Raw genomic sequence first — 42477 nt, forward strand, 5'->3', positions numbered from 1 at the left:
CCCCCATGACCCCGCCGATCATCAGGACGGCGCCGTCGGCAATCCGGGAGACGGCGTCGACCAGCTTGACCACTTTCTTCATGACCGATCCTTGTTCACGCACTTGTCCACCCAGGCTGTGCCCATGCGGGTTCCTATGCGTTCGATGCTGTTCGCGGCGTCCTGCCGCCTCGCGCCGCTGCCCGCTGCGGAGAGCCACGGCGAGAAGGCCGTGGTGACGATCCCTCCGACCATCAGGATGGGCGGCCTGAGACCCGCGACGTCGAACCGACTGTTGTTGTTGCTCATGAGATGGCCTTACGGGCGGCCGGGCGAAGCGTCCGTGCTTCGCCCGCACCGCGTCCGGTAGTTCAGGCGATCCTGTCCGGGATCTCCAGATCCAGCAGCGCCGACGCCAGGCACTTGCCGTGGGCATCGAGGGCCAGCGAGCGGGTCACGCCGCCACCCAACGCGTTGCGCATCACGAAGTTCAGGGCGCCGATGCTGGGGATCGTGTGGCGGATGACCTCGCCGTGCACGACCTCGGAGAAGTGCTCCCTCACCCGTGCCGGCGTGACGTACGCTTCGATCAGCGGGTAGTCCTTCTCGTCGAAAGCGATCACCGAGATGTTGGAGATGTCGCCCTTGTCGCCGGTGCGCGAGTGGGCAATGTCACGGAGCTTCATCTCAAGCCTCCACGTAGTCGACGGCGGGCTTCGCCAGGTTGCGGGGGAGGAGCGCCGACAGCATGGCGACGACTTCCTTGGCCGACTTGGTGGCGCCGCCACCGCTCGCCGGGCCATTGGTGTAGAGGGTCTCCACCTCGTTGCCGACGCGCACCGCCTCCTTGAGGGAATCGGTCCGGCCGGTGACCCGCACGCGCACCTCGTACGGCTCGCAGCCGCTGACGGTGGAGAGGCGGTCGCCATGGATGGAGTCGATGCCGATCAGGTCAAAGCGCAGTTCAGTTGTCTTCACGCCCATCAGTTTCAGCCGCTCGCGGACGATCTCCAGCGCCAGCCGGCCGCGCGCCACCGCACCCGGCCCGGCGTAGGAGATCTGCCCCTCGCCGATGTAGCTGTCGATGTAGCCGACCGAAACCTTGAGCGTCTCGGGCTTGGCGCGCCCGGTGCCACCGGCGACCCGCACCCGGTCCGGACCGATCTGCTCGAAGCGGACGCGTGAGAAGTCCGCCACCACGTCGGGCGTGAAGTAGGTGGTCGGGTCGTGGATCTCGTAGAGGAGCTGCTCCTTGCAGGTGGCGGTGGTCACCGCCCCGCCGGAGCCCTCGACCTTGGTGATGACGGCACTGCCGTCCTCGGACACCTCGGCGATGGGGAAGCCGAGGCGGGCGAGATCGGCCACGTCCTTCACGCCGGGGTCGGCGAAGTAGCCGCCGGTGATCTGCCCGGCGCACTCCAGCAGGTGGCCGACGACGGTCCCCTTGCCGAGCCGGTCCCAGTCGTCCATGGCCCAGCCGAACTCGTGGATCTGCGGCGCCAGGAACAGTGCCGGATCGGCGACGCGGCCGGTGATGATGACGTCGGCGCCGTCCTTCAGCGCCTCGACGATGGGCGCGGCGCCGAGGTAGGCGTTGGCGGAGACCAGCTTGTTGGCCATCGTCGAGACCGGGGCGCCCGTCTCCTCGATGCGCTGGTCGCCGGCCTTCAGGACCTCCAGCACGTCGTCACCGGACACGGCGGCGATCTTCAGGTTCCGCAGACCGAACGACTGGGCGATCTCCTTGATCTTGGCCGCACCGGCGACCGGATTCGCGGCGCCCATGTTGGTGATGATCTTGATGCCCTTGTCGTGGCAGAGGCGCAGCACGGCGTGCATGCGGTCGGCCAACAGCGGGTCGTAGCCCTTGGTCGGATCCTTGAGCTTGGTCTGCTGGGCGATGGCGATGGTGCGCTCGGCCAGGCACTCGAAGACGAGGTACTGGATGTCACCCTTCTCGGCCAACTCGACCGCCGGCTCGATGCGGTCGCCCGAGTAGCCGGCGCCCGATCCGATGCGAATGGTTTTCATGGTGTGCTCCTGTTTCGGGACGTCGCGGCAGTCAGAAGGGGATGACGCCAAGGATGGCGGCAGTGATGGTCATGACCACGGACGCGGCGAAGAGGTAGGGGATGGAGAACTTCTGGTGCTCGCCCAGACCAATGCCGCACAGGCCGACGACGAGGAAGGTGGCGGGGGTGAGCGGGCTGACCGGGAAGCCGACCGTCATCTGGCCGAGCACGGACGCCTGGGCGATCTGGATCGGGTTGCCGCCCAACGTCTTATAGACCTCGGCCACCACCGGCATCATGCCGAAGAAGGAGTCCGGGTCGAACAGCAGGCTCAGCGGCATGGAGATGATGCCCAGCGCGAAGGGGATGTGCTGCGCCATCTCCGGCGGGACGAAGGCGACGGCGGACTGCGCCATGGCGGAGAGCATCTTGGTGCCGCTCATGATGCCGGTGAACACGCCGGCCGCCAGCAGAATGCTCGCCATCATCAGCGCCGCCTTGGCGTGCGCATCGACGCGTTCCTTCTGCATCTTGACGTCGGGGTAGTTGATCATCAGCGCCAGCACGGTGCCGATCATGAACATCACCACCGGATCGACCACGCCTTCGATCATGATGCCCATGATGACGAGGGTGAGGATCAGGTTGACCCAGAACAGCTTCGGACGGCGGATCTTGAGCTGCTCCGGCGTCAGCACCCGCGGGGCCGGGCCGGCTGGAGCCGTCTCGGCGGCCCCCATGGCGCCGACCGAGCGGGCTTCGCCGGAGGCCAGCGTGGCGCCGGACAGACCGAGGCGGCGCTCCTCGCGCTTGCCGAGCACGTAGGCGACGATGAAGATGAACACCAGACCGACGCCCTGCACGGCGATCAGCGGGTTGAAGATGTCGGTCACCGGCACCTTGAGCGCGGCCGCCGAGCGGATCATCGGGCCGGTCCAGGGCAGGAAGTTCACGCCAGCCGCCATGGACACGCACAGCGCCAGGATGCGCTTGTCCATGCCAAGGCGCTCGAAGAGCGGCAGCATGGCCGGAATGGTGATCAGGAAGCAGACCGCGCCCGAGCCATCGAGGTGGATCAGCAGCGCCAGCAGCGTGGCACCGACGGTGATCCGCGCCGGCTTGGTGCCGACGACGCGCAGGATGCGGTCGATGATTGGGTCCATCATGCCGGCGTCGGTGACGATGCCGAAGAAGATGATGGCGAAGACGAACATGCCGGCGGTCGGCGAGATCGCCCGGATGCCGTCGATGATGAACTTGCTCGTGCCGAGGCCGAAGCCGCCGACCAGGGCGGCGATGATCGGGATGGCGATCAGCGCCACCAGCGGCGACATCTTGTTGGACATGATGACCACCAGCAGCACGATGATGGTGGCCAGTCCGAGTAAGGCTAGCATGATACCTCCGCAATCTCTTGGGCGATTTTATTTCTTTTCTTTGACGCAGGGGCTTCGATTGATCGGATGGCCGTCAATCGGGCACTCGGCAAATCCCTCCCGCATCCGGAATTACTCCGGAACGCCTCTGGAACCTTTTGTCTCTTGCCGATGCTGTGGCCGATGGTGGAGCGATTGACTGCGAGGTGTCTCGTTTGCTCCGGATCGAACCAGCGTCCTTGGTTGACATTGTACGGGCTGATAACGAGATAGGGGAAATGAATTTGTTGTATCACGGTAATCTGATTCTGTTATGAAAGGCGCGCCATGCTTCAAGGCGTTCGGCACATCAAGGCTTTCCTCGCCGTCGCGCGGCTCGGCAGCTTCACGCGGGCGGCGGCGGAAGTGAACGTTTCCCAGCCGGCGCTGACCGTGCAGATCCGCCAGTTGGAGGAATCGCTCGGTGTCCGCCTCTTCGACCGCAACAAGCGGGAGGTCGTGCTGACACAGGCTGGTCGCGACCTGCTGGCGCCGCTCCAGCGCGTGCTCCTCGACCTTGAGGCAGTCATGAACGCCAGCCAGGATCTGGCTGGGCTGCGCCGTGGCACGGTGGCGGTCGCGACGCTGCCGTCGGTCGCCGCCGGCTTGCTGCCGATCGCCATCCGCCGCTTCATGGCCGACCATCCGAACATCGACGTGAACGTCAGCGACGTGGTCGCCGAGCGGATCGTTCAACTCGTCAAAGCGGAGGAGGTGGATTTCGGGATCGGCACCCGGGTGGGACCGGACCGCGACGTCGAGGTGGTCGACTTCCTGTCCGATCGGATGTGCGCGTTCTTTCCCGAGGACCATCCCCTGTCTGGACGGTGCCCGCTGCTGTTGAAAGACGTCGCCGCCTTCCCGCTGATCCTCACCGCGCGGGGCACCAGCGTGCGCACGCTGGTCGAGCGAACTCTGGAGAAGGAGGGACTGGAGATCAGCTTGGCGTGCGAGGCGAACTACATGTCGACGGCAGTCGGCATGGTGCGCGCTGGGCTAGGGGTATCCGTGCTGCCAGAGTCGGCGGTCGAAGCGGCGTCCTGCGAGGGCGTCAGAGTCGAGCCGATCCAGACCCCCGGCTTGACCCGCAAGATCGGCTTCATCCGCAAGACCAACCGCGCCCTCTCACCGGCAGCAGAGCGGTTTGTGCAACTGCTGAAGGAGGTGGCCTGGGAACCTCTCGCTCACTTCTCCAGCTCTGGAATGAAGGCGCGGAAAGGTGATCCTATACATGGAGCCTCAGCCTTTTCTGAGGAGGTGCCTGATAGACACCAGGACGAATGAGGGTCTGGTTTTGGCGCAAAGCAGACCATCAAGGGGCTTCGGAGGCGGCGCGCCGGGATATTGCCCAAGCACATCCGGCGGCGAAAAGAAATGGGCGAAGCCTCCCGGCCCCGCCCGTTCTCATTTTATGCGACCCAAGTCTCACTTTATGGGTCACACCACAACACACCACACACAATCAGATCACTACACGTCCAGGTTCGCCACCTTCAGCGCGTTTTCCTGGATGAACTCGCGGCGTGGCTCCACCACGTCGCCCATCAGGGTGGAGAAGACCTCCTCCGCCTGGTCGGCGTGGTTGACGCGCACCTGCAGCAGCGAGCGCTTCGTCGGGTCCAGCGTCGTCTCCCAGAGCTGGTCCGGGTTCATCTCGCCCAGGCCCTTGTAGCGCTGGATGGTGACGCCGCGGCGGCCCAGTTCCATCACCGCGTCGAACAGCGCCATCGGGCCGGTCACCGGGCGCAGCTCCTTCTGCTTCTCGAAGGCGCGGCTCGGCTGCTCGAACGAACGCTTGAGGTCGGCGGCCATGGCGTCGAGCTTGCGGGCCTCGGCGCTCTTCAGCAGGTCGCCGTCCAGGCGGTGGCGGTGGGTGACGCCGCGACGGGTGCGGATCAGGATGTAGCCGCCATCGTGCAGCGCCTCGCCGCGCCAGCCCCCCTCGCCGTCCTGGGCGTTGAGGCGGGCGGCGATCACGCCCGCCACCTCGGCCGCCTTGACGGCGTCGTTGGCCAGCGCCGTGGACAGGCCGCCGACGATGGCCGCCTGCTCGATCACCGCGAGGTTGCCGGCCTTGCGGGCCAGCGTGTCGATGTGGTGGCGGCCGGAGCGCGCCTTCTCCACCAGGTCGCGCAGCGGATCGCCGTGCAGGATGGTGCCGTCGGGCAGCGTCACCGACAGGTCGCCCAGCGCCGCCTCGATCAGGAACTCCTCCAGCGCGCGGTCGTCCTTCAGGTACCGCTCCTTGGCGTTGCCGCGCTTGATGCGGTAGAGCGGCGGCTGCGCGATGTACAGGTAGCCGCGGTCGATCAGCTCCGGCATCTGGCGGAAGAAGAAGGTCAGCAGCAGCGTGCGGATGTGGCTGCCGTCCACGTCCGCGTCGGTCATGATGATGATCTTGTGGTAGCGCGCCTTGTCCGGGTTGAACTCGTCGCGGCCGATGCCGGTGCCCAGCGCGGCGATCAGCGTGCCGATCTCCGCAGACCCCAGCATCTTGTCGAAGCGCGCCCGCTCGACGTTCAGGATCTTGCCGCGCAGCGGCAGGATCGCCTGGAACTGGCGTGAGCGCCCCTGCTTGGCCGAGCCGCCCGCCGAGTCGCCCTCGACGATGAACAGCTCCGACCCCGCCGGGTCGCGCTCCTGACAATCCGCCAGCTTGCCTGGCAGCGAGGCCATGTCGAGCGCACCCTTGCGCCGCGTCAGCTCGCGCGCCTTGCGCGCCGCCTCGCGGGCCGCGGCGGCCTCGACCACCTTCTGCACGACGCGCTTGGCGTCGGCCGGGTGCTCCTCGAAATACTGCGCCAGCTGCTCGTAGACGATCGCCTCGACCACCGGGCGGACCTCGGACGAGACGAGCTTATCCTTGGTCTGGCTGGAGAATTTCGGATCCGGAACCTTCACCGAGAGGACGCAGGTCAACCCCTCGCGGGCGTCGTCGCCCGACAGGTTGACCTTCTCCTTCTTGGCGATGCCGGATTCGTTGGCGTAGTTGTTGATCGCCCGCGTCAGCGCCGCGCGGAAGCCCGCGAGGTGCGTGCCGCCGTCCTTCTGCGGGATGTTGTTGGTGAAGCAGAGCGTCGTCTCGTGGTAGCTGTCGTTCCACTGGAGCGAGCATTCCACGGTGACCACGCCGCCGTGCTCCGTCGGGCGCTCGGCCTTCACGCTGATGGCCGGCTTGTGCAGCGCCACCTTCGAGCGGTCCAGCCAGCCGACGAACGCTTCCAATCCGCCTTCGTAATGAAGGTCGTGGACCTTGGGTTCGACGCCGCGGGCGTCGGTCAGCACGAGGCGCACGCCGGAGTTCAGGAAGGCCAGCTCGCGCAGCCGGTGCTCCAGCGTCGCAAAGTCGAACTCGGTGTTCGAGAAGGTCTCCTTGGAGGGCAGGAAGGTGACTTCCGTGCCGCTCAGCACCTTGTCCCCATCCAGCACCGGCGCCGCGCCCGTGTCGGCCAGCGGGGCGTCGGGCACGCCGTGGCGGAAGCGCATCTCCCAGGCCCGGCCGCCGCGCCAGATGCGCAGGTCCAGCGTCTCCGACAGCGCGTTCACCACCGAGACGCCAACGCCGTGCAGGCCGCCCGACACCTTGTAGGAGTTCTGGTTGAACTTGCCGCCGGCGTGCAGCTGGGTCATCACGACCTCGGCCGCCGACACGCCCTCTTCCGGATGGATGTCGGTGGGGATGCCGCGCCCGTTGTCGCGCACCGTGACCGATCCGTCGGCGTTCAGCGTCACCTGCACCGCGTCGCAGTAGCCGGCCAGCGCCTCGTCGATGGCGTTGTCCACGACCTCGTAGACCATGTGGTGCAGGCCCGAGCCGTCGTCGGTGTCGCCGATGTACATGCCGGGACGCTTGCGCACGGCATCGAGACCACGCAGGACGGTGATCGACTCGGCGCCGTATTCCTCCTGCGGGAGGACGGGTTTCAGTGCTTCTTGTGCCATGGCTCGGTTATAACAGAGGTCGTGCGGAATATGGTGCGTCGCGGTGCGATTCGCCGCATTTTTTTGGGCTTCTACCCCGGTCTGACGTGCGCGTCTTCGACGCGGAAGCGGCAGGCGTCGTCGCCCAGGGGATCGAACACGGACGCGTCGGTGCCGGTCATCCAGGCCTGGCTGCCCAGCGCCAGGATTTCCCCGAACAGCGCCTCCCGGCGGCCGGCGTCGAGGTGCGCGGCGACCTCGTCCAGCAGCAGCAGAGGCGCCGCCCCGCGCTCGGCGGCCAGCAGGCGGGCGTTGGCCAGAACGATGGCGATCAGCAGCGCCTTCTGCTCCCCGGTCGAGCAGAGGGCGGCCGGCATGTCCTTGGCGTGATGGCGGACCGCCAGGTCGCTCTTGTGCGGACCAACCGACGCACCACCCGTTTCGGAATCGATACGGCGACCGGCGCGCAGCGCGTCGCGCAGCGCGTCCTCGGCGGCCAGCGCCGGGCCGTCGTTCAGCCAGGCCTCCACCGCGCCCTCCACCGCGAGGTCGGCGCCGGGGAACGGCCCCACGGCGCGCGCGCAGGCGGAGCGCAGGCGCTGCACCACGTCACGGCGCGCCGCGGCGACGGCGATGCCGGCGGTCACCATCTGGTCCTCCAGCCCCGACAGCCAGCCGTCGTCGAAGCGGCCGTCGCGCAGCAGCCGGGCGCGCTCGCGCAGCGCATGCTCGTAGCGCGACAGCCGGCCGGCGTGCGCCGGGTCGAAGCCGAAAACGAGACGGTCGAGGAAGCGGCGGCGGCCGCTGGAGCCCTCCAGGAACAGGCGGTCCATCTGCGGCGTCAGCCAGACCACGGCGACGTGCTCGGCCAGCGCGGTCTGGCCCTTCACCGGATGGTCGTCGATGCGCACGACGCGGCGGTCGCCCTCATGGTGGGCGTCCTTGCCGGTGCCGATCTCGACCGGCCCCAGCGGCGTGCGCACGGTGGCCGCCACCGCCCAGCCCTCGCCGGGGGCGGAGCCGATGCGCTGCACCTCCGCCAGCTTGGCGCCGCGCAGGCCTCGGCCGGGGGCGAGGAAGCTGACGGCCTCCAGCAGGTTGGTCTTGCCGGCACCGTTCGGGCCGATCAGGGCGACGGGGCGGTAGTCGGGCTCCAGGCGCGCGTGCTCATAGCCGCGGAAACGCGTCAGCGTCAGACGCGTGACCGCCAGGGCCTCGGCCGCCGTCACTTCCTGAATCCGTCTCGCTTCGAGCAATGGTCCGTTCCGTTGGGCCCGCTCCACCGCCTGAATCGGTGCGGGAATGCACGCTGTGGACGATGGAAACACAGAGACACGGAGACACAGAGGACCACGGAGAAGAAAGATCTCTGTGCCTCTGTGCCTCTGTGGTTCATCCCCTCCACACCGAGGATTTCCCGATCGGCAGTGCCGCGAGCCGTCAGACGCGCATCGGCATCAACACGTACAGCGCCGTGCCGTCGGCGACGTCGCGGACGATGGTGGGCGACGCCGCGTCCGCCATGGTGAAGCGGGCGCCCTCGCCCTCGATTTGTTGAGTGATGTCCAACAGATAGCGAGAGTTGAAGCCGATTTCCAGGGGGGTGTCCTGGTAATTGACCTCCAGCTCCTCGGTGGCGCTGCCGGCCTCGGGGCTGGTCGCCGACAGGGTCAGCGTGCCGCGGCTGACGGCCAGCTTCACCGCCCGGCTCTTCTCGGTCGAAATGGTCGCCACGCGGTCCACCGCGGCGGCGAACAGGCGGGCGTCGACCTCCAGCACCTTGTCGTTGCCGACGGGGATGACGCGCTCGTAGTCGGGGAAGGTGCCGTCGATCAGCTTCGACGTCACGATGATCTGATCGAAGGCGAAACGGATCTTGTTCTCCGACAGCGAGATCTCGATGCGGTCGGCCGCCTCGTCGATCAGCTTGCGGATCTCCATGACCGTCTTGCGCGGCACGATGACGCCGGGGATGCCGTCGGCGCCGGCCGGCAGCGGCATCTCGACCCGCGCCAGCCGGTGGCCGTCGGTGGCGACGGCGCGCAGCACCGGGATGTCGCCAGTGTCCGCCGCGGTGCGCGCGGCGTGCACGTAGATGCCGTTGAGGTAGTAGCGCGTCTCCTCGGTGGAGATGGCGAAGCGGGTGCGGTCGATCAGCGCGCGCAGGTCGGCGGCGGCCAAGCCGAAGCTGTGCTTCAGCTCGCCGCCGGAGAGCTGCGGGAAGTCCTCCACCGGCAGGCAGGACAGCTTGAACTGCGACCGGCCGGAGCGCAGCGTCAGGATCGAGCCGTCGCCCGACACGTCCAACTCCACCTGGCTGCCGTCGGGCAGCTTGCGCACGATGTCGTACAGCGTGTGCGCCGGGGCGGTGGTGCCGCCGGGGCGGCCGATCGAGGCGGGGACGGTCTCCACCATCTCCAGGTCCATGTCGGTGGCGGCCAGCGACAGCTCGCCCTCCTTGGCGCGCAGCAGGACGTTGGAAAGGATCGGAATGGTGTTGCGGCGTTCCACCACGCTCTGCACGTGACCAAGGGACCGAAGCAGGGCTGCACGTTCGATGATGATGTTCATGCGGGTCGTCTGTCTCAGGCGGGTCCGGAGGTGGCGATTCGCCGGTTGCGTGGCCCCGTTCCGGCCCGGAAAGCCGGGTCGGAGCGGGCGCGCATGATACCACAACGCGCGGTTTGCCGAACCAAATTCGTCGCGAAAGGGGTGCCCGCGGCGCGCGGCATCACCCCAGCCGCGCCTCGTACAGCCGCAGCAGCGCGACGAGGTCGGCGCTCTGCCAGTGCCGCGAACGGCCAAGCTCGGTGCGGATGGCGGCGATCAGGCGGTCGATGACGAAGCGCTCCTCCGGCGTGATCTCCGCCGCCCCGTCCAGGTAATGCCGCACCACCCGCTGCAACCCCTGGCTGACCGCGCTCACCCACGGCGTCACGTCGGCGCCCAGGGCACCCAGCAGGCGGTTGATGCGCACGATGTGCTGCATGCGGGCCGGCAGCGCCTCGTCGTCGTCCTCGGCCTTGGTGGCCTGGATGAAGGCGATGCCGGCCTCCTCTACGATGCGGCCGCGGGCGGCGGTGATCTCCGGGCTGGCGTAGCCGACGCCGCCCAGCGTGGCGCCCCAGGCCCAGACGAACTCCAGCAGCCACACCACGTCGTCGTGGTCGGGCGACGGGGCGTTGCGGGCCGCCGCCGCGGTGCGCGTGCGATCGACCACCACCGGCAGCACGGTGGAGGTGAGCAGACGCGTCACCTCGCCCAGCAGGCCGCGCACCCGCGGGCCGATCAGCCGCGTCGCCATCAGGCCGCCGGCGTTGAGCGCGTTCAGCGACTGGTCGAAGCGCCGCCGCGCCTCGTCCAGCGTCTCGCGCACCGGGCGGGAGAGGGACAGCGCGTGCCCGTCCACACCACTCCCCGGACCGCCCATATCGCCGAACACCGCGCGGATCAGGTCGGTCATCGCCGAGCAGCTGGCCGAGAAGTGGCCGAACAGCGCCTGGTGCAGCGGGTGGCTGTCGCTGACCGCCGGGCCGCCGTACTCCCGCACGTAGCGCAGCACCACGTCGTAGCGGCGCTTGACGTTGAGCGCCAGCAGGGGCGGCAGCCAGACGACGGGGTCGTCGATGTCGCGGTTCGGGCAGGCCATGCGCATGCCGCGCATGAAGCCGACGACGATCGCCGCCTGCCCGTCCACCTCCGCCGCGGCGCCGTCGCCGCCGGCCGGCGTGTCGGACAGGTCCTGCCGCATGCGCTCCATCATTGGCAGGATCGCCTCGTTCTCCTCCAGCACGGAGCGGACGAAGGCGAGCTGCGTCACGTCGATCGGCGCCTTCCAGGTCAGGTGCGGGCTGCGCTGGCGGGCGTCGCGCAGCGCCTCGCGGTTGGCGACGATCAGGAACTCCTCGGCGGTGCGGCGGGTCCTCAGCGCGTGCACGAGGAAATGCACCGCCTCGTCGCGCATGATGGCGCGCATCGCCAGCGCGTCCGGCGACACCAGCACGCGGTCGAGCAAGTCCTCCTGCGACATCGCGTCGAGGCGCTCCTGCACCCGCATGGCGGTGTCCGGGAAGGCGAAACGGCTCAGCGCGTGCCACAGGCCGCCCATGTCGACGCGCTGGATCAGGCCGGGGATCGGGTCGCGGGCGCGGTAGAGGATCGGGTCGTCGACCAGCAGCGGCTCGAACAGGCTGGTGAACAGGCGGCGCGCCTTGAAGGGGCGGAGCTTGTTGAACTGCTCCACCAGCGCGTCGCGCAGGGTCTGGGCGCGCGCGCTGTTCTGCGCGTTGGTGCCCTCGATCTCGTCGATGACGGCGCGGAGCGCATGCTTCGGCACGCGGCTGACCAGCTCGTCCACCTGCCTGCGCAGATGGTCGTGGTGGCCCCCCTGCCCGTCTTCCGGCCGTTTGGTCATCCGCTCCCGAAGATCGTCGCGCGGCATGGCGTCCGCCGTGTCCCAACAATTATCCAGTCTGATTATTATTCACCCGCCCGGCGCGCAAGAGGTGCGAGACGTTTCGTCGCAACCTGATGGTAATACCGAGTAATAGACATATTGGGTTGTGCCGACCTCCACACCGGCGCATAGTTTTCGTAGCGCTTTTCCGAAGAACACCTTAGTCTTCGAACCATTGCGTGCCGCACGTGGAGAAGACCCATGACCATGACGAACCTGGTTTGGGACGACTCGGCCAGCCTCGCCATTCCCGAGATCGACGAGGAACACCGCACGCTCTACCGCGTCTACAACGCGATCCGCCGGTCGCTGGAGCGCGAGGACGGCGCGATCGACCTGAAGGGCGTGTGCGCGGAGCTCTTGTCCTTCACCCGCGACCACTTCGCGCGGGAGGAGGCGCTGATGGCGGCGCACGGCTATCCCGACCTGGAGGCGCACCGCAAGCTGCACGCCACCTTCCTGCAGCAGATCGAGGATATCTGGACCTTCGTGCGCACCGGCGCCGAGCCGGACGATTACCTGGCCCGCTTCCTGGTGCTGGGCTTCATCGGCAAGTGGATCAAGATGCACACGCTGGTCGTCGACCGGAAGTTCGGCGAGTGGGTGCGGCTGCACGTCCGGAAGGACATGGCGGGCTGACGGTCAGCCCGCCTCCGCCTGCGCCTTCAGCCCGTCCCGGTAGCTCGGGTGCTTCAGCGCGTAGCCGAGCTTCGTCTTGATGCGCTCGTTCTTCACGCGGCGGTTGTCGGCCCAGAAGCTCCTGGCCATCTCCGACAGCTCGGCCTTGTCGTAGGGCACCAGCGGCGGCGGCTCCACACCCAGCAGCTCGGCGGCGTAGCGGATGACCTCCTGCGGCTCGGCCGGCTCGTCGTCGCAGACGTTGTAGACGGCGCCGGGGTTCATGGTCGCCATGGAGGCGCGCAGCACTCCGGCGATGTCCTCCACATGGATGCGGCCGAACAGGTGGCCGGGCTTGTCGATTCGCTTGGCCTCGCCGGCGCGCAGCTGGTCGATGGCGCTGCGGCCGGGGCCGTATATGCCGGGCAGGCGGAACACGTGCAGCGGCACCCCGTACTGGCGGTAGAGGTTGAGCCAGCCCTTCTCCGCCTCGACCCGGCGCCTGGAGCGGTCGCTGGTCGGCCGCAGCCAGGAGGCCTCGCTCACCCACTCCCCCCCGGAGTCGCCGTAGACGCCGGTGGTGGAGAGATAGCCGGCCCACTCCAGGCTGATCAGGTCGGCGATGTCCTGGCCGTGCGCCGCCAGCACCGGGTCGCCCTTGCGGTCGGGCGGAATGCTGAGCAGCAGGTGGGTGGCGTCCTTCAGCACCGCCCTGGCGTCGGGCAGCGGGTGCTCGCGGTCGAAGACGTGGGCCTCGTAGCCCAGGGCCTCCAACTCGGCGCGCTTCTCCGCGGTCTGGCAGGTGCCGGCGATCCGCCAGCCTTCGGCCGCCAGCTGACGGGCGAGCACCCCGGCGGTGTAGCCGAGGCCGAAGACGAACAGGCGGGGAGCGGTCATGGACGGGCCTTCACGGTCTTGCGCGCAAACGCGCGATGCCCGAGTGTAGGGCGACCATGATCCGACGCAACCTCTTCTCTTCGCTCGTCATCCTGCCCTTCCTGCTGACCGGCCCGGCGCTCGCCGCCGACGCCGAGTTGCAGGAGTGCCTGACGCTCGCCGAGGCGCAGCCCGACGCGGCGCTGGAGCGCGCCGCCGGCTGGCAGGCCAGGGGCGGCGGCACGCCGGCCCGGCTGTGCCACGCGCTGGCGCTGTTCCACCGCGGCGACTTCGCCGAGGCCGGCCGGCATCTGGAGGACATCGCCACGGAGCTGGGGCAGAAGGACCCGCGGGCCGGCGCCGCCGTGCTCGGCCGGGCCGGCTGGGCGTGGCTGCGCGCCGGCGACAGCGCGCGGGCGGAGCGGCTCTACACCGCGGCGCTGGAGCGCCAGCCCGGCGACGCCGACCTGCTGGTCGACCGCGCCATCGCGCGCGCCGAGGGCGAGCGCTACTGGGACGCCATCGATGACCTGAACGCAGTGCTCGCCAAGGACCCGGCGCGGGCCGACGCGTGGCTCTACCGCGCCGCCGCACACAAGGCGCTGAGCAACACCCGGCAGGCGCTGGCCGACGTGGCGCAGGCGCTGGAGCTGAAGCCCGGCGACCCGGAGGCGCTGCTGCTGCGCGGCAACGTCAAGGCGCTGGCCGGCGACGCCAAAGGCGCGCGCGACGACTGGAAGCTGGTCGAACGCGTCGCCCCGGACTCCGGCCCGGCCCGCGTCGCGCGCGGGAACCTCGCCGGGCTGGAACGGTCCGGGGGGGCCAAGTAGGCTCAGCGGCGCCCGGAGACGAGGTGCCAGAGCACCAGCGCCGGAAAGCCGATGGCGATCAGCGCCAGCAGCCCCATGGCGAAGGACGCGCTCCAGGCGAAGACGTAGGCGAGGGGGCCGGTGACGCCGCTCGCCTTGCCGACCAGCGAAACGAAGATGTCGCTGGACAGCGGCAGTAGGCACACCAGCGCGAAGGCGATGAAGCCGAGGGTGCCCTTCGAGGGGCCGGCGGGCATGTCGGTGCCGCTCATGTCGACGGTCTGCACGGTCATGGAAACTCCCGAGGATGCGATTGTTCGTTTTGTACGTTGTCGCAAGACACTTGACCGAAATCAAGAAATGCCGTTGACCGAAGTCAAGGCAAAACGCCGCGCCCCATGGGTGAGGATCGGCGCCTCAATCGTGGAAATGGGAGTGAACCTGGGGCAAGGCAAGCGGGGGAATGTTTGTGGATGAGAGGCGCTTCATTGCGTTTTGATTGATGAACGTCAATTGCCAAGCGGCCGGTGACGTTCTCGCTCTGCCCCCCACCCCATCCCTCCCCCGCCCAGCGGGGGAGGGATGGGGTGGGGGCCCGACGCCGGCACGTCCCTGGTCAGAAATCCAGATCCGCGTAGTGCCGCGGCGGCGGGCAGCCCGGGATGGTGTCGGCCAGCAGCGGCCGGAAGCTCGGGCGCGACTTGATGCGGGCGTACCAGTCCTTGGCCTCCGGCACCTCGTCCCACGGCACGTCGCCGATGTAGTCCACGCAGCTCAGCGCCGCCGCCGCGGCGAGGTCGGCCAGCGTGAAGCTCGGCCCCGCCAGCCACGCCCGGCGCTCGGCCAGGAAGGCGATGTAGTCGAGGTGGTAGTGGATGTTGGCCAGGCCGGCGCGGATCGCCGGGGCGTAGGGGTGGCCCTGGCTGGAGATGCGCTTGATCAGCTTCTCGCCCACGAGGTTCTCGATCACCTCGCGGTCGAACTTGCGCAGATACCACGCCGCGATCCGCCGCACCTCGGCGCGACCGACCACCTCAGGCGGCAGCAGCGGGATGCTGGGGTAGGCCTCCTCCAGGTACTCGATCACCGTCCAGCCGTCGGCGATCACCGTGCCGTCATCCTCGACGAGCACCGGCACCTCCCCGGCGGGGTTGAGCGCCAGGAAGTCGGTGCGCCGCTCCCACGGCTTTTCGACGACGGCGTCGAACTCCAGGCCCTTTTCGGCCAGCGACAGACGCGTCAGACGCGCGATCGGGGAGAGGGGATGATGGTAAAGGGTCCGCATGCCGGGCCGGACTGTAGCGCAAGCAACCGCCGGAAAACACCCCGCTTTCGCGGTGGCTCAATCGGCCTTGCGATAGAGGACGTGGGCCTCGCGGCCGTCGTTGGCGCCCGGCACCGGAACCCAGCCGTTGTGCTCGTAGAAGGCCCGCGCCGCGGCGTTGCGGGCGGCGCAGGTCAGCTGCGCGGTGCCGCGCAGTTCCGCCAGCGCCTCGCGCAGCAGCAGCGTGCCGATGCCGCGCTGCTGCCAGAGCGGGTCGATGAACAGGGTATGGATGAAGCGCTCGGGCAGGTCGATGGAGACGAAGCCGACGACCTGCCCGTCCACCTCGGCGACGATGACCAGTTCGTCCTCGACGCAGTCGTAGTAGTCGTCCAGACCGAAACGATCGGCAGGCTGCCAGGGGAAGGCCTTGCGCCGGGCCTCCAGGAAGATTCGCGCGCAGCGTGCGCCGTCGGCCGGCGTGGCGCGCCGCATCTCGATCCGTAAGCCGTTGGCGAACGGCATCCTGCCCGCTCCTTCCGTCGCCCGTGATCCAACCGCCCCATCAACCGTTCCGGGTCGATATTATTCCGTCACGAAGCCGTTGGATAGGGCGGTGAGGACACAGCCGGACGCGAAAACGGCGGCCCGAAGAGGTCTTCGGGCCGCCGTCTTTTCACATGTGCGTGATCCGGCGCTTACTCTGCCGCCGCCGGCGCCGCGGCGGTGACGGGCACCTCCAGGCGGCTCAGCATCTCCTTCGGCACGATCTGCCAGAACTTCGGCAGGGCGCGCTCCCAGTCGTTGAGGATCTGGGCGGCGAAGCGGCTGTCCGTCTCCTCGACATGCTCCTCGATCAGGCGCTTGAGCTGGTCCTCGTAGTGCGCCACCTCGACGCGCTGGAAGATGATGCTCTCGTCGTTGACCGACAGCGGGAAGCTGCCGTTCTCGTCGTAGACGTAGGCCATGCCCCCGGTCATGCCGGCGCCGAAGTTGTCGCCGACCGCGCCGAGGATGACCGCCGTGCCGCCGGTCATGTACTCGCAGCCGTTGGAGCCGCAGCCCTCGACCACCACGGCCGCGCCCGAGTTGCGCACCGCGAACCGCTCTCCGGCCTGGCCCGCGGCGAACAGCTTGCCGGCCGTCGCACCGTAGAGGACCGTGTTGCCGATGATCGTGTTCTTGTTGGTCTCCAGCGGCGAGGAGGTGGTCGGCCGCACCACGATGGTGCCGCCGGACAGGCCCTTGCCGACGTAGTCGTTGGCGTCGCCCATCACCTCCAGCTTGATGCCCTGCACCGCGAAGGCGCCCAAGGACTGGCCGGCGGTGCCGCGCAGGCGCACCGTGATGTGGCCCGGCTGCAGGCCGAACATGCCGAACTTGCGGGTCACCATCGAGGACAGCCGCGTGCCGATGGCGCGCTGCGTGTTCCGCGCGTTGTAGGCGAGCTGCATCTTCTCGCCCTCCTCGAACAGGGGCCGTGCGTCCGCGACGATGCGGGCGTCCAGCGTGTCCGGCACCTCGTTGCGGCCCTGCATGGTGCAGTAGCGCGCGTTCTCGCCCGGATCGACCTGCGCCAGCAGCGGGTTGAGGTCGAGGTCGTCGAGGTGCGCGGCGCCGCGGCTGACCTGATGCAGCAGGTCGGTGCGGCCGATCACCTCGTTGAGCGAGCGGAAGCCGAGCGAGGCCAGGATCTCGCGCACCTCCTCGGCCAGGAAGGTGAACAGGTTGACCACCTTCTCCGGCGTGCCGGTGAACTTCTCGCGCAGCTTCGGGTCCTGCACGCACACGCCCACCGGACAGGTGTTCGAGTGGCACTGGCGGACCATGATGCAGCCCATGGCGATCAGCGAGGCCGTTCCGATACCGAATTCTTCCGCGCCCAGCATGGCGGCGACGACGATGTCGCGGCCGGTCTTCAGGCCGCCGTCGGTGCGCAGCCGCACGCGGTGGCGCAGCTTGTTCAGCGTCAGGACCTGATGCACCTCCGACAGGCCCATCTCCCACGGAGCACCCGCGAACTTGATGGACGTCTGCGGCGAGGCGCCGGTGCCGCCGGAGTGGCCGGAGATCAGGATCACGTCGGCGTTGGCCTTGGCCACGCCCGCCGCGATCGTTCCGATTCCGGAACGGCTGACCAGCTTCACCGTGACCTTGGCCTCGGGGTTGATCTGCTTCAGGTCGTAGATGAGCTGCGCCAGATCCTCGATCGAGTAGATGTCGTGGTGCGGCGGCGGGCTGATCAGCATCACGCCGGGCGTCGCGTGCCGCAGCTTGGCGATCATCTCCGTCACCTTGAAGCCGGGCAGCTGGCCGCCCTCGCCGGGCTTGGCGCCCTGGGCGACCTTGATCTCCAGCTCACGGCACTGGTTGAGGTACTCGGCCGTCACGCCGAAGCGGCCCGAGGCCACCTGCTTGATCGCCGAGTTCCAGTTGTCGCCGTTCTTGTCCGGGCGGAAGCGCGCCGGATCCTCGCCGCCCTCGCCGCTGTCCGACTTGGCGCCGATGCGGTTCATGGCGACGTTCAGCGTGCCGTGCGCCTCGGGGCTCAGCGCGCCCAGCGACATGCCCGGGGTGATGAAGCGCTTGCGGATGGCGGTGATCGACTCGACCTCGTCCACCGGGACCGGCGCCTTCAGCTTGCGGAACTCCAGCAGGTCGCGCAGCTGCATCGGCGGCCGCTTGTGGACCATCTCCGAGTACTTCTTGAAGGTCGAGTAGCTGTCGTCCTGCACCGCCTGCTGCAGCGTGTGGATGACGCCGCCCTCCCAGCCGTGCCGGTCGCCCGACTTGCGGAAGCGGTAGAAGCCGCCGACGGGCAGCGCGATGGCCTCCTGGTCGTAGGCGATGGCGTGCTGCTCCAGCACCTTCTTCTGGATGCCGGTCAGGCCGATGCCGGAGATGCGGCTGACCATGGCCGGGAAGTGCTCGGCGATCAGCGCGCGCGACAGGCCGATGGACTCGAAGTTGCAGCCGCCGCGGTAGCTGCTGATGATCGAGATGCCCATCTTGGACATGATCTTCAGCAGGCCCTCGTCAATCGCCTTCTTGAAGCGGACCAGGCAGGTCTCCAGGGCGATGTCGCCGAACAGACCGCGGCGCTGGCGGTCGGCGATGCTCTCCTGGGCGAGGTAGGCGTTCACCGTGGTGGCGCCGACGCCGATCAGCACCGCGAAATAGTGCGTGTCGATGCACTCGGCCGAGCGGACGTTCAGCGAGGTGAAGGTGCGCAGGTTGTTGCGCACGAGGTGCGTGTGCACCGCGCCGGTGGCCAGGATCATCGGGATGGCGGCGCGCCTGGCGTCCATCGCCTCGTCGGTGAGGATGACGTGGTTGGCGCCGCCGCGCACGGCGTCCTCGCTCTCCTGGCGGATGCGCTTCAGCGCGTCCTTCAGCGCGTCGGGGCCGCCGTCCACCGCGAAGGTGCAGTCGATCTCGGCGACGTTGCCGGCCATATAGGCGTGCATGGCGCGGAACTCGGCGGTGGTCAGCACCGGCGATTCCAGCTGCAGCAGGCGCGTCTGGCTCTCGTCCTCGTCGAGGATGTTGCCAAGGTTGCCCAGGCGCGTCTTCAGGCTCATCACCCGGCGCTCGCGCAAGGAGTCGATGGGCGGGTTGGTGACCTGGGAGAAGTTCTGGCGGAAGAAGTGGTGCAGGCCGCGGTACTTCTCCGACAGCACGGCGATCGGGCTGTCGTCGCCCATCGAGCCCACGGCCTCCTTGGCGTCCTCGACCATCGGGTGGAGGATCAGTTCCAGGTCTTCCATGGTGATGCCGAACGCCATCTGGCGCTGGCGCAGCTCGGCCTTCTCCAGGTCGGCCGGCTCGCCCTGCTGCGAGGCCTTCTTGACCAGCTCGTCCAGGTGCGTGGTGTTCTTGACCCAGTTGCCCCACGGCTTCTGGGCGGACAGCAGGTCCTTGATGCCGGTGTCGGAGTAGAGCTTGCCGGCCACCAGATCGACGGCGATCATCTGCCCCGGGCCGAGGCGGCCCTTCTCCTTCACCTGCGTCTCGTCGATCTTCACCATGCCCGTCTCCGAGCCGGCGATGATCAGGCCGTCGCTGGTGATGGTGTAGCGCATCGGGCGCAGGCCGTTGCGGTCCATGCCGCCGACCACCCAGCGGCCGTCGGTCATCGCCAGCGCGGCCGGGCCGTCCCACGGCTCCATGACCGAGTTGCAGTAGCCGATCAGCGCCTTGTGCGTCTCCGGCGTGGTGGAGGAGCTGGTCAGCGCCTGCGGCACCAGCATCATCTTGACCATCGGGGCCGAGCGGCCGGCGCGCACCAGCACCTCGAACACGGTGTCCAGCGCGCCGGAGTCGGACAGGCCGACGCCGATCACCGGCTTGATGTCGGCCATGTGGGCGCCGAACACCGGATGCTCCATCCGGGTCTCGTGCGCCTTCATCCAGTTGACGTTGCCCTTCAGCGTGTTGATCTCGCCGTTGTGGGCGAGCATGCGGAACGGCTGCGCCAGCGGCCACGTCGGGAACGTGTTGGTCGAATAGCGCTGGTGGTAGATGGCGAAGTTCGACTCGAAGCGCTCGTCCGTCAGGTCGGGGTAGAAGGTCGACAGCTGCTCGGCCAGGAACATGCCCTTGTAGATGAGCGAGCGCGCGGACAGCGTGCAGATGTAGAAGTCGTTGATCTGCTCGGCCCGCACCGCCTTCTCGATGCGGCGACGGATGACGTAGAGGTCGAGTTCGAACTGCTCGTCCGACACGCCCTTGCTGTTTCCGACGATGATCTGCTCGATCTCCGGCCGGGTGGCGTTGGCCTTCTCGCCGATGATGTCGACGTTGATCGGCACCTGACGCCAGCCATAGATGTAGTAGCCGAAGTTCAGGATCTCGGTCTCGACGATGCAGCGGCAGGCCTCCTGCGCGTCGAGCGAGACGCGCGGCAGGAAGACCTGGCCGACGGCGAGGTTGTTCTCCGGCGGCGTGTGGCCGATGACGCGGACGTGGTCCTTGAAGAACTTCTGCGGCACCTGGACGTGGATGCCGGCGCCGTCGCCGGTCTTGCCGTCGGCGTCCACGGCGCCGCGGTGCCAGACCGCCTTCAGGGCCTCGATGCCTTTCTCGACCACCGAACGGCGGGGCTTGCCGTCGATCGCGGCGATGAAGCCGACGCCGCAGGCGTCGTGCTCCTCGACGATGTCGGCCAGGTTGGCCGCGGTCAGCCGCTCCACGTTGGCGCGGTACTCGGCGACGAACTGCTCACCCTGGTTCAGCATCTCGGTCATCGGTGGACCCTTTCAGTCGTAAGATCGCGAGGGGCAGCGCCCCTCGGCCAAACCGGGGGCGCGGACGCCCCCGGAACCCTTGGATTGGTGCGCGGGAGCGGTCCCGCGCTTATTCCGCCGCTTCGGCGTAGGCCTCGGTCTTCGCCTTGACGTAGGCGTGGATCGAGTCCGCCGCGTCGCGGCCGTCGCGGATCGCCCACACCACCAGCGAGGCGCCGCGCACGATGTCGCCGGCGCCGAACACGCCGTCGACGCTCGTCATCTTGGTGCGGGCGTCGGCGGTCACCGTGCCCCAACGCGTCACCTTCAGGCCCGGCTCGTCGAACAGGTCCGGCAGGTTCTCCGGGTCGAAGCCCAGCGCCTTGATGACGATGTCGGCCTCGATGGTGAACTCCGACCCCTCGATCACCTGCGGCGTCTGGCGGCCGGTGGCGTCGGCGACGCCCAGGTGGATGCGCACGGCGCGCACGCCGCTCACATTGCCCTCGCCCACGAAGGCTTCGGGCGCGGCCTGCCAGATGAACTCGACGCCCTCCTCCTCGGCGTGCGCGACCTCGCGCTGCGAGCCGGGCATGTTCTTGCGGTCGCGGCGATAGAGACACTTCACCGAGGTGGCGCCCTGGCGGATGGCGGTGCGCACGCAGTCCATGGCGGTGTCACCGCCGCCGACCACCACGACGTTCTTGCCGGCGGCGTTCAGCGAGCCGTCGTCGTAGGCCGGCACCGCGTCGCCCAGGTCCTTGCGGTTGGAGGTGGTCAGGTACTCCAGCGCCGGCACGATGTTGCCCAGCGCGGCGCCCGGCGCGTCGAGGTCGCGCGCCTTGTAGACGCCGGTGGCGATCAGCACGGCGGCGTGCTTGCGGCGCAGGTCGGCGAGCGTGGCGTCGCGGCCGACCTCGAAGTTGGCGTGGAAGGTGACGCCGGCGTCGGCCAGCAGCTGGACGCGGCGCTGCACCACGTCCTTCTCCAGCTTGAAGCCGGGGATGCCGTAGACCAGCAGGCCGCCCATGCGGTCGTAGCGGTCGTAGACGTGCACCTCGTAGCCCTTGGCGCGCAGCTCCTCGGCGGCGGCGAGGCCGGCCGGCCCGGCGCCGATGATGCCGACCGACGCACCCAGCTCGCGGGACGGCGTGCGCGGCTTGACCCAGCCCTGCTCCCAGGCGGTGTCGTTGATGTAGCGCTCGACCGAGCCGATGGTGACGGCGCCGTGGGTGGACTGCTCGATGACGCAGTTGCCCTCGCACAGGCGGTCCTGCGGGCAGATGCGGCCGCAGATCTCCGGCAGGTTGTTGGTGGCCTGGGATGCTTCGTAGGCCTCTTCCAGCCGGCCCTCGGCGGTCAGCTTCAGCCAGTCCGGGATGTTGTTCTGCACCGGGCAGTGCACCTGGCAGAACGGCACGCCGCATTGCGAGCAGCGGTTGGCCTGCTCGGTGGCGCGCTGGTCGGTGAAGCGGGCGTAGATCTCGCGGAAGTCCTTGCGGCGCTCCTCGGCGGTGCGCTTGTCGGGCATGCGCTGTGCCGTGTGCACAAAGCCCAACATCTTCTGCTTCGCCATGACGCCTGCTCCTCGCGCTCGGCGCGGCAGCCCTACCCCTTGTGGGGATTCGCTGCCGCGGTGGAAATCATCGACCGCGGACAGCGCGGTCGCATCGTCATATACCTTACGGGCGCGGGACTCGCGAGCAAAAAATGGACGATAGGTAACTAATACTGACCTATTTGCAACATAGCTGAATCGCGACCATTGCACCACCCGGAATCGGGTCGGGAATTAGTACCGATCCGGACCTATCGCTCTCTTTGGGGTACCGAGCCATCCCCCATCGCCATCCGGGGGACCGGCTGCTATACAGCCACGGTCCCGGCGGCCCCAGCCTGCGGGACGCCCCATCCGCGACCCTGCCGAGCACCCACACCCATGTTCCGCGACTATCTGGATGCCGCCATCCTCGGCCTCGTCGAGGGGCTGACCGAGTTCCTGCCGGTCTCCTCGACCGGGCACATCATCCTGTTCGACGACCTGCTGGGCTTCAACGGCCCGCCCGGGCACGTGTTCGACGTGGTGGTGCAGCTGGGCGCCATCCTGGCGGTCTGCGTCGTCTATTTCAGCCGGCTGTGGAAGGTTGCGGTCGGCTTGAAGGACGACCCGCGGGCATGGCGCTTCACCATCGCGGTGCTGCTCGCCTTCCTGCCGTCGGCGGTGCTGGGCTTCCTGCTGCACGGCTTCATCAAGTCGGTGCTGTTCAACACCACGGTGGTCTGCGTCTCGCTGATCGTCGGCGGCATCGCCATCCTGATCGTCGAGCGCTTCGTGCCGACGCCGCGCTACCACGAGGTGGAGCGCTTCACCGCGCCCCTGGCGCTGAAGATCGGCCTGTTCCAGTGCCTGGCGCTGGTGCCCGGCGTGTCGCGCTCGGGCGCCACCATCCTCGGCGCGTTGCTGCTGGGGGTGGACCGCCGTACCGCCGCCGAGTTCTCCTTCTTCCTGGCGATCCCGACGATGTTCGGCGCCACCGTCTACGACCTCTACAAGAACTGGAGCCACATGAGCAGCGACGGCGCCGCGCTGATCGCGGTGGGCTTCGCGGTGGCCTTCGTCTCGGCCATCGTGGTGATCAAGGCGTTCGTCAATTTCATCGGCCGCTACGGCTTCGCCCCGTTCGGCTGGTACCGCATCGCCATAGGCGCGCTGATCCTGGGGATGATCTATCTCTGACCACCCTCCGGCGCGAACAGAGCCGCCAGATCGGCGGCGCTGTGGACCGGCGCCCGGTACTCCATGAGGTCGCCGCGCGCGACCCGTTCCTCGATGGCGTCCAGCGCCGCCGGCACGTCCTCGAACGGCACGCCGGCCATGTCGTACAATGAATAGCGCCACCACCGCGCGGCCAGCAGCCGCTCGACCACGGCGTCAGGAAAGCGCCGGCGCAGCGGCCTGGCCGGCGTGCCGGCCACGACGGTGTAGGGCTCCACATCCTTGACCACCACGGAGCGGGCGCCGATCACCGCCCCGTCGCCGATGCGCACGCCGGAGCGGATGAACACCCCCTGCCCGATCCACACGTCGTTGCCGATCTCGGTGATCGGGCAGGCGCCGTCGAAGGGACGCCGCAGCCCGCCGGTCACCGCAGGGCCGCCGTCGCCGCAGAACGTGTGCCACTCATGGATCTGCGGGTAGTAGGTGAGGCGCGACGTGCTCAGCCAGTCGGTGGGGTGGTTGTGCGTCCCGATCGTCACCCCGGCAGCGATGGAGACGTAGCGGCCGACCCGCACGTTCCCCATGGTGCCGCCGCCGGCCAGCGACGCGAAGGCGCCGACCTGCACCAGCGAGCCCGGGGCCAGCGAGGGCTGCGTCGAGCCCGGCGCCTCGAACCAGCTGTCCGCGTCCAGCGACAGGTCGCCGCGCGCCGAGAAGATCTTGAGGCCGAACGGCTGAAGCCTGGCGGCGGCCGACTGGCCGAAGGCGATCGTGACGAGACTCATGAAGGAAGCTCCCGGCCATGCTGACGGTCGGGAGGAGTAGCGCGCGGCCGCATGGCCGGGTTCTGCCATTGCCGTGACAAGAAAAAGCCCCGGCCGTGTGGCCGGGGCTTTCCGTCAGCTTTCCGTGAGGGGCGAGGTGCCCGCCCGCTCAGCCCGGGTACTTCTCGTGCGCGTCGACGTCGCGGGTCAGCGTGTGGGTGCGTCCGCCGACGATGAAGCGGAACAGGTAGGTCGGCAGGATCACCTCCGGCGCCGCCGGGGTGATGCCGAGCTGCTCGAAGCCGGGCTCGCGGCCGGAGCAGACGTTGTCCGCCTTCAGCAACTCGACCTGGTCGCGGGTCAGCAGCGGGGCGACGAGGGGCACCTTCTCCAGGATGCCGCCCAGCGTCTCCGACAGGCGCCAGGGGATCGGCAGGAGGAAGCGGCCGGGGCGTTCGATCACCTTCAGCATGAGCTGCATCAGCTCCTTGAAGGTGTAGGTGTTCGGGCCGCCCAGCTCGAAGACGCGGCCCTTGGCGTCGTCGCGCTCGACCGCCGCGACGATGGCGTCGGCGAGGTCGTTGACGCCCACCGGCTGGAAGCGGGTCTTGCCGCCGCCGACCAGCGGCAGCACCGGCGACAGCTGCGCCATCGCGGCGAACTTGTTGAAGAAGCGGTCCTCGGGGCCGAAGACGATGCTGGGGCGCAGGATGGTGGCGCCGGGGAAGGCCGCCAGCACCGCCTTCTCGCCCGCCGCCTTGGTGCGCGCGTAGGCCGACTCCGAATTCGCGGCGGCGCCCAGCGCCGAGACGTGCACCAGACGCCCGGCCCCGGCCTCCTTGGCGAGGCGGGCGATGCGGGCCGGCGCATCGACGTGCACCGTGTCGAACGACCAGGGCGCGGCCTCGTACAGCGCGCCGATCAGGTTGACGACGACGTCCGCGTCCTTGACGGCGCGCGCCACCGAGGCGTCGTCGCGCACGTCCACCGCCCACGGCACGATCTGGCCGACCGCGCCGGCGGTCTTCAGGAAGTTGGCCTGGTGCGGCCGGCGCGCGGCGATCCGCACGATGTAGCCGGCCTTGGCGAGGCGGCGGATCAGGTGGCGGCCGATGAAGCCGGACCCGCCGAACACCGTGGCAATCCGATAGCGATAGGACATCGACCTTCTCCCGTGCCGTTCCGATGGGTGCCCCAGAAATCAAAGACAAAACCTTGGGCGCGTGTGGGCCATTGCGCCGAACGGCGATGCTTATATAGAAACCGCACGCGCAGAGCTAGGCCCGAGGCGCGTTTGCGCGCCGGTGCGGCCATGTGGCAAAAATTTGCGATCAGGGTCGAAAAATCGTGTTGACGGGGGTCCGCAGCGGCGCTACATAAGCGGCCCACACCGAGCCCAGGTGGCGGAATTGGTAGACGCGCAGGTTTCAGGTACCTGTGGCAGAAATGTCGTGGAAGTTCGAGTCTTCTCCTGGGCACCAATTCTGACGGCTACGCCGCGTGCTTCTTGCACCGCGGCGTTTGTCGTTTTTGGGCCCCGCTACGGGGTCTTGAGCTGCGGAGACGGACGTGCCCATCGACCTGCATGACGGCGACCTGCCGGACGGACTCGACCTCAAGGCGGCGGCGCGCGGCGGCTGCGTCGCCATCGACACCGAGACCATGGGCCTGAACCCGGCCCGCGACCGGCTGTGCCTCGTCCAGCTGTCGGCCGGCGACGGGGCGGTGCACCTCGTGCAGTTCCGCCGCGGCCGCTACGACGCGCCGAACCTGAAGCGCCTGATGACCGACGCCGAAGTCACCAAGCTGTTCCACTTCGCCCGCTTCGACGTGGCGGTGATGCAGGCCTACCTGGGCATCGTCGTGCAGCCGATCTACTGCACCAAGGTGGCGTCCAAGCTGGTGCGCACCTTCACCGACAAGCACGGCCTGAAGGACCTGTGCAAGGATCTGCTGGGCGTCGAGCTGTCGAAGCAGCAGCAGTCCTCGGACTGGGGGGCCGACGAACTGTCGCCCGAGCAAATGAAATACGCGGCCTCCGACGTGCTGCACCTGCACGACCTGAAGGAAAAGCTGGACGCGATGCTGGCGCGCGAGCAGCGCACGCAGCTCGCCGAAGCGTGCTTCCGCTTCCTGCCGGCGCGCGGCGCCTTGGACCTGGGCGGCTGGGACGAGCCCGACATTCTGGCGCATTGAGGCATGGGGGCACGGGCGGGGTAACCTGCCCGTCATAAGTTTGACCGGCGCCCACTCCATGGGCATACTGCCGGCGCGAGCCGTTGGCCCGCCGGACGTGGACGCCGGGTAGCGAGACCGGACAGCAAGGGCGGCTGCAGCCTTGAACAAAGCGATCGATCGTACGGCCATCAAAGACCAGACGCTGGGGGAAGACCAGACGCAGAGGCTGGACCGCGACTGCACCAGCGCCGCGCGCGTGCTGCGCATGGAGGCGGAGGCGCTGGAGACCCTGGCCGACAGCCTGGACGGCGCCTTCACCCAGGCCATCGAGCTGCTGGCCGGCGTCACCGGCCGAGTCGTCGTCAGCGGCATGGGCAAGAGCGGCCACGTCGCGCGCAAGATCGCCGCCACCATGGCCTCCACCGGCACCCCGGCGCTGTTCGTCCACCCCGGCGAGGCCAGCCACGGCGACCTCGGCATGATCACCCGGCAGGACGCCGTCATCGCGTTGTCCAACTCCGGCGAGACGGCGGAGCTCAGCGACATCATCGCCTACACCCGCCGCTTCGGCATCACGCTGATCGGCATCACGCGCCGCGCCGCCTCGCCGCTGGCCGAGCAGTCGGATGTCGCGCTGGTGCTGCCGGCCGCGCCCGAGGCCTGCCCGCTGGGTCTGGCGCCGACCACGTCCACCACCATGATGCTGGCGCTGGGCGACGCCATCGCCATCGCGCTGATGGAGCGGCGCGGCTTCTCGGCCTCCGACTTCCGCGAGATGCACCCGGGCGGCCAGCTCGGCCGCGCGCTGCTCAAGGTCACCGACGTCATGCATGCCGGCGAGGCCATGCCGCTGTGCCGCGAGGACACGCCGTTCAGCGAGGTCATCCTGGAGATGACGGCCAAGCGTCTGGGCTGCGTCGGCGTGGTGGGCGAGGACGGGCGGCTGACCGGCATCATCACCGACGGCGATCTGCGCCGCCATCTCGACCCCGACCTCTTGGCGCAGCAGGCCCGCGTCATCATGTCTGCGGGACCGAAGACGATTCGCCCCAAGGCGCTGGTCGCCGAGGCGCTGCGCATCATGAACGAGAAATCGATCACCACGCTGTTCGTGGTCGATGCCGACACCAACTCCGGCCGGCCGCTGGGAATCGTGCACATCCACGATTGCCTGCGCGTCGGCGCGGCCTGAGGAACGGAAGGATCCGGGCATGCAGGCTGACGACCTCATCCGCGAAGACCGCAAGACCACCGCCACCGCGCCGCGCGAGCGCGTGGCCGTGGTGTCCGACGTGCATCGCCGCCGCGTCACCCGCCCGGTCAGCCGCTCCTACAGCCGCATCGTCACGGCCATGAAGCTGACGCTGCCGGCGGTGGCGCTGGCCGCGGTGGCGCTGATCGCCGCGTGGCCGACGCTGAACGAGATCCCCAAGCCGCGCCTGACCGCCGACAAGGGCCAGCTGGAGATGATCAACCCGCGCTACTTCAGCGCGGACGAGAAGAACCAGCCTTTCTCGCTGACCGCGGTGCGGGCCGAACAGTCCACCGACCAGCCGGGCATCGTCGTCCTCGACAAGCCCGTGGCGGAGATGACCGAGACCGCCGGCACCTGGGTGACCATGCGCTCGGAGCGCGGCTGGTACGACCAGAACACCGGCATCCTGAAGATGCGGGGATCCGTCCGCGTGATGCGCGACGACGGCAGCGAGTTCACCACCGAGGAAGCCTACTCCGAGATCCGCAAGGGCACCGCCTGGGGCGACGTCCACGTCGAGAGCCAGGGCCCGCAGGGCGTCGTGCTGGCCGAGGGCTTCCGCATGAGCGAGCGCGGCCGGACGATGGTGTTCCTCAACTCGTCCAACGCCAGCGTCCAGTCCGCCGAGACGGCGGGGAGGAAGAAGTGATCCGCTCCCACCTTCTCGCTGCCGGGCTCGCCGCCAGGCTCGTGGCGGGCCTCGCCGCCGGCCTGACCCTGGCGGCGCTGCCGGCCGCGGCGCAGACCCTGCCCGGCGGCCCCGGCGGCCAGCCGACCGACATCAACGCCGACCAGGCGATCGAGTGGCACCAGGACGTCAAGGCCTACGTGGCGCGCGGCAACGCCTCCGCCAAGCGCGGCGAGACCACGCTGTACGGCGACGTGCTGACCGCCTACTACCGCGAGGGCGGCCCCGGCAAGGGCAACGAGGTGTTCCAGATCACCTCGGAGGGCAACGTGCGCCTGATCGGCCCGACCCAGCAGGTCTACGGCGACAAGCTGGTCTACGACATGGACCGCAAGGTGGCGGTGGTCACCGGCAAGGACCTCAAGCTGATCACGCCGACCGACGTCGTCACCGCCCGCGACACGCTGGAATACTACGAGGGCCAGGGCTTCGCGGTGGCGCGCGGCGAGGCGGTGGCGGTGCGCACCGACCGGCGCCTGCGCGCCGACGTGCTGATCGGCCAGTTCGCCAAGGGGCCGGACGGCAAGACCGCGATGAACCGCATCGACGGCTCCGGCAGCGTGGTGGTGACCACGCCGACCGATGTGGCGCGCTCGGACAAGCTGGTGTACTCGGTGCCGGACAACACGGCCGTGCTTCTGGGCACGGTGCGCATCACCCGCGGCGACAACCAGCTGAACGGCGACGCCGCGGAGATGAACATGGCCACCAAGGTCAACCGCGTCATCGCCGGCCCGGCCTCCGGCGGCCGGGTCAAGGGCCTGCTGATCCCCGGCGACGTGCAGGCCAGCAACTCCCCGGGTACGGCTCCCGCCAAGACCCGTTAAAGGCAACGGATCACGCATCCCATGGCGGTCGACGTGGACGCCCGAAGCGATATGCACCCCCCCGCCCCCCGCGCCGGCCACGGCACCGCCGAATCGGCGGTGCCCCAGGACGGGCTGGTCGCGCGCAACCTCGGCAAGACCTTCAAGAAGCGCCCGGTGGTGCGCGACGTCTCGGTCAGCGTGCAGCGCGGCGAGGCGGTCGGCCTGCTCGGCCCCAACGGGGCGGGCAAGACCACCTGCTTCTACATGATCACCGGACTGATCACCGCCGACGTCGGCACCATCCTGCTGGATGGGCAGGACATCACGGCGCTGCCGATGTACCGGCGCGCCCGGCTGGGCATCGGCTACCTGCCGCAGGAGGCCTCGATCTTCCGCGGCCTGTCGGTGGAGAACAACATCCGCGCCGTGCTGGAGGTGGTCGAGCCGAACCGCGACGCTCGCGAGGCGATGCTGGACGAGCTGCTGGCCGAGTTCTCCATCACCCACCTGCGCCGCGCCCCGGCGCTGGCGCTGTCGGGCGGCGAGCGGCGGCGCGTCGAGATCGCCCGCGCGCTGGCCTCGCAGCCGCATTTCATCCTGCTCGACGAGCCGCTGGCCGGCATCGACCCGATCGCCGTGGGCGACATCCGCGAGCTGGTCAGCCACCTGCGCGACCGCGGCATCGGCGTGCTGATCACCGACCACAACGTCAGAGAAACGTTGGACCTCGTCGATCGGGCATACATTTTGCACGATGGTGTGGTACTAATGGAGGGCGAGCCGGCGGAGATCGTGGCGCACGAGGACGTGCGCCGGGTCTACCTCGGCGATCGGTTCAGCCTCTAGGTCCCCTCGATCCTCCATGGCGCTCTCACAACGTCTCGACCTCCGCCAGGCCCAGACCCTGGTGATGACGCCCCAGTTGCAGCAGGCCATCAAGCTGCTGCAGCTGTCGAACGTGGAACTGTCCGAGTTCGTCGACCGCGAGATCGAGCAGAACCCCCTGCTCGAGCGCGACGACGGCGAGCGCCCGGCCGCCGAAGCCGCCGAATCCCGCCCCGAGCCGGACGTCGACCCGCGCGAGGCCGAGGCCGCGGCGCTGCCGCCGGACGGCCGGACCCGCGACACGGTGGAGATGACCAGCTCGGAGACCATGGGCTCGGCCTCCGACGCGCCGCTCGACACCGATTTCGAGAACGACTACGCCGACGACCGCTTCTCCGACGGCGCCGACGGCTCGGCCGACGTCTACGGCCAGTGGAACGAGCGCGGCGGGCGCGGCTTCGAGGACGACGACGGCAACTTCGAGGCGCGGCTGTCCGGCGACAAGAGCCTGCGCGACCATCTGATCGAGCAGCTCAACGTCGACCTGCCCGACCCGGCCGACCGGCTGATCGGGCTGGCGCTGATCGACACGCTGGACGAGGCCGGCTGGCTGAGCGCCGACCTGGAGGCGCTGGCCGAGCAGCTGGGCACGACGCCGGAGCACGTGGAACGCGTTCTGGCCGCCGTGCAGCGCTTCGACCCGCCGGGCATCTTCGCGCGCTCGCTGAAGGAATGCCTGGCGATCCAGCTGCGCGAGAAGAACCGCCTGGACCCGGCCATGCAGGCGATGCTCGACAACCTGGAGCTTCTGGCGGCGCGCAACCTGAACGCGCTGATCAAGGTCTGCGGCGTCGATGCCGAGGACATCTCGGACATGCTGGCCGAGATCCGCAAGCTGAACCCCAAGCCGGCGCTGGCCTTCGATCACACGCCGGCGCAGCTGGTCACCCCCGACATCCTGATGCGCGCCAACCCCGGCGGCGGCTGGATCATCGACCTGAACCCCGACACGCTGCCGCGGGTGCTGGTCAACCAGCGCTACTTCTCGCGCGTCTCCGGCACCGCCAAGACCAAGGCCGACAAGGAATACATCACCGAGCGCTTCCATTCGGCCAACTGGCTGGTGAAGTCGCTGCACCAGCGCGCCACCACCATCCTCAAGGTGGCGACGGAGATCGTGCGGCAGCAGGACGCCTTCTTCATCCACGGCGTCTCGCACCTGCGCCCGCTGATCCTGCGCGACATCGCCGAGGCCATCGGCATGCACGAGAGCACGGTGAGCCGCGTCACCACCAACAAGTTCATGGCGACGCCGCGCGGCGTGTTCGAGCTGAAGTACTTCTTCACCTCGGCCATCCAGGGCGCCGACGGCGCCGCCGCGCATTCCGCCGAGGCGGTGCGCCACCGCATCAAGGTGATGATCGACGCCGAGCCAGCGGACGACGTGCTGTCCGACGACAAGATCGTCGAGATCCTGCAGAAGGAGGGGATCGACATTGCACGCCGCACGGTTGCGAAGTATCGTGAGGCCATGCGGATCCCGTCGTCGGTGCAGCGTCGCCGTGCCAAGATGTCACGCATGTAGCGCGAATGCGCGGTTTCGCGTTTCGTTGACAGCCCGGACGACCCCGACTATGGTCCCCGTCCGCACGCGGCGGCGCGCCGCCAACATAGTCCCTTGCGGGCAAAAACTCGGAAACTCCCCAAGATGCAACTGACCGTCAAAGGCAAGCAGCTTGACGTGGGCGATGCCCTGCGCACGCACGTCGCTGAGAACCTGAATACCATCGTCGGCAGGTACTTCACCAAGCCGATGGAGGCGACCGTCGTCTTCTCGCGCGACGCCCACCTCTTCAAGGCCGACATCCAGGTCCGCGTCGGCCGCGGCATCGTGCTGCAGAGCGTTGCGGAGGCCACCGAGCCGTACCCGTCCTTCGACACCGCGTGCGAGAAGCTGCACAAGCGCCTGCGCCGCTACAAGGACCGCCTGCGCGGCCACCACACCGCCGAGAACGGCGGCGAGGAGCTGATCCCCGCCCGCTACCAGGTGATCGAGGCCGAGCCCGAGCACCACGACGAGCCGGTGCCCGAGAAGGCCGCCCCGATCGTCATCGCCGACATGACCACGCACATCGACACGCTGACCGTCAGCGAGGCGGTGATGCGCATGGAGCTGGCCGAGGCGCCGGCCCTGATGTTCCGCAACCGCGCCAACGGCGGCCTGAACATGGTCTACCGCCGCGTCGACGGCAACGTCGGCTGGGTCGATCCGGCCCTGGAGAAGGCCGGCGCCTGAGTCAGGGCCGCTGGTCTCCGGTTCCCCAGGCACGGGTCAAAGGTCATGCACGACCTCATCATCCCGCAGGCCATCCTCGCCAACCTGAAGGCCGGCTCGAAGAAGCAGGCCCTGCAGGACATGGCGCGACGGGCCGCGGAGCTGACCGGCCAGCACGAGCGGGCGGTCTTCGACGTCCTTCTGGAGCGCGAACGGCTGGGCACCACCGGCGTCGGGCATGGCATCGCCATCCCGCACGGCAAGCTGCCCGGCCTGGAGCGCGTCCACGGCGTCTTCGCCCGCCTCGAGCGGCCGATCGACTTCGACGCGATCGACGAACAGCCGGTGGATCTGATCTTCCTGCTGCTCGCCCCCGAGCACGCCGGCGCCGACCATCTGAAGGCGCTGGCCCGCGTGTCGCGCCTGCTGCGCGACCAGGGCATGTGCGAGAAGCTGCGCGGTTCCGACAGCGCGGACGCCATCTACGCCCTGCTCACCCAGCAGGAAACCAGTCACGCGGCGTGAACGTAAGGGATGGGGAGGCTCCGGCCTCCCCGCACCCGCGCTGGCGAACTCCGCATGGCGACACAATCTGTATTGCGGTACACTTACCGCATGCAGACCGCCGTGCTGAAGCCCTGGATCTCTTCCGAAGAGTACCTGACGTTCGAGCGTACGGCCGACGTACGGCACGAGTACGTCAACGGCGAAGTGTACGCCATGGTGGGCACGAGCCGTCGGCACAACGTCATCACGCAGAACCTGTCCGCCGCCCTTCGGCCCTCGATCCGCCGCCACGGGTGCGAGAGCTACACGGAGAACGTCAAGGTTCGGGTCGATCTGGCAAATGCCTTCTATTACCCGGACCTCGTGGTCACCTGCGATCCCAAGGACGACGATCCATACATCGTCCACGCGCCCTCGCTCATTGTCGAGGTGCTGTCGGAATCGACCGAAGCCATCGACCGGCGCGAGAAGCGCGCGCACTACCAGATGATTCCCAGCCTCCGCGAATTTGCGCTCATCGCGCAGGACGGCCGCTGCGTCGACATCTATCGCCGCAACGGCGTCGAATGGACGCACGAGACCGTCACCGAAGGCGAGGTCTCGTTCGAAAGCGTCGGCGTGACGGTCGCACTGGACGACCTCTACGCCTGACCCTCCTCACGGCTTCAGCGTGCGCGCCAGGAACGCCCTGGCGGCGTCGCGCGCCTCCGGCGTGTTCATCACCGTGTGCTTGTCGGAGGCCAACAGCAGCACCGCGGCGCCGGCGTGCGTCTTCAGCGCCTCGGCGCAGTGGCCCTTGACGGCGTACGCCGTGTTCCACGGGTTGTCCGGCGAGAAGTACGGGTCGCGGCTGGCGATCACGCTGAGCACCGGCGTCTCGCGCGGGATCGCCGTGCGCGGCTCCTCGACGAAGTAATTGGTCTCGCACGACCAGGAGTAGACGATGCGCGCCGCCGGCCCGGCCTCGGGCAGGCGCGCCACCGGCACCGCGCCCTCACTGGTGCCGACGATGCCGACGCGCTCGGGGTCGGCCCAGGGCAGCGTCGCCACCTGCGCCAAGGCGTGCCGCAGCTCGGCGAGGCGGAGGTCGTGTACCCGCTCGTAGACGTCCTTGCCGACCGGCGAGGTGTAGGTCAGGCGGTCGGGGATCGCCATGCTGTCCGGCGCCACCGACGGCAGCCCCAGCACCACCGCCAGCCAGACCTGATAGTCCTTGATGAAGCCGGCGACGCCGCTGGACCCGTGCATCACCACCACGACCGGGCTCCGCACGACCGTTGCATCCGGGCTCCGCACGACCGTTGCATCCGGGCTCCGCCCGGCCATCGCATCCGGGCTCCGCCCGGCAGCCGCAGGCATGTCGCGCAGCCGTCCCTGCCACAGCGCACCACCGGCCAGCGCCGCCGGCAGCACGACGTTGGCCCCGTCCCAGGTGCGCGCCAGATTGGCCGGCGAGGGTTCCAGCACACTGCCCTTGATTTCCTGCGCGCCCGCGGCGCCAACCATCGTCAGCGCCAGCGCCATTGCACCCACCACGCACCGCGTTCCCATCGTCCCCTCCCCGGCACCGCCCCGCACCAGCGCGGGTCCGGACAGCTTCGCGTGCGCAAAGCGCATGGACAACGGAACAAACAATGCAGTTATGTTATTGATCGAACCGCCGACAGCCGGGAACCGCCGATGCGCAGCCGACGCCCGACCCTGGTCGAACTGGAAGCCCTGCGCGCCACCATCGCCGACGGCACCACGGCGAACGCGGCGCGGCGCCTCGGCCGCTCGCAGTCCTCGGTCAGCCGGGCGCTGGCACAGCTGGAGGCGAGGCTCGGCGTGCCGCTGTTCGAGCGGGCCGGCCGCGAGATCCGCCCCACCGCCGAGGCCCTGGCCGTGGACCGCGAACTGGACGGGGTCTTCGCCGCGCTCGACCGCGTGGCGGCAGGCATGGACGCGGCGACGGGGCAGCGTCTGGTGCTCGCGGTGCCGCCCGCCTTCGCGCTGTCGCTGGTGCCAGCGGCGCTGGTGCGCTTCGCCGCCGCCCATCCTGCGGTGACCACGCAGGTGGACATCGCGCTGTCCGGCGAGGTGGTGTCACTGGTGGCGGAAGGGCGGGCCGACCTGGGCCTCACCGACTCCTCGCCGCTGCACGCCGGCATCCGGCTCGAACCGTTCCGCCGCTCGCGCATGGCCTGCGTGCTGCCGGCCGGGCACCCGCTGGCCGCCCGCTCCGTGGTGGAGCCGCGCGACCTGGCGGACGTGCCGTTCATCGCGCTGACCCGCCGCCACTCCATGCGGGCCCGCCTGGACGCCTTGTTCGCCGAGGCCGGCGTCGCCCGGCGCATCGTGGCCGAGGCGTCGAGCGCCATCGTCGCGCTGGAACTGGTGTGCGTCGGGCTCGGCGTGACGCTGATGAACCCGCTGTCGCTGGCCGACCGCGACGACCCGCGGCTCGCGCTGCTGCGCTTCGAGCCGGAGATGGAGTACCACACGGCGTTCGTGCTGCCCCGCCAGGGCGCCGCGTCGCCGCACGCCCGGCGTTTCCAGCGCGCCGTGACGACGTCGCTGCGCCGCGACCCGTGGTCGGAGGCGTGCTGAGCCCGCCTACCGGGCGACGCCCAGCACGACGATTCCGCCGGTGACCAGCGCCGCCGCCAGCGCGCGGCGCCGGCCGAAGCCCTCCTTGTAGAGCACCGTCCCGATCAGCGCGGCGAACAGCACGCTGCTTTCGCGCAGCGCCGAGACCGCCGCCATCGGCAGCGCCGCCACGGCCAGCAGATAGGCCGTATAGCCGCACACCGACAGCACGCCGGCGCTCAGCCCCACCGCACCCTGCGTACGCGCGTACGCCCGCAACGACGCCGCCGGCCGGCGTACGGCCGCGAACGCCAGCACGCCGACGCCGGTGAGGATTTCCAGACACGCCTGGAAGCCGACCACCGTGCCCGCCGCGCGTACGCCGAGCGCGCCGAGGAAGCTGTACACCGCCACCGTGACGCCGGTGCCGACCGCGAAGGCCAGCGCCGCCCGGCTGGCGCCGCCGCGGAACGCCAGCACGCCGATGCCGCCGGAGATCGCCGCCACGCCCAGCATGTGCGCCGGGCTCAGCGCTTCGCCCACCGCCAGCCACGCGGCGATGGCCAGCAGCAGCGGCGCCAGCCCGCGCGACACCGGGTGCACGACGCTGAGGTCGCCGACCCGGTAGGCGTTGAGCAGGAACCAGAAGTACAGGAAGTGTGCTGCCGCAGCCGCCACCAGCAGCCCCCAACTGCCCGGCGCCGGCATCGGCACGACCAGCAACGCCCCCGCCCCGAGCAGCAGCCCGACCAGCCGGATCGCCGCCAGCGACAGCAGCCGGTCGCCGGACGCCTTCAGCAGCGCGTTCCACCCCGCATGCGCGACGGCCGCTGCGAGGACCAGGGCGTATTCCCCCGGGATCACGCCTTCGCGGCCCAGCCCATGTAGTTCACATCCAGGTCGCGCGGGGCAAGGCGCCAGCTGTCGGCGATGGGGTTGTACGCCATCCCCGTCAGGTCCTTCACCGCCAGCCCGTGGGCGCGGACGCCGCGGGCGATCTCGGAAGGGCGCAGGAACTTGCGCCAGTCGTGCGTGCCGCGCGGCAGCCAGCGCAGGACGTACTCCGCCCCGACGACGGCCAGCGCGTACGCCTTGGCGGTGCGGTTCAGCGTCGCGAAGAACAGCACGCCGTCCGGCTTCATCAGGGCGGCGCAGGACTTCAGGAACAGGTCGACGTCGGCGACGTGCTCCAGCACCTCCATGGCCAGCACCACGTCGAAGGTCCGGCCCTCGGCGACCAGGGCCTCGGCGGTGGCGGCGCGGTACTCGACGGCCGTGCCGGTCTCGGCGGCGTGCGCCGCGGCCGTCCCGACGTTGCGCTCGGAGGCGTCGACGCCCAGCACGTCCGCGCCCATGCGGGCGATCGGCTCGGCCAGCAGGCCGCCGCCGCAGCCGATGTCGACCACGCTCAGCCCCTCCAGCGCCCGCGCGGTGTCCGGGTTGCGGCCCAGGCGGCGGCAGACGGTGTCGCGGATGTAGGCAAGGCGCGTGGGATTGAACTTGTGCAGCGGCCGGAACTTGCCCGCCGGGTCCCACCATTCGGCGGCCATGGCCGAGAAGCGGGCGATCTCGTCCGAATCGACGGTGCCGGCGGTCGCGTTCATCACTGTGTGTCCTCTGCCTGTGTTCTTTGTGCTTACGCAGCAAAACATGTGCTGGGCGACCTTGCCTCGCCCCGCCCGAACGGAGTATGGATACGCCGCCCCGCGCCGGCAACGGTGGAGCGGGGAGATCGGCATGCCGCGCCTTGGGCGTCGGCGTCAAGATGTGGTGTGATTTATGGCGCGGATCGTCCTCAAGTTCGGCGGCACGTCGGTCGGCGACATCGACCGGATCAAGAATGTCGCCCGCAAGGTCGAGCAGGAGGTCAAGGCGGGCCACCAGGTGGCCGTCGTGGTGTCGGCGATGTCCGGCGTCACCAACCAGCTCGTGAAATACTGCAACGACATCGACAAGCTGCACGACGCGCGCGAGTACGACGCCGTCGTCGCCACCGGCGAACAGGTGACCACCGGCCTGCTGGCCATCGCGCTGCAGTCGATCGGCATCCCGGCGCGCTCCTGGCACGGCTGGCAGCTGCCGATCCGCACCGACGACACGCACTCCAAGGCCCGCATCGTCTCGATCGACACCACCGAGGTCGAGCAGCGCATGGCCGAGGGCGAGGTCGCGGTGGTCGCCGGCTTCCAGGGCGTCGCCGCCAACGGGCGCGTCACGACGCTGGGCCGCGGCGGCTCCGACACCTCGGCGGTGGCGCTGGCGGCGGCGCTGAAGGCCGATCGCTGCGACATCTACACCGACGTGGACGGCGTCTACACCACCGACCCGCGCATCGTGTCGAAGGCCAGGAAGCTCGACAGGATCACCTACGAGGAGATGCTGGAGATGGCCTCGCAGGGCGCCAAGGTCCTGCAGACCCGCTCGGTCGAGATGGCGATGAACCATCGTGTGCGCGTGCAGGTGCTCTCGAGCTTCGAGGAAGCGCCCGGCAGCGCGTTGCCCGGAACCCTGGTTGTGGACGAGGACGAGATCGTGGAAAAGGAAGTTGTGAGCGGCATCGCCTACAGCCGCGACGAGGCGAAGATCACGCTGGTCGGCGTGGCCGACCGGCCGGGCGTGGCGGCCGCCATCTTCGGCCCGCTGACCGACGCCGCGGTCAACGTGGACATGATCGTCCAGAACGTGTCGGAGGACGGCAAGTCCACCGACCTGACCTTCACCGTGGGCAAGGCGGACATCGCCCGCGCCGTCAAGGTGCTGGAGGACGCCCAGGGCACGCTGAACTACCAGCGCCTGGTGTCGGACGCCAACGTGGTGAAGGTGTCGGTGATCGGCGTCGGCATGCGCAGCCACGCCGGCGTCGCGCAGCGCATGTTCAGCGCGCTGGCCGACAAGGGCATCAACATCCAGGTCATCTCCACCTCGGAGATCAAGATCTCGGTGCTGATCGCCGAGGAGTACGCGGAGCTGGCGCTGCGCGCCCTGCACACCGTCTACGGCCTCGACGCGGCCTGAAACGCCTGAGGAGGGCCGGGTCATGACCGCATCACCGGCACGGGCCCGGCTCAACCAGCTCTGGCGGCGCGGCTGCGCCTTCCTGGGCACCGAGACCGCCATCATGGGCGGCGCGATGACCTGGGTGTCGGAGCGCCACCTCGTCTCCGCCATCTCCAACGCCGGCGGGTTCGGCGTGCTGGCCTGCGGCTCCATGGGGCCGGACCGGCTGGCCGAGGAGATCGCGGCGACGCGCACGCTGACGGCCAGGCCGTTCGGCGTCAACCTCATCAACATGCACCCCGACCTGGAGCGGCTGGTCGACGCCTGCCGCGAGCAGGGCGTGGGCCACGTGGTGATCGCCGGCGGCCTGCCGTCGGGCCCGGTCATCAAGCGCATCAAGGACGGCGGCGCCAAGGCCATGGCCTTCGCCCCCGCGCTGGTCGCCGCCAAGCGGCTGATCCGCCACGGCATCGACGCGCTGATCATCGAGGGTTCGGAGGCCGGCGGCCACATCGGCCCGGTCGCCACCTCGGTGCTGGCGCAGGAGATCCTGCCGGAGGTCCGCGAGGTGCCGGTCTTTCTGGCCGGCGGCATCGGCCGCGGCGAGGCCATCGTCTCGGCGCTGGAGGCCGGGGCGGTGGGCGTGCAGCTCGGCACCCGCTTCGTCTGCGCGGCGGAGTCCATCGCGCACCCGAACTTCAAGCAGGCGTTCATCCGCGCCGCGGCGCGCGACGCCCAGCCCTCCACGCAGATCGACCCGCGCTTCCCGGTCATCCCGGTGCGCGCCCTCGCCAACGAGGGCACCAAGCGCTTCATGGAGACGCAGCGCGACCTGATCGCCAAGGTCGACCACGGCGCGATGACCCGCGAGGCGGCACAGCTGGAGATCGAGCATTTCTGGGCCGGCGCCCTGCGCCGCGCGGTGATCGACGGCGACGTCGAGAACGGCTCGCTGATGGCCGGCCAGAGCGTCGGCATGGTCACCCGCGAGCAGCCCACCGCCGAGATCTTCTCCGAACTGCTGACGCAGGCCGAGACCGCGCTGGGCTGGCGCTTCCCCAGCGAGGCGGCGCGGGCGGTTCCGGCGGCGGTCTGAGCCCGCCCACTTGCCCCCACCCCATCCCTCCCCCGCTAACGCAGGGGAGGGGGCAGAACGGCGGAGTTCCCTCCCCTGCACAGCGGGGGAGGGGTAGGGTGGGGGCAATACCCGGCGCCCCATAGCCCGTAACGCTTGCAATCCAAGCACAATCCATAGGACTCTTGCATTCGGGAGCCCCGCGTGGGATTGAGCGCGCCATGGACACGACCGAGCGGGAGACGATCGCAGCGTACGAGGGCCCGGATTCCCGGCGCCTGCTCGCGCGCCTGCGCGACGTCATGGCGGGCGGCGGCTCGGGCCAGGACCGGCTGAACGAAATCGTCGGGCTGATCGCCGTCGAGATGCGGGCGGACGTCTGCTCCTGCTACGTCATGCGCGCCGGCGAGGTGCTGGAGCTGTTCGCCACCCAGGGCCTCAACCAGTCGGCCGTGCACAAGACACGCCTGCGCGTCGGCGAGGGCATCGTCGGCGACATCGCCGCGCACGCCCGCGCCATGGCGCTGGAGGACGCGCCGTCGCACCCCAGCTTCGCCTACCGTCCGGAGACCGGCGAGGATCCGTTCCAGTCGATGGCCGGCGTGCCGATCCTGCGCGGCGGCAAGGTGCGCGGCGTGCTGGTGCTGCAGCACAAGGAGCGCCGCCACTACGCCGAGGAGCTGGTCGAGACCCTGCAGACCATCGCCATGGTGGTGGCCGAGCTGGTCGCCGCCGGCGAGCTGGTCAACGCGCAGGAGATCTCCAACCAGGGCGACCCGGTGCTGCTGCCGGCCCGCCTGTCCGGCGTGGCGCTGAACCCCGGCCTCGCCATGGGCCTGGCGGTGGTGCACCGGCCGCAGGTGACCATCCGCCAGATGATCGCCGAGGACGAGGGCAAGGAGCAGGAGCGCCTGTCGGAAGCGCTGACCGCCATGCACAGCGCCATCGACGACCTGCTGGCCGCCGCGGCGCTGGCCGGCCTGGGCGAGCCGCGCGACATCCTGGAGACCTACCGGATGTTCGCCGAGGACCGCGGCTGGCTGTCGCGCATCCGCGAGGCGATCCGCATGGGCCTGACCGCCGAGGCGGCGGTGCAGCAGGTGCAGAACGACACCCGCGTCCGCATGAGCCACCTGACGGACCCGTACATCCGGGAACGCCTGCTCGACCTCGACGACCTGACCAACCGTCTGCTGCTGCACCTCGCCGGCAAGAAGTCGGAGGCCGACGGCGCCACCCTGCCGGACGACCTGGTGCTGGTGGCGCGCTCGCTGGGGCCGGCGGAACTGCTCGACTACGACCAGCGCCGGCTGCGCGGCGTCATCGTCGAGGAGGGCTCGCCGTCGAGCCACGTCTGCATCGTGGCGCGCGCGCTGGACATCCCGGTCGTCCAGGTGTCGGACGCGCTGAACCGCATCGAGGCGGGCGACCCGCTGATCGTCGACGGCGACCACGCGACCATCTTCGTGCGCCCGGCCGAGGACATCCAGGACGCCTTCACCCAGAGCATGGACCTCCGCGCCCGGCGCGAGGAGATGTACACGCAGACGCGCTCGCTGCCGTCGGTGACGCGCGACGGCGTGCCGATCTCGATCCAGCTCAACTGCGGCCTGCTGATCGATCTGCCGCACCTGCACGCCAGCGGCGCCGAGGGCATCGGCCTGTACCGCACCGAGATCCCGTTCATGGTGCGCTCCACCTACCCCGAGGTGGACGTGCAGACCGACCTCTACGCCCGCATCATGGACGAGGCCGGCGAGAAGCCGGTGATCTTCCGCACGCTGGACGTCGGCGGCGACAAGATGCTGCCCTACATGTCGTCGGGCGAGGAGGAGAACCCCTCGCTGGGCTGGCGCGCCATCCGCATCGGGCTGGACCACCCGTCGCTGCTGCGCCAGCAGCTGCGGGCGCTGCTGTGCGCGGCGGCCGGCCGGCCGCTGTCGGTGATGTTCCCGATGGTCGCCGAGGTGGCCGAGCTGGAGGCCGCCCGCAACATCCTGAACCTGGAGTTGGAGCGCCTGGTCGAGCACGGCCGCGAGCCGCCCAGCACGCTGCGCGTCGGCGCCATGATCGAGGTGCCGTCGCTGCTGTTCCAGCTGCCGGCGCTGCTGCCGCGGGTGGACTTCGTGTCGGTGGGGTCGAACGACCTGACGCAGTACGTGTTCGCCGCGGACCGCGGCAACCCGCGCACCGCCAGCCGCTACGACCCGCTGTCGCCGCCGATGATGTGCCTGCTGCGCCGGCTGGTCGAGGCGTGCAGCGAGGCCGGCGTGTCGCTGTCGATCTGCGGCGAGATGGCCGGCCGGCCGCTCGACGCCATGGCGCTGATCGGCATCGGCTTCCGCTCGCTCTCCATGGCGCCGCCGTCGGTCGGCCCGGTGAAGACGATGCTGCGCTCGCTCGACGTGGCGGCGCTGCGCCAGTACATGCAGGGCCTGTTCCAGCGCCCCGACCACAGCCTGCGCCCGAAGCTGAAGGCCTTCGCCAAGGACCACGGGGTGCTGATCTAGTTCATGTCAACCGCGGTCCATCGGCATTGCCATCCGCGCCACCCTTTTGTTACTAAGACCCTGGCCGAACGGCGTGTATAACGCCCCCGACGCAGTTTCCGGCTGCTGCACGCACGACACGGCAGATCCTCCCATGGCCGACCGCAAGAACACCGCCTCTTCCGCCACCGCGACCGGGTGGGACAGCGCCGCCGATCCGGCCAGCGTCAGCACCACGCTGCGCGAGGCGCGCGAGCGCCTGGGCGTCGAGCTGCGCGACGTGGCCTCAATGCTGCGCATCCGCTACCCGTACCTGCAGGCGATCGAGAACGGGCGCTACGACGAGCTGCCCGGCACCGCCTACGCCACCGGCTTCCTGCGCTCCTACGCCGAGTTCCTCGGCCTCGACCCGGAGATGGTGCTGCGCCGCTACAAGGACGAGGCGGCAGGCCGCGGCGGCAAGCAGGAATTCTACTTCCCCACTCCGGTCGCCGAGGGCCGGGTGCCCGGCGGCACCGTGCTGCTCGGCACGCTGGTGGTGGCCGGCATCGTGTACGGCGCCTGGTACTATCTCTCGGCGACCGACCGCTCGGTGGCCGACATGGTGCCGGTGCTGCCGGACCGGCTGGTGTCGCTGCTCGACAACCTGCCCTGGACCTCCGGCAGCCAGACGCCGCCCACCGCGACCACCGCCGAGGCACCGTCCGCCGCCCCGGTGTCCGCGCCGCCCGCCCCGCCGGCCCCGGTCGTCAC

At 69.3% G+C, this 42477-nt stretch carries 37 protein-coding genes and 1 tRNA gene; 19 read left to right on the forward strand and 19 right to left on the reverse strand.

Annotated features, from left to right (window positions below):
• Window positions 1-78: 78 nt before the first annotated feature.
• The 4 genes from TSO221_RS34790 to TSO221_RS01020 form a co-directional block, all read right to left on the reverse strand.
• On the reverse strand, window positions 79-288 hold the full coding sequence (locus tag TSO221_RS34790; RefSeq protein WP_146208665.1) for a hypothetical protein: 210 nt from the start codon (window positions 286-288) through the stop codon (window positions 79-81).
• Window positions 289-350: 62 nt separating this feature from the next.
• Window positions 351-665 (reverse strand): hypothetical protein, encoded by a 315-nt coding sequence (locus TSO221_RS01010; protein ID WP_109116623.1) that lies wholly within the window; start codon window positions 663-665, stop codon window positions 351-353.
• Window position 666: 1 nt separating this feature from the next.
• Entirely contained in the window at window positions 667-2010 is a 1344-nt protein-coding gene (locus TSO221_RS01015) for an acyclic terpene utilization AtuA family protein (RefSeq protein WP_109116624.1), read from the reverse strand.
• A gap of 31 nt (window positions 2011-2041) precedes the next feature.
• A complete protein-coding gene (locus TSO221_RS01020) occupies window positions 2042-3388 on the reverse strand; it encodes a citrate:proton symporter (RefSeq protein ID WP_109116625.1) in 1347 nt (448 codons plus the stop codon).
• Between the two features lie 306 nt (window positions 3389-3694).
• On the opposite strand from TSO221_RS01020, the gene TSO221_RS01025 reads away from it, so the two are divergent.
• Complete coding sequence (locus TSO221_RS01025) at window positions 3695-4690, forward strand: LysR family transcriptional regulator (RefSeq protein WP_109116626.1); 996 nt, start codon at window positions 3695-3697, stop codon at window positions 4688-4690.
• A gap of 186 nt (window positions 4691-4876) precedes the next feature.
• Here TSO221_RS01025 and gyrB read toward each other — a convergent pair whose 3' ends face one another.
• From gyrB to TSO221_RS01045, 4 genes are all read right to left on the reverse strand, one after another.
• Window positions 4877-7348 (reverse strand): DNA topoisomerase (ATP-hydrolyzing) subunit B, encoded by a 2472-nt coding sequence (gyrB, locus tag TSO221_RS01030; protein WP_109116627.1) that lies wholly within the window; start codon window positions 7346-7348, stop codon window positions 4877-4879.
• Window positions 7349-7419: 71 nt separating this feature from the next.
• Window positions 7420-8556, reverse strand: coding sequence for a DNA replication/repair protein RecF (gene recF, locus TSO221_RS01035; RefSeq protein WP_247877866.1), 1137 nt, complete (start codon window positions 8554-8556; stop codon window positions 7420-7422).
• Window positions 8557-8767: 211 nt separating this feature from the next.
• Window positions 8768-9898, reverse strand: a complete 1131-nt coding sequence (gene dnaN / locus TSO221_RS01040; RefSeq protein ID WP_109116629.1) for a DNA polymerase III subunit beta — start codon at window positions 9896-9898, stop codon at window positions 8768-8770.
• A 160-nt stretch (window positions 9899-10058) separates the two neighbouring features.
• A complete protein-coding gene (locus tag TSO221_RS01045; RefSeq protein ID WP_109116630.1) occupies window positions 10059-11768 on the reverse strand; it encodes a hypothetical protein in 1710 nt (569 codons plus the stop codon).
• 216 nt (window positions 11769-11984) lie between these two features.
• Between TSO221_RS01045 and TSO221_RS01050 the strand changes: the two genes are divergently transcribed.
• Window positions 11985-12422 (forward strand): hemerythrin family protein, encoded by a 438-nt coding sequence (locus tag TSO221_RS01050; protein WP_109116631.1) that lies wholly within the window; start codon window positions 11985-11987, stop codon window positions 12420-12422.
• A gap of 3 nt (window positions 12423-12425) precedes the next feature.
• Here TSO221_RS01050 and TSO221_RS01055 read toward each other — a convergent pair whose 3' ends face one another.
• On the reverse strand, window positions 12426-13298 hold the full coding sequence (locus TSO221_RS01055; RefSeq protein WP_109116632.1) for an SDR family oxidoreductase: 873 nt from the start codon (window positions 13296-13298) through the stop codon (window positions 12426-12428).
• A gap of 56 nt (window positions 13299-13354) precedes the next feature.
• Between TSO221_RS01055 and TSO221_RS01060 the strand changes: the two genes are divergently transcribed.
• Window positions 13355-14107 carry a tetratricopeptide repeat protein gene (locus tag TSO221_RS01060; RefSeq protein WP_247877867.1) on the forward strand — a complete coding sequence of 251 codons (753 nt, stop codon included), beginning with the start codon at window positions 13355-13357 and terminating at the stop codon, window positions 14105-14107.
• Window positions 14108-14109: 2 nt separating this feature from the next.
• On the opposite strand, the gene TSO221_RS01065 is transcribed toward TSO221_RS01060, so the two are convergent.
• The 5 genes from TSO221_RS01065 to TSO221_RS01085 all read right to left on the reverse strand — a co-directional run bounded on the left by TSO221_RS01065 (window position 14110) and on the right by TSO221_RS01085 (window position 22151).
• Window positions 14110-14379, reverse strand: a complete 270-nt coding sequence (locus TSO221_RS01065; RefSeq protein WP_109116634.1) for a hypothetical protein — start codon at window positions 14377-14379, stop codon at window positions 14110-14112.
• A 323-nt stretch (window positions 14380-14702) separates the two neighbouring features.
• Window positions 14703-15371 carry a glutathione S-transferase family protein gene (locus tag TSO221_RS01070; protein WP_109116635.1) on the reverse strand — a complete coding sequence of 223 codons (669 nt, stop codon included), beginning with the start codon at window positions 15369-15371 and terminating at the stop codon, window positions 14703-14705.
• A 57-nt stretch (window positions 15372-15428) separates the two neighbouring features.
• Window positions 15429-15875, reverse strand: a complete 447-nt coding sequence (locus TSO221_RS01075) for a GNAT family N-acetyltransferase (protein WP_109116636.1) — start codon at window positions 15873-15875, stop codon at window positions 15429-15431.
• A gap of 173 nt (window positions 15876-16048) precedes the next feature.
• Window positions 16049-20596 (reverse strand): glutamate synthase large subunit, encoded by a 4548-nt coding sequence (gltB, locus tag TSO221_RS01080; protein WP_109116637.1) that lies wholly within the window; start codon window positions 20594-20596, stop codon window positions 16049-16051.
• 109 nt (window positions 20597-20705) lie between these two features.
• On the reverse strand, window positions 20706-22151 hold the full coding sequence (locus TSO221_RS01085; RefSeq protein ID WP_109116638.1) for an NAD(P)-dependent oxidoreductase: 1446 nt from the start codon (window positions 22149-22151) through the stop codon (window positions 20706-20708).
• A 363-nt stretch (window positions 22152-22514) separates the two neighbouring features.
• Here TSO221_RS01085 and TSO221_RS01090 point away from each other — a divergent pair, with 363 nt between their 5' ends.
• Window positions 22515-23312, forward strand: coding sequence for an undecaprenyl-diphosphate phosphatase (locus TSO221_RS01090; protein WP_109116639.1), 798 nt, complete (start codon window positions 22515-22517; stop codon window positions 23310-23312).
• Here TSO221_RS01090 and TSO221_RS01095 read toward each other — a convergent pair.
• Window positions 23303-24079 (reverse strand): CatB-related O-acetyltransferase, encoded by a 777-nt coding sequence (locus TSO221_RS01095; RefSeq protein ID WP_199229355.1) that lies wholly within the window; start codon window positions 24077-24079, stop codon window positions 23303-23305. The two genes, TSO221_RS01090 and TSO221_RS01095, sit on opposite strands and share 10 nt — an antisense overlap.
• A gap of 148 nt (window positions 24080-24227) precedes the next feature.
• The gene (locus TSO221_RS01100; RefSeq protein WP_109116640.1) at window positions 24228-25220 is read right to left on the reverse strand and encodes a complex I NDUFA9 subunit family protein; all 993 of its coding nucleotides are present in this window, start codon (window positions 25218-25220) and stop codon (window positions 24228-24230) included.
• 232 nt (window positions 25221-25452) lie between these two features.
• Here TSO221_RS01100 and TSO221_RS01105 point away from each other — a divergent pair.
• From TSO221_RS01105 to TSO221_RS01150, 10 genes are all read left to right on the forward strand, one after another.
• A tRNA-Leu gene (locus TSO221_RS01105) sits at window positions 25453-25539 on the forward strand.
• Window positions 25540-25627: 88 nt separating this feature from the next.
• Window positions 25628-26254, forward strand: a complete 627-nt coding sequence (locus tag TSO221_RS01110) for a ribonuclease H-like domain-containing protein (RefSeq protein ID WP_109116641.1) — start codon at window positions 25628-25630, stop codon at window positions 26252-26254.
• A 247-nt stretch (window positions 26255-26501) separates the two neighbouring features.
• Complete coding sequence (locus tag TSO221_RS01115) at window positions 26502-27428, forward strand: KpsF/GutQ family sugar-phosphate isomerase (RefSeq protein WP_109116654.1); 927 nt, start codon at window positions 26502-26504, stop codon at window positions 27426-27428.
• 19 nt (window positions 27429-27447) lie between these two features.
• Window positions 27448-28140 carry an LPS export ABC transporter periplasmic protein LptC gene (lptC, locus tag TSO221_RS01120; protein ID WP_247877868.1) on the forward strand — a complete coding sequence of 231 codons (693 nt, stop codon included), beginning with the start codon at window positions 27448-27450 and terminating at the stop codon, window positions 28138-28140.
• The gene (locus tag TSO221_RS01125) at window positions 28137-29006 is read left to right on the forward strand and encodes an LptA/OstA family protein (RefSeq protein WP_247877869.1); all 870 of its coding nucleotides are present in this window, start codon (window positions 28137-28139) and stop codon (window positions 29004-29006) included. The genes lptC and TSO221_RS01125 overlap by 4 nt, the downstream gene beginning before the upstream one ends.
• 51 nt (window positions 29007-29057) lie before the next feature.
• Window positions 29058-29834, forward strand: a complete 777-nt coding sequence (lptB, locus tag TSO221_RS01130; protein ID WP_247877871.1) for an LPS export ABC transporter ATP-binding protein — start codon at window positions 29058-29060, stop codon at window positions 29832-29834.
• A 16-nt stretch (window positions 29835-29850) separates the two neighbouring features.
• Window positions 29851-31398, forward strand: coding sequence for an RNA polymerase factor sigma-54 (rpoN, locus tag TSO221_RS01135; protein ID WP_109116643.1), 1548 nt, complete (start codon window positions 29851-29853; stop codon window positions 31396-31398).
• A 123-nt stretch (window positions 31399-31521) separates the two neighbouring features.
• On the forward strand, window positions 31522-32109 hold the full coding sequence (gene raiA / locus TSO221_RS01140) for a ribosome-associated translation inhibitor RaiA (RefSeq protein WP_109116644.1): 588 nt from the start codon (window positions 31522-31524) through the stop codon (window positions 32107-32109).
• 45 nt (window positions 32110-32154) lie between these two features.
• Complete coding sequence (gene ptsN, locus TSO221_RS01145) at window positions 32155-32613, forward strand: PTS IIA-like nitrogen regulatory protein PtsN (protein ID WP_109116645.1); 459 nt, start codon at window positions 32155-32157, stop codon at window positions 32611-32613.
• A 90-nt stretch (window positions 32614-32703) separates the two neighbouring features.
• Window positions 32704-33246, forward strand: a complete 543-nt coding sequence (locus TSO221_RS01150; RefSeq protein WP_109116646.1) for a Uma2 family endonuclease — start codon at window positions 32704-32706, stop codon at window positions 33244-33246.
• 6 nt (window positions 33247-33252) lie between these two features.
• Here TSO221_RS01150 and TSO221_RS01155 read toward each other — a convergent pair whose 3' ends face one another.
• Entirely contained in the window at window positions 33253-34146 is an 894-nt protein-coding gene (locus TSO221_RS01155; protein WP_109116647.1) for a dienelactone hydrolase family protein, read from the reverse strand.
• 129 nt (window positions 34147-34275) lie between these two features.
• Here TSO221_RS01155 and TSO221_RS01160 point away from each other — a divergent pair, with 129 nt between their 5' ends.
• The gene (locus tag TSO221_RS01160) at window positions 34276-35184 is read left to right on the forward strand and encodes a LysR family transcriptional regulator (RefSeq protein WP_109116648.1); all 909 of its coding nucleotides are present in this window, start codon (window positions 34276-34278) and stop codon (window positions 35182-35184) included.
• A gap of 6 nt (window positions 35185-35190) precedes the next feature.
• Here the strand turns inward: TSO221_RS01160 and TSO221_RS01165 are convergent, their stop codons facing one another.
• Window positions 35191-36027, reverse strand: a complete 837-nt coding sequence (locus TSO221_RS01165; protein WP_109116649.1) for a hypothetical protein — start codon at window positions 36025-36027, stop codon at window positions 35191-35193.
• On the reverse strand, window positions 36024-36767 hold the full coding sequence (gene ubiG / locus TSO221_RS01170) for a bifunctional 2-polyprenyl-6-hydroxyphenol methylase/3-demethylubiquinol 3-O-methyltransferase UbiG (RefSeq protein WP_109116650.1): 744 nt from the start codon (window positions 36765-36767) through the stop codon (window positions 36024-36026). Before ubiG ends, TSO221_RS01165 begins: the two co-directional genes overlap by 4 nt.
• 175 nt (window positions 36768-36942) lie before the next feature.
• Between ubiG and TSO221_RS01175 the strand changes: the two genes are divergently transcribed.
• The 4 genes from TSO221_RS01175 to TSO221_RS01190 form a co-directional block, all read left to right on the forward strand.
• Window positions 36943-38178 (forward strand): aspartate kinase, encoded by a 1236-nt coding sequence (locus tag TSO221_RS01175; protein WP_109116651.1) that lies wholly within the window; start codon window positions 36943-36945, stop codon window positions 38176-38178.
• 22 nt (window positions 38179-38200) lie between these two features.
• Window positions 38201-39256, forward strand: coding sequence for a nitronate monooxygenase (locus TSO221_RS01180; protein WP_109116652.1), 1056 nt, complete (start codon window positions 38201-38203; stop codon window positions 39254-39256).
• A 200-nt stretch (window positions 39257-39456) separates the two neighbouring features.
• On the forward strand, window positions 39457-41745 hold the full coding sequence (ptsP, locus tag TSO221_RS01185; protein ID WP_247877870.1) for a phosphoenolpyruvate--protein phosphotransferase: 2289 nt from the start codon (window positions 39457-39459) through the stop codon (window positions 41743-41745).
• Between the two features lie 133 nt (window positions 41746-41878).
• A partial coding sequence (locus TSO221_RS01190) for a helix-turn-helix transcriptional regulator (protein WP_146208666.1) occupies window positions 41879-42477 on the forward strand: 599 nt, incomplete at its 3' end.

The sequence above is a fragment of the Azospirillum sp. TSO22-1 genome (genome assembly GCF_003116015.1).
Classification (GTDB): Bacteria; Pseudomonadota; Alphaproteobacteria; order Azospirillales; family Azospirillaceae; genus Azospirillum.

What these genes read in the sequence shown, in the direction of transcription:
- TSO221_RS34790 (WP_146208665.1), bottom strand. Translation starts at nt 288, where the DNA reads ATGAGCAACAACAACAGTCGGTTCGACGTCGCGGGTCTCAGGCCGCCC.
- TSO221_RS01010 (WP_109116623.1), bottom strand. Translation starts at nt 665, where the DNA reads ATGAAGCTCCGTGACATTGCCCACTCGCGCACCGGCGACAAGGGCGAC.
- TSO221_RS01015 (WP_109116624.1), bottom strand. Translation starts at nt 2,010, where the DNA reads ATGAAAACCATTCGCATCGGATCGGGCGCCGGCTACTCGGGCGACCGC.
- TSO221_RS01020 (WP_109116625.1), bottom strand. Translation starts at nt 3,388, where the DNA reads ATGCTAGCCTTACTCGGACTGGCCACCATCATCGTGCTGCTGGTGGTC.
- TSO221_RS01025 (WP_109116626.1), top strand. Translation starts at nt 3,695, where the DNA reads ATGCTTCAAGGCGTTCGGCACATCAAGGCTTTCCTCGCCGTCGCGCGG.
- gyrB (WP_109116627.1), bottom strand. Translation starts at nt 7,348, where the DNA reads ATGGCACAAGAAGCACTGAAACCCGTCCTCCCGCAGGAGGAATACGGC.
- dnaN (WP_109116629.1), bottom strand. Translation starts at nt 9,898, where the DNA reads ATGAACATCATCATCGAACGTGCAGCCCTGCTTCGGTCCCTTGGTCAC.
- TSO221_RS01045 (WP_109116630.1), bottom strand. Translation starts at nt 11,768, where the DNA reads ATGCCGCGCGACGATCTTCGGGAGCGGATGACCAAACGGCCGGAAGAC.
- TSO221_RS01050 (WP_109116631.1), top strand. Translation starts at nt 11,985, where the DNA reads ATGACCATGACGAACCTGGTTTGGGACGACTCGGCCAGCCTCGCCATT.
- TSO221_RS01055 (WP_109116632.1), bottom strand. Translation starts at nt 13,298, where the DNA reads ATGACCGCTCCCCGCCTGTTCGTCTTCGGCCTCGGCTACACCGCCGGG.
- TSO221_RS01060 (WP_247877867.1), top strand. Translation starts at nt 13,355, where the DNA reads ATGATCCGACGCAACCTCTTCTCTTCGCTCGTCATCCTGCCCTTCCTG.
- TSO221_RS01065 (WP_109116634.1), bottom strand. Translation starts at nt 14,379, where the DNA reads ATGACCGTGCAGACCGTCGACATGAGCGGCACCGACATGCCCGCCGGC.
- TSO221_RS01070 (WP_109116635.1), bottom strand. Translation starts at nt 15,371, where the DNA reads ATGCGGACCCTTTACCATCATCCCCTCTCCCCGATCGCGCGTCTGACG.
- TSO221_RS01075 (WP_109116636.1), bottom strand. Translation starts at nt 15,875, where the DNA reads ATGCCGTTCGCCAACGGCTTACGGATCGAGATGCGGCGCGCCACGCCG.
- gltB (WP_109116637.1), bottom strand. Translation starts at nt 20,596, where the DNA reads ATGACCGAGATGCTGAACCAGGGTGAGCAGTTCGTCGCCGAGTACCGC.
- TSO221_RS01085 (WP_109116638.1), bottom strand. Translation starts at nt 22,151, where the DNA reads ATGGCGAAGCAGAAGATGTTGGGCTTTGTGCACACGGCACAGCGCATG.
- TSO221_RS01090 (WP_109116639.1), top strand. Translation starts at nt 22,515, where the DNA reads ATGTTCCGCGACTATCTGGATGCCGCCATCCTCGGCCTCGTCGAGGGG.
- TSO221_RS01095 (WP_199229355.1), bottom strand. Translation starts at nt 24,079, where the DNA reads ATGAGTCTCGTCACGATCGCCTTCGGCCAGTCGGCCGCCGCCAGGCTT.
- TSO221_RS01100 (WP_109116640.1), bottom strand. Translation starts at nt 25,220, where the DNA reads ATGTCCTATCGCTATCGGATTGCCACGGTGTTCGGCGGGTCCGGCTTC.
- TSO221_RS01115 (WP_109116654.1), top strand. Translation starts at nt 26,502, where the DNA reads ATGGAGGCGGAGGCGCTGGAGACCCTGGCCGACAGCCTGGACGGCGCC.
- lptC (WP_247877868.1), top strand. Translation starts at nt 27,448, where the DNA reads ATGCAGGCTGACGACCTCATCCGCGAAGACCGCAAGACCACCGCCACC.
- lptB (WP_247877871.1), top strand. Translation starts at nt 29,058, where the DNA reads ATGCACCCCCCCGCCCCCCGCGCCGGCCACGGCACCGCCGAATCGGCG.
- rpoN (WP_109116643.1), top strand. Translation starts at nt 29,851, where the DNA reads ATGGCGCTCTCACAACGTCTCGACCTCCGCCAGGCCCAGACCCTGGTG.
- raiA (WP_109116644.1), top strand. Translation starts at nt 31,522, where the DNA reads ATGCAACTGACCGTCAAAGGCAAGCAGCTTGACGTGGGCGATGCCCTG.
- ptsN (WP_109116645.1), top strand. Translation starts at nt 32,155, where the DNA reads ATGCACGACCTCATCATCCCGCAGGCCATCCTCGCCAACCTGAAGGCC.
- TSO221_RS01150 (WP_109116646.1), top strand. Translation starts at nt 32,704, where the DNA reads ATGCAGACCGCCGTGCTGAAGCCCTGGATCTCTTCCGAAGAGTACCTG.
- TSO221_RS01155 (WP_109116647.1), bottom strand. Translation starts at nt 34,146, where the DNA reads ATGGGAACGCGGTGCGTGGTGGGTGCAATGGCGCTGGCGCTGACGATG.
- TSO221_RS01160 (WP_109116648.1), top strand. Translation starts at nt 34,276, where the DNA reads ATGCGCAGCCGACGCCCGACCCTGGTCGAACTGGAAGCCCTGCGCGCC.
- ubiG (WP_109116650.1), bottom strand. Translation starts at nt 36,767, where the DNA reads ATGAACGCGACCGCCGGCACCGTCGATTCGGACGAGATCGCCCGCTTC.
- TSO221_RS01175 (WP_109116651.1), top strand. Translation starts at nt 36,943, where the DNA reads ATGGCGCGGATCGTCCTCAAGTTCGGCGGCACGTCGGTCGGCGACATC.
- TSO221_RS01180 (WP_109116652.1), top strand. Translation starts at nt 38,201, where the DNA reads ATGACCGCATCACCGGCACGGGCCCGGCTCAACCAGCTCTGGCGGCGC.
- ptsP (WP_247877870.1), top strand. Translation starts at nt 39,457, where the DNA reads ATGGACACGACCGAGCGGGAGACGATCGCAGCGTACGAGGGCCCGGAT.